This is a genomic window from Hyphobacterium sp., assembly GCF_965229905.1.
Classification (GTDB): Bacteria; Pseudomonadota; Alphaproteobacteria; order Caulobacterales; family Maricaulaceae; genus Hyphobacterium.
Genome location: NZ_OZ245930.1, coordinates 57,672 through 115,342 on the forward strand (window position 1 = coordinate 57,672; position 57,671 = coordinate 115,342).

Annotated in this window: 49 protein-coding genes and 1 tRNA gene (2 of these 50 cut by a window edge); 25 read left to right on the forward strand and 25 right to left on the reverse strand. The window is 60.7% G+C overall.

Annotated features, from left to right (window positions below; all coding sequences use genetic code 11):
- Positions 1-277, forward strand: partial view of an amino acid ABC transporter substrate-binding protein gene (locus ACO08C_RS00390; RefSeq protein ID WP_421786531.1) — the 3' portion only. 785 nt of this gene lie to the left of the window's left edge; only the last 277 of its 1,062 coding nucleotides appear in the window; the start codon falls outside the window, past its left edge; its stop codon occupies positions 275-277.
- Here ACO08C_RS00390 and ACO08C_RS00395 read toward each other — a convergent pair whose 3' ends face one another.
- Complete coding sequence (locus ACO08C_RS00395) at positions 278-1,276, reverse strand: cysteine synthase A (protein WP_421786533.1); 999 nt, start codon at positions 1,274-1,276, stop codon at positions 278-280.
- Between the two features lie 132 nt (positions 1,277-1,408).
- Between ACO08C_RS00395 and ACO08C_RS00400 the strand changes: the two genes are divergently transcribed.
- The 3 genes from ACO08C_RS00400 to ACO08C_RS00410 are packed head-to-tail and all read left to right on the forward strand — an operon-like array spanning position 1,409 to position 4,220.
- Positions 1,409-2,020 carry a cupin domain-containing protein gene (locus tag ACO08C_RS00400; protein WP_421786534.1) on the forward strand — a complete coding sequence of 204 codons (612 nt, stop codon included), beginning with the start codon at positions 1,409-1,411 and terminating at the stop codon, positions 2,018-2,020.
- Positions 2,017-2,682 carry a DUF6134 family protein gene (locus tag ACO08C_RS00405; protein ID WP_421786535.1) on the forward strand — a complete coding sequence of 222 codons (666 nt, stop codon included), beginning with the start codon at positions 2,017-2,019 and terminating at the stop codon, positions 2,680-2,682. The genes ACO08C_RS00400 and ACO08C_RS00405 overlap by 4 nt, the downstream gene beginning before the upstream one ends.
- The gene (locus ACO08C_RS00410) at positions 2,679-4,220 is read left to right on the forward strand and encodes a cryptochrome/photolyase family protein (RefSeq protein ID WP_421786537.1); all 1,542 of its coding nucleotides are present in this window, start codon (positions 2,679-2,681) and stop codon (positions 4,218-4,220) included. Before ACO08C_RS00405 ends, ACO08C_RS00410 begins: the two co-directional genes overlap by 4 nt.
- On the opposite strand, the gene ACO08C_RS00415 is transcribed toward ACO08C_RS00410, so the two are convergent.
- From ACO08C_RS00415 to ACO08C_RS00430, 4 genes are read right to left on the reverse strand one after another with little or no spacing between them, the layout of a single operon-like run.
- Complete coding sequence (locus ACO08C_RS00415; RefSeq protein WP_421786538.1) at positions 4,217-5,452, reverse strand: class I SAM-dependent methyltransferase; 1,236 nt, start codon at positions 5,450-5,452, stop codon at positions 4,217-4,219. The genes ACO08C_RS00410 and ACO08C_RS00415 overlap by 4 nt on opposite strands.
- Positions 5,453-5,461: 9 nt before the next feature.
- A complete protein-coding gene (locus ACO08C_RS00420; RefSeq protein WP_421786540.1) occupies positions 5,462-6,244 on the reverse strand; it encodes a DUF1365 domain-containing protein in 783 nt (260 codons plus the stop codon).
- The gene (locus ACO08C_RS00425) at positions 6,241-7,602 is read right to left on the reverse strand and encodes an NAD(P)/FAD-dependent oxidoreductase (protein ID WP_421786541.1); all 1,362 of its coding nucleotides are present in this window, start codon (positions 7,600-7,602) and stop codon (positions 6,241-6,243) included. Before ACO08C_RS00425 ends, ACO08C_RS00420 begins: the two co-directional genes overlap by 4 nt.
- Positions 7,599-9,047: a cryptochrome/photolyase family protein gene (locus ACO08C_RS00430; RefSeq protein ID WP_421786543.1), complete on the reverse strand. Its 1,449-nt coding sequence runs from the start codon at positions 9,045-9,047 to the stop codon at positions 7,599-7,601. Before ACO08C_RS00430 ends, ACO08C_RS00425 begins: the two co-directional genes overlap by 4 nt.
- A 95-nt stretch (positions 9,048-9,142) precedes the next feature.
- On the opposite strand from ACO08C_RS00430, the gene kdsA reads away from it, so the two are divergent.
- Together kdsA and rfaE2 are read left to right on the forward strand one after the other, a co-directional pair.
- The gene (kdsA, locus tag ACO08C_RS00435; RefSeq protein ID WP_421786545.1) at positions 9,143-9,997 is read left to right on the forward strand and encodes a 3-deoxy-8-phosphooctulonate synthase; all 855 of its coding nucleotides are present in this window, start codon (positions 9,143-9,145) and stop codon (positions 9,995-9,997) included.
- Positions 9,998-10,018: 21 nt separating this feature from the next.
- The gene (gene rfaE2 / locus ACO08C_RS00440; protein WP_421786547.1) at positions 10,019-11,473 is read left to right on the forward strand and encodes a D-glycero-beta-D-manno-heptose 1-phosphate adenylyltransferase; all 1,455 of its coding nucleotides are present in this window, start codon (positions 10,019-10,021) and stop codon (positions 11,471-11,473) included.
- Here rfaE2 and ACO08C_RS00445 read toward each other — a convergent pair.
- On the reverse strand, positions 11,470-12,690 hold the full coding sequence (locus ACO08C_RS00445) for a DUF3089 domain-containing protein (protein ID WP_421786548.1): 1,221 nt from the start codon (positions 12,688-12,690) through the stop codon (positions 11,470-11,472). The genes rfaE2 and ACO08C_RS00445 overlap by 4 nt on opposite strands.
- A gap of 107 nt (positions 12,691-12,797) precedes the next feature.
- On the opposite strand from ACO08C_RS00445, the gene ACO08C_RS00450 reads away from it, so the two are divergent.
- The gene (locus ACO08C_RS00450) at positions 12,798-13,469 is read left to right on the forward strand and encodes a DUF502 domain-containing protein (RefSeq protein WP_421786550.1); all 672 of its coding nucleotides are present in this window, start codon (positions 12,798-12,800) and stop codon (positions 13,467-13,469) included.
- On the opposite strand, the gene recG is transcribed toward ACO08C_RS00450, so the two are convergent.
- Positions 13,453-15,540: an ATP-dependent DNA helicase RecG gene (recG, locus tag ACO08C_RS00455; RefSeq protein WP_421788736.1), complete on the reverse strand. Its 2,088-nt coding sequence runs from the start codon at positions 15,538-15,540 to the stop codon at positions 13,453-13,455. The genes ACO08C_RS00450 and recG overlap by 17 nt on opposite strands.
- A gap of 64 nt (positions 15,541-15,604) precedes the next feature.
- Between recG and ACO08C_RS00460 the strand changes: the two genes are divergently transcribed.
- Entirely contained in the window at positions 15,605-15,877 is a 273-nt protein-coding gene (locus tag ACO08C_RS00460) for a succinate dehydrogenase assembly factor 2 (RefSeq protein ID WP_421786552.1), read from the forward strand.
- A gap of 3 nt (positions 15,878-15,880) precedes the next feature.
- Positions 15,881-19,357, forward strand: coding sequence for a transcription-repair coupling factor (gene mfd / locus ACO08C_RS00465; RefSeq protein ID WP_421786554.1), 3,477 nt, complete (start codon positions 15,881-15,883; stop codon positions 19,355-19,357).
- On the opposite strand, the gene ACO08C_RS00470 is transcribed toward mfd, so the two are convergent.
- On the reverse strand, positions 19,354-20,649 hold the full coding sequence (locus ACO08C_RS00470; protein ID WP_421786556.1) for a hypothetical protein: 1,296 nt from the start codon (positions 20,647-20,649) through the stop codon (positions 19,354-19,356). The two genes, mfd and ACO08C_RS00470, sit on opposite strands and share 4 nt — an antisense overlap.
- 267 nt (positions 20,650-20,916) lie before the next feature.
- Between ACO08C_RS00470 and ACO08C_RS00475 the strand changes: the two genes are divergently transcribed.
- The 5 genes from ACO08C_RS00475 (at position 20,917) to ACO08C_RS00495 (ending at position 27,512) form a co-directional block, all read left to right on the forward strand.
- Positions 20,917-21,825, forward strand: coding sequence for a YihY/virulence factor BrkB family protein (locus ACO08C_RS00475; protein ID WP_421786558.1), 909 nt, complete (start codon positions 20,917-20,919; stop codon positions 21,823-21,825).
- Positions 21,826-21,884: 59 nt separating this feature from the next.
- Positions 21,885-22,586, forward strand: coding sequence for a CoA transferase subunit A (locus tag ACO08C_RS00480; RefSeq protein ID WP_421786560.1), 702 nt, complete (start codon positions 21,885-21,887; stop codon positions 22,584-22,586).
- A 2-nt stretch (positions 22,587-22,588) separates the two neighbouring features.
- Positions 22,589-23,236, forward strand: a complete 648-nt coding sequence (locus tag ACO08C_RS00485; protein WP_421786562.1) for a CoA transferase subunit B — start codon at positions 22,589-22,591, stop codon at positions 23,234-23,236.
- A gap of 104 nt (positions 23,237-23,340) precedes the next feature.
- Positions 23,341-26,424: an efflux RND transporter permease subunit gene (locus ACO08C_RS00490; protein WP_421786564.1), complete on the forward strand. Its 3,084-nt coding sequence runs from the start codon at positions 23,341-23,343 to the stop codon at positions 26,422-26,424.
- A gap of 5 nt (positions 26,425-26,429) precedes the next feature.
- Positions 26,430-27,512, forward strand: a complete 1,083-nt coding sequence (locus tag ACO08C_RS00495; RefSeq protein ID WP_421786566.1) for an efflux RND transporter periplasmic adaptor subunit — start codon at positions 26,430-26,432, stop codon at positions 27,510-27,512.
- Here the strand turns inward: ACO08C_RS00495 and ACO08C_RS00500 are convergent.
- The 8 genes from ACO08C_RS00500 to ACO08C_RS00535 form a co-directional block, all read right to left on the reverse strand.
- Complete coding sequence (locus tag ACO08C_RS00500) at positions 27,509-28,891, reverse strand: L-serine ammonia-lyase (RefSeq protein WP_421786568.1); 1,383 nt, start codon at positions 28,889-28,891, stop codon at positions 27,509-27,511. The genes ACO08C_RS00495 and ACO08C_RS00500 overlap by 4 nt on opposite strands.
- Before the next feature lie 2 nt (positions 28,892-28,893).
- Positions 28,894-29,160 carry an Lrp/AsnC ligand binding domain-containing protein gene (locus ACO08C_RS00505; RefSeq protein WP_421786570.1) on the reverse strand — a complete coding sequence of 89 codons (267 nt, stop codon included), beginning with the start codon at positions 29,158-29,160 and terminating at the stop codon, positions 28,894-28,896.
- Positions 29,161-29,214: 54 nt separating this feature from the next.
- Positions 29,215-29,976 (reverse strand): SDR family NAD(P)-dependent oxidoreductase, encoded by a 762-nt coding sequence (locus tag ACO08C_RS00510; protein ID WP_421786571.1) that lies wholly within the window; start codon positions 29,974-29,976, stop codon positions 29,215-29,217.
- 5 nt (positions 29,977-29,981) lie between these two features.
- Positions 29,982-32,051, reverse strand: a complete 2,070-nt coding sequence (locus ACO08C_RS00515) for a 3-hydroxyacyl-CoA dehydrogenase NAD-binding domain-containing protein (protein WP_421786573.1) — start codon at positions 32,049-32,051, stop codon at positions 29,982-29,984.
- Complete coding sequence (gene kynU / locus ACO08C_RS00520) at positions 32,048-33,277, reverse strand: kynureninase (protein ID WP_421788738.1); 1,230 nt, start codon at positions 33,275-33,277, stop codon at positions 32,048-32,050. Before kynU ends, ACO08C_RS00515 begins: the two co-directional genes overlap by 4 nt.
- Complete coding sequence (gene kynB, locus ACO08C_RS00525) at positions 33,277-33,912, reverse strand: arylformamidase (protein WP_421786574.1); 636 nt, start codon at positions 33,910-33,912, stop codon at positions 33,277-33,279. The genes kynU and kynB overlap by 1 nt, the downstream gene beginning before the upstream one ends.
- Before the next feature lie 2 nt (positions 33,913-33,914).
- Positions 33,915-34,760: a tryptophan 2,3-dioxygenase gene (locus tag ACO08C_RS00530; protein ID WP_421786576.1), complete on the reverse strand. Its 846-nt coding sequence runs from the start codon at positions 34,758-34,760 to the stop codon at positions 33,915-33,917.
- Between the two features lie 134 nt (positions 34,761-34,894).
- Positions 34,895-36,766 (reverse strand): M2 family metallopeptidase, encoded by a 1,872-nt coding sequence (locus ACO08C_RS00535; RefSeq protein ID WP_421786578.1) that lies wholly within the window; start codon positions 36,764-36,766, stop codon positions 34,895-34,897.
- Between the two features lie 285 nt (positions 36,767-37,051).
- On the opposite strand from ACO08C_RS00535, the gene ACO08C_RS00540 reads away from it, so the two are divergent.
- The 4 genes from ACO08C_RS00540 (at position 37,052) to ACO08C_RS00555 (ending at position 41,456) form a co-directional block, all read left to right on the forward strand.
- Positions 37,052-39,196 carry a reprolysin-like metallopeptidase gene (locus ACO08C_RS00540; RefSeq protein WP_421786580.1) on the forward strand — a complete coding sequence of 715 codons (2,145 nt, stop codon included), beginning with the start codon at positions 37,052-37,054 and terminating at the stop codon, positions 39,194-39,196.
- A gap of 164 nt (positions 39,197-39,360) precedes the next feature.
- Complete coding sequence (locus tag ACO08C_RS00545) at positions 39,361-39,783, forward strand: DUF2147 domain-containing protein (RefSeq protein ID WP_421786582.1); 423 nt, start codon at positions 39,361-39,363, stop codon at positions 39,781-39,783.
- 142 nt (positions 39,784-39,925) lie between these two features.
- A complete protein-coding gene (locus ACO08C_RS00550; protein WP_421786584.1) occupies positions 39,926-40,690 on the forward strand; it encodes a VOC family protein in 765 nt (254 codons plus the stop codon).
- A 40-nt stretch (positions 40,691-40,730) separates the two neighbouring features.
- Positions 40,731-41,456, forward strand: a complete 726-nt coding sequence (locus ACO08C_RS00555; RefSeq protein WP_421786586.1) for a hypothetical protein — start codon at positions 40,731-40,733, stop codon at positions 41,454-41,456.
- A 191-nt stretch (positions 41,457-41,647) separates the two neighbouring features.
- On the opposite strand, the gene ACO08C_RS00560 is transcribed toward ACO08C_RS00555, so the two are convergent.
- A tRNA-Ser gene (locus ACO08C_RS00560) sits at positions 41,648-41,735 on the reverse strand.
- Positions 41,736-41,881: 146 nt separating this feature from the next.
- Between ACO08C_RS00560 and ACO08C_RS00565 the strand changes: the two genes are divergently transcribed.
- From ACO08C_RS00565 to mazG, 7 genes are all read left to right on the forward strand, one after another.
- Complete coding sequence (locus ACO08C_RS00565; RefSeq protein WP_421786588.1) at positions 41,882-42,676, forward strand: septal ring lytic transglycosylase RlpA family protein; 795 nt, start codon at positions 41,882-41,884, stop codon at positions 42,674-42,676.
- An 80-nt stretch (positions 42,677-42,756) separates the two neighbouring features.
- On the forward strand, positions 42,757-43,899 hold the full coding sequence (locus ACO08C_RS00570) for a D-alanyl-D-alanine carboxypeptidase family protein (protein WP_421786590.1): 1,143 nt from the start codon (positions 42,757-42,759) through the stop codon (positions 43,897-43,899).
- Positions 43,899-44,531 (forward strand): dTMP kinase, encoded by a 633-nt coding sequence (tmk, locus tag ACO08C_RS00575; protein WP_421786592.1) that lies wholly within the window; start codon positions 43,899-43,901, stop codon positions 44,529-44,531. Before ACO08C_RS00570 ends, tmk begins: the two co-directional genes overlap by 1 nt.
- Positions 44,524-45,522 carry a DNA polymerase III subunit delta' gene (locus ACO08C_RS00580; protein ID WP_421786593.1) on the forward strand — a complete coding sequence of 333 codons (999 nt, stop codon included), beginning with the start codon at positions 44,524-44,526 and terminating at the stop codon, positions 45,520-45,522. The genes tmk and ACO08C_RS00580 overlap by 8 nt, the downstream gene beginning before the upstream one ends.
- A gap of 3 nt (positions 45,523-45,525) precedes the next feature.
- Positions 45,526-46,311 carry a TatD family hydrolase gene (locus ACO08C_RS00585; protein WP_421786595.1) on the forward strand — a complete coding sequence of 262 codons (786 nt, stop codon included), beginning with the start codon at positions 45,526-45,528 and terminating at the stop codon, positions 46,309-46,311.
- Complete coding sequence (locus tag ACO08C_RS00590; RefSeq protein WP_421786597.1) at positions 46,308-47,159, forward strand: MBL fold metallo-hydrolase; 852 nt, start codon at positions 46,308-46,310, stop codon at positions 47,157-47,159. Before ACO08C_RS00585 ends, ACO08C_RS00590 begins: the two co-directional genes overlap by 4 nt.
- Before the next feature lie 66 nt (positions 47,160-47,225).
- Positions 47,226-48,014, forward strand: a complete 789-nt coding sequence (mazG, locus tag ACO08C_RS00595) for a nucleoside triphosphate pyrophosphohydrolase (protein WP_421786599.1) — start codon at positions 47,226-47,228, stop codon at positions 48,012-48,014.
- Here the strand turns inward: mazG and hflX are convergent, their stop codons facing one another.
- The 8 genes from hflX to dusB all read right to left on the reverse strand — a co-directional run.
- Positions 48,015-49,337: a GTPase HflX gene (gene hflX / locus ACO08C_RS00600; RefSeq protein WP_421786600.1), complete on the reverse strand. Its 1,323-nt coding sequence runs from the start codon at positions 49,335-49,337 to the stop codon at positions 48,015-48,017. It lies immediately after the preceding gene.
- The gene (hfq, locus tag ACO08C_RS00605; protein ID WP_421786603.1) at positions 49,334-49,594 is read right to left on the reverse strand and encodes an RNA chaperone Hfq; all 261 of its coding nucleotides are present in this window, start codon (positions 49,592-49,594) and stop codon (positions 49,334-49,336) included. The genes hflX and hfq overlap by 4 nt, the downstream gene beginning before the upstream one ends.
- A 40-nt stretch (positions 49,595-49,634) precedes the next feature.
- On the reverse strand, positions 49,635-50,558 hold the full coding sequence (locus tag ACO08C_RS00610; protein WP_421786604.1) for a D-amino-acid transaminase: 924 nt from the start codon (positions 50,556-50,558) through the stop codon (positions 49,635-49,637).
- Between the two features lie 4 nt (positions 50,559-50,562).
- A complete protein-coding gene (locus tag ACO08C_RS00615; protein WP_421786605.1) occupies positions 50,563-51,975 on the reverse strand; it encodes a potassium transporter TrkG in 1,413 nt (470 codons plus the stop codon).
- Positions 51,976-51,981: 6 nt separating this feature from the next.
- Positions 51,982-53,355, reverse strand: coding sequence for a Trk system potassium transporter TrkA (gene trkA, locus ACO08C_RS00620; protein WP_421786607.1), 1,374 nt, complete (start codon positions 53,353-53,355; stop codon positions 51,982-51,984).
- A 10-nt stretch (positions 53,356-53,365) separates the two neighbouring features.
- A complete protein-coding gene (locus ACO08C_RS00625; protein WP_421786608.1) occupies positions 53,366-54,769 on the reverse strand; it encodes a sigma-54-dependent transcriptional regulator in 1,404 nt (467 codons plus the stop codon).
- A 3-nt stretch (positions 54,770-54,772) separates the two neighbouring features.
- The gene (locus ACO08C_RS00630) at positions 54,773-57,025 is read right to left on the reverse strand and encodes an ATP-binding protein (protein WP_421786610.1); all 2,253 of its coding nucleotides are present in this window, start codon (positions 57,023-57,025) and stop codon (positions 54,773-54,775) included.
- 64 nt (positions 57,026-57,089) lie between these two features.
- Positions 57,090-57,671 carry the 3' portion of a tRNA dihydrouridine synthase DusB gene (dusB, locus tag ACO08C_RS00635; RefSeq protein ID WP_421786611.1) on the reverse strand. Its footprint extends 393 nt past the window's final position, so the window shows 582 of its 975 coding nt (coding positions 394-975); the start codon falls outside the window, past its right edge; it ends in the stop codon at positions 57,090-57,092.

The following is a 57,671-nucleotide window of genomic DNA, read 5'->3' on the forward strand; positions in this document are numbered from 1 at the left end:
CGCGGCGGAAGAATTTGGCGCGACTTCAACGAATGTTACGGATCTTGCCGAAACCAGCCGCAATTCCGAAGTGCGGCGAATGTTGGGGGCGAACGACAATTTCGGAAGCCGGCTCGGGCTTGAAGACGATTTTGCCGTGACGATGATTTCGGCGACTGGCCATTATGGCGAGATATTCGATCGCAATCTGGGAACCGGTTCGGAGCTTGGCCTTCGGCGCGGGCTCAATGCGCAATGGACCGAGGGCGGATTGCTGTATTCTCCGCCCTTCCGCTGATCACAACCAGCGCGGAACCGGCAGACCCTTTTCCTTCAAGAAATCAGGATTGTAGAGCTTGCTTTGATAGCGGGCGCCGTGATCACAAAGAATGGTTACGATGGTGTGGCCCGGCCCGAGCTCTCTGGCAAGACTGATAGCGCCGGCAATATTCACGCCGGCCGATCCGCCCAGGCACAAGCCTTCCTCTTCCACTAGGCCGAACAGGATGGGCAGGGCTTCTTCGTCGGGAATGCGGTAGGCGTGATCGACGGTGACATCTTCCAGGTTGGCGGTAATCCGGCTCTGGCCGATGCCCTCTGTTATCGAGGTGCCCGAGGCGCACAGCTCGCCCTCGGCATAATATCCGTAAAGCGCTGCGCCGCCCGGATCGGCGAGGCCGATCTGGATGTCGGGATTGCGCTCCTTGAACGCCATCGATACGCCGCCCAGCGTGCCGCCCGAGCCGACTGCACAGATAAACCCATCGATCCTGCCGTCGAGCTGGTCCCAGATTTCGGGCGCCGTGGTTTCGTAATGCGCCTTGCGATTGTCGATATTGTCGAACTGGTTGGCCCAGATCGCACCATTCGGTTCGCTGGCGGCCAGCTCCTCCGCAAGCCTTCCGGAATAGCGGGCATAGTGCGCCGGGTTGGCATAGGGCACGGCATCGACTTCGATCAGCTCGGCGCCGTGCAGCCTGATCGCGTCCTTCTTTTCCTTGGACTGGGTTCGGGGAAATACGATCACCACCCTGTAGCCGAGTGCAGCGCCGACCATGGCCAGTCCAATGCCAGTGTTGCCGGCCGTTCCCTCAACGATGGTACCGCCGGGTTTGAGATCGCCGCGGCGTTCGGCTTCGCGGATAATTCCCAATGCGGCGCGGTCTTTGACCGATCCGCCGGGATTCAGAAACTCTGCCTTACCAAGGATTTCGCAGCCGGTTTCCTCCGAAGCCCGATTGAGCCGCAATAGCGGCGTATTTCCGATCAGGTCGATGATGCTTGCTGCTGTGCGCATCGCCAGCGCCTCCCAAAGCCGTGTTGCTAAGCTAGGTAGGGTGGTGAAGCCAGGCAAGGCGAAACACCCAGCTGTGATCCGCTTTTGCTGCATCTGCGTAGACATAGACAATTGATTGAAGGAGTTGGAAGCGTGGCGTCGACCTTGCCAGACGAATGGATTCTTGATCATGCTAGCGGCGCGGCCCCGATGGCGGTTCGCGTCCTGGTTGGCTGTGCAGCCGAGCTGAATCCCGAGATCCGGAAAACAGTCGAGATGGCTGAGCAGATTGGCCATAGTGTATTTACAGAAGAGTCTTGGCGTGGAGCCGTGCCCGAACCCGTCGAGAACGATGTCGCCTGGACGGCCGCGAGACGAAACGACCCCGTCTATCCGCAAGCTCTGGCGCAATTCGGCTTCGAAGCGGGCAAAGCACCATGGCGCAGCCGGCTCGGTGGGGTGCAGGGGCGGAAGATCAACCGCTTGTCGGAACCTGGCGTCGATGCTCGGCTCCTGAATATCCAGCCCGGTTCCAGCATCCCGCATCACGATCACGGGGGCGAGGAACTGACGCTGGTCCTGGCGGGCGGCTTCCGAGACGATGCCGGCAGCTATCATCGCGGCGATGTGTGCTATGGTGAGGCTGGTATCGAGCACCGGCCCGTCGGCTTGCCCGGGGAACCATGCATCTGCTTTGCCGTTTCCTTGGGTGGATATAAATTCCGCAATCCGCTGATGTCCGTTGCAGCTAGGCTCATAACATGACCAAACCGCTCTTCTCCGTGCTGGCCTTTCTACTGCTCATGGATGCGGCCTTTGCAGCCAATCGCGACGCTGTTCCGAACGAAGGCCGGATCGAATTTGATGTGTATCGCGGCGACAGCCGCTTTGGCAGCCATATCCTGCAATTCGACACGTCCGGTGAGCGGCTGCGCGTGACGAGCGACGTCGATCTGCGGGTCCGCTTCGGTCCGATAACGGTTTTCCGATACCAACACGATGCGACGGAAGTCTACGAGAATGGCGTGCTTCAGAGTTTTGAGGCTGAAACGCTGAAAGATGGTGAACGTCTTGTCGTCAATCTCGAGCGCTCGGGCGACCAAATCACGGGCCGTGGAACCGATGTCGATGGCAATCCGCTCGACATCAGGCACTCTGCGAGCCTCATCCTGTCCAGTCACTGGCAGGGCTATGAGGCGGGAACCGATGTGATCCTCAACACTGAAACCGGTGAAGAAATGCCGGTTACGATCAGTGATTTGGGGATGGAGACCCTCACAATCGGTAGCCGCGAAATCGAGGCCCGCCGGATCCGCGTGGAAGGCTCGCTCACGCTCGATCTCTGGTATGGCCCCGACGACGAGTGGTTGCGCTGCTCCTTCTCCGCGCGCGGCCAGGACGTCACCTACATCCGGCGCAACATTTGACCAAAAAGCAGCGGGCACTGCGGCTGGTTCTGGGCGATCAGCTGACGCCCGGCCTCTCTGCACTCCAGGATTATCGCGAAGGCGATCTGGTCCTGTTGGCGGAAGTCGCCGAGGAAGCGACCTACGTCAAGCATCACAAGAAAAAGCTTGTTTTCCTGTTCTCGGCGATGCGCCACTTCGCCGAGGAACTGCGGGAAGGCGGGCATGAGGTTCGCTATGTTAGGCTGGACGATGCCGACAATAGCGGCTCGTTAGGCGGCGAAGTCGAGCGCACGCTGAAGGAATGCGGCTCTTTCGAACGGCTGGTGGTTACACATTGCGGCGAATACCGCTTGCATGACGAAATGACCAAATGGTCGGAACGCTTCGATCTGCCGGTCGATATTCGCGACGATGACCGATTCCTCTGCCCGCTGGACCGCTTCGCGGATTGGACGGATGGCCGCAAGCGGCTGACGATGGAGTATTTCTATCGCGAGATGCGCCGGGAGGCCGGGCTCCTCATGGATGGCGACGACCCGGCTGGCGGGGAATGGAATTTCGACCGGGACAACCGCAAGAAGCTGCCGTCCGGTATCGATTTGCCCGTCCGCCCCGTGCATCCCTCCGATGGCATCACGCAGGAAGTGATCGCGCTGGTCGAAGATCGCTTCGGTGAGCATTTCGGTGAAGCGGAACCCTTGCGCTATGCGGTGACTCGCGCGCATGCTGAGGACGATCTGAAAAAATTTCTCGACATCTGCCTGCCCTGCTTCGGCGACTATCAAGACGCCATGGCCGAAGGCGAGGCCTTCCTTTTCCATTCCGTCCTGTCGATGTACATGAATTGCGGTCTTCTGGATCCGCGAACCGTTTGCGAGGCGGCAGAGGCTGAATATCGCGAGGGCCGGGCGCCGATCAATGCGGTCGAAGGCTTCATACGCCAGATCCTCGGCTGGCGCGAATTCGTGCGGGGTCTCTATTGGCTGAAGATGCCCGATTATGCCAAGAGCAATTTCCTGGATGCCAAACGCGATCTGCCGGATTTCTACTGGACCGGCGAGACGAAGATGGCCTGCGTCCGCGATGCGGTTCTGACGACACAGAAACACGCCTATGCGCATCACATCCAGCGGCTGATGATCACCGGTAATTTCGCGCTTCTGGCGGGAATTTCACCGAAACAGGTCGAGGAATGGTATCTGCTCGTTTATGCCGATGCCTATGAATGGGTAGAATTGCCGAACACGCACGGCATGGCGCTGTTCGCCGATGGCGGGGTGATGGCGACCAAGCCTTATGCGGCGAGCGGCGCCTATATCAACCGGATGTCTGATTATTGCTCCGGCTGCTTCTATTCGGTCTCAAAGAAGTACGGCGAAAAAGCATGTCCGTTCAACTACCTATACTGGAATTTTCTCATTGAAAATGAAGACAAGTTGAAGGGCAATCCGCGCCTTAACATGCCTTATCGCAATCTTGAAAAGATGGATGACGAGAAGCGCAAGGCGGTGAAATCCGACAGCGAACGCTTCTTCCGGGAGATCGGGATTGCTTAGCGCGCCAGCGTGTATTGCGCGACGTCGATCCGGCCCGTGCGGAAGCCGGCTTCGCAATAGGCCAGGTAGAACTCCCACATGCGCCGGAAACGCTCGTCGAAGCCGAGCGGCTTGATGTCGGCCCACGCCGCGGTGAAGCGTTTCATCCACTCGGCCAGCGTGTCGGCATAATCGGTTGCGAAGGCTTCAATTTTCTCCAACGAGAGACTGGCGCGCGCAAATTCGTCTTTCAGCTTTTCGAGGCTCGGCAGCACGCCGCCAGGGAATATATAGCGCTGGATAAAATCGGCCCGCCGGGAATAGGTTTCAAACAGGTCGTCGCGGATCGAGATGATCTGCAATCCGGCGCGCCCGCCCGGTTTGAGGCAATCATGGACCTTGCCGAAGAAGGAGGGCCAGTATTCCTGGCCAACCGCCTCGAACATCTCGATCGAGGCGACCTTGTCGTAAGTGCCGGTTTCGTCGCGATAATCCTGCAGTTTGATATCGACCTTGTCGCTGAGCTGAAGACGTTCCATGCGCTTTTGCGCGAATGCCATCTGCTCCTTCGACAGGGTCAGACAGGTAACGCGCGCGCCGCGATCGCGCGCTGCAAATTCCGCGAAACCGCCCCAGCCACAGCCGATCTCCAGAACATGATCGCCTTCGGCGAGGCCGATCGAATCGGCGAGCGCGCGATATTTCTCGTGCTGGGCATCCTCTAGCGATTGCCCGGCCTTGGCGAAGCGCGCCGAAGAGTAGGTCATCGAGGGGTCGAGCCATATTTCGTAAAAATCATTCCCGAGATCGTAATGCGCCTCGATGTTTCGTTTGGCCTGCGCTTTGGTGTTGGCCCGAAACTGGTGGTATAGCCAGTGAACGAAGCGGGTCAGCGGTCCGCCGGCGACAATGCCAGGCTGGTTGTCCAGATTGACCGCGAAATACATCAGGAGCGCTGTCAGGTCAGGGGTCGTCCATTCGCCTGCCATATAGCCCTCGCCAAGGCCTACATCGCCGCCCGCGATGGCGCGGCGCACGAAGCGGAAATCATGAATGACAAGCTCGGCTGCTGGCCCGTCGTTTTCGCCCTGGAAGCGAAGCTTTTCACCGTCGGGGAATGTCACTGTGAGCTGCCCCCCAGGCAGTTTGAGCATGACTTTCAACGCGCTGCGCATGCCCAGCGGAATGTGTTGCAGCGCCCGGATGGTCGCCGGCGTTGCAAGCGGGGCCGTCGTCTCGGCGGTCATTGTCATGAAATTACCTTACTGGCTTTGAGAGCGGGATTCCAGAACCTGCGTGGCGGGACGGGCGGGGGGTTCGGGACGTTTGTGATAGCGCGCGCCCTTAATGAGGAGCCGGAGCGCCTCGAAATGGATGGCGGCAATCGTGAACAGCGTCGACATTGGAAACCGGGTGAACCAGCTCAGAAAAGCCCCGCTTGTGGCGCGATACCGCTTTAGCGCCATCGATGCCCGGAAGTCTTCGCCGGCTTCTCCGCGCTTGCGGATGGACAGCGCCAAGCGATCATCTGGAGGCGATAGGGTGAAGGAGTACTGGCCCGCAACGTCGAAAAAAGGTGAGACATGCAGTGTCTTGTCTGCGACATGGCGCGACACGCCCGATTCCGGCAAGGGCGCCACATAGGCATGCGTGTCGCCGAACGTGTTGTGGACCTCGTAAACGAGTCCGATCAGTCGGCCACCCTTATCATAGCCGAAATGCAAGGCGATCGGGTTGAACTGATAACCCAGAATGCGCGGCTGGCAGACCAGTGTAATGCGGTCAACATCCGTGATGCCGGCCTCTGCAAATCGCTCTTTCGCCCATCCAAGCAGGCCGGTTTCCGTTCGTGCGCCAAAATCGCGTTCGTTGAAGCTGAATAGGCCTGGCCGGTTGACGTTGAACCAGCGCGATCTGGAATCGGCGGCGTCCAGCTGGCCCAAATCGATCTCGATCATCGCCACCGGATATCGGAATCCGTGCCGAAAAGGTTTCAGCCGCTGATGCCGTGTCGCGCCGCGCCATATTGAAAGCGGTGATGTCATTCCGCGGCCGCGATCGCCGGAATAGCGGGGGCCGGCCGTTCGCCCCAACGCCCGCCCGTGATGTCGCCGTCAGCAAAGGCCCAAGGGATCTGCCCGCCGAGGCGGAGTGCGACGCGCAAGCCCGAGCGCAGACCGTCTTCGTGAAAACCATATCCAAGCCAGGCCCCGGCAAACCAGGTGCGGCGTACGCCCTGGACCTGATTGAAGATGCGCTGCGCGGCGAGGGCGGCGGTCGTAAATTGCGGATGATCGTACTGGAAGTCGCCGAAGACGAGATCCGGATCCGGTTCGCGGTGCGGGTTGAGCGTCACAAAGAGTGGCTTGTCCGCATCAATGCCCTGCAACCGGTTCATGTCATAGGTGACACTGGCCGGGCCGTTGGCACTGTCGCGGCCATAATTCCACGCGGCGCGGGCGCCGGGGCGGCGGGGAACCAGACTCTTATCGCGATGCAGAACCGCGCGGTTCGCCGAGTAGCGGATGGCGCCCAAAAGATCGGCTTCGTCCGGATCCATATCGGTGAGGAGGTTGCGAGCTTGGTCGGAATGGCACGCCAGAATCACCTCGTCGAATTCCTGAACCTTGCCGCTTTGGGTTTCGATTCCGACACCCGTTGCCGTCCGCCAGATCGAACTCGCCGGTTCACCGAGGGCGACTTTGCCCTCGAGGTCGGTGGCGATCTTTCGGACATATTCGCGGCTGCCACCCTTCACGGTTCGCCATTGCGGGCGGGCCATGTGCATCAGGCGATGGTTCTGGAAGAACCGGACGAAAGCGTCGGCGGGATAGGCTCGCATCTCCTCTTCGCTGGCCGACCAGATTGCGGCGCCCATGGGGAGGAGGTAATTGTGGATGAAGCGCGGCCCATAGCCCTTCTGTTCGAGATAATTGCCCAGTGCATTTCCACGCAGCCGGCCCTTGTCCAGATCTTTCTGGGCTTCGCGGTTAAAGCGCAACACGTCACGAAGCATGGCCAGATAGGACGGCCGGAGCGCATTTCGTTTCTGGGCGAACAAGCCCGTCAATCCGTTGGACGACCACTCGATATCGCCGTCGAGCGCGAAACCGAAACTCATGTCCGACTGGAAGCTTTCGACACCGAGCGCATCGAACAGCTTGACCATGTTCGGGTAGTTCAGCGGATTGAAAACGATGAAACCGGTGTCAACCGCAATCGGCGTGCCGTCATAGTCAATGTCGACCGTATTGGCGTGACCGCCAAGCCGGTCGCGTTTCTCAAACAGCGTCACGTCATGGACATTGCGCAGCGCCCAGGCTGCGGCGAGGCCTGAAATGCCGGCGCCGACGATGGCGATTTTTTTTCGCTGCACGAAATCGGGCGTGATGATGGGATTCATGCGGCGTCCTTCAGGTCCTGAAAAGCGGCGAGGGCGCGTTCGCGTGCCGCACTGTGATCGACGATGGGCTCGGGATAGGTCTCGCCGAGCGTGATTCCGGCCTTGGTCAGCGTTTCGCTGTCAGCTTCCCAGGGCCGGTTCAGATATTTGTCTGGCAAATCGGCGATTTCCGGCACCCATTTGCGGACATAGACGCCGTCCGGATCGAATTTCTCGCCCTGGGTGATCGGATTGAAGATCCGGAAATAGGGCGAGGCATCGGCGCCGGAGCCGGCGACCCACTGCCAGCCAGCGGAATTGTTGGCGAGATCGGCATCGACCAGCGTGTCCCAGAACCATTTCTCGCCTTCGCGCCAGTCGATCATCAAATGCTTGATCAGGAAGGAGGCGGTGATCATACGCACCCGGTTGTGCATCCAGCCTGTCGACCAGAGCTCTCGCATGCCTGCGTCGACAATGGGATAACCGGTCTGTCCGCGCTGCCAGGCACGCATTGCATTTGCACTGTTCTGCCAGGGAAAAGCGTCGAACTTGTCCTGGTAGTTGTCTTCAGGAAAACCGGGAAAGTGATAGAGAAGACTGTACGAAAATTCGCGCCAGCCGATTTCGCTCAAGAATTTCTCGGCGTTCTTGTTACCGATTTCTTCGCGGACTGCTTGGATTGCCGCGAACAGTTGGCGCGGGCTGATCTCGCCATGATGGAGATGCGGTGAAAGCCCGGATGTGTAGGGCTTGTCGGGCCGGTCGCGGCCCCTGTCGTAATGCTTGGCGCCACAGTCAAAGAACGCAATCAAGCGTTCGTAAGCGCCTTGCTCGCCGGGCGTCCAGACCGGTTCAAAACCGTCCGCCCAGTTCGGCTGGGTGGGCAGGAGATCGAGATCCTCCAGGCTGAAAGACGCTGGCCAATCAGACGGTCTTTCGAGCGCTTCCGGCGCCGGCAGAGGATGACCCGGATCGAGATCAGCGCGAACGGTGCGCCAGTAGGCGGAGAAGACGCGGAACGGATCGCCGGACTTGTTTTTCACGGTCCAAGGTTCGGCGAGCAGATTGGCGTTGAACGAGCGAACGTCCAGATCGCGATCCCGGAGATCGGCCTTAATGGCTTTGTCGCGCTTCAGCGCGAACGGTTCATAGCAACGGTTCCAGTAGACCCCGCCCGCCCCGGTTTCGCCAATCAGGGCGTCGAGGCTTTCCTGCGCTTTGCCTTGAAGAAGGATCAGGCGGGAACCGAGCTTGCGAAGATCCTTGCCGAGGCTTGCGAGGCTGTGGTGCAACCACCAGCGCGAGGCCGCGCCCGGCGCCCATTGCCCCGGTGTCTTGTTGTCGAGAATGTAGACCGGGATAACCGGGTTTCCGCTTTCAGCTGCTGCCGTTAGCGCCGGATTGTCCTTGATGCGAAAATCCTGACGGAACCACACGATGATCGGGGAGGGGGACGAGGACAAAACTACAGCGGCCTTCTATTCTTTTCCCTGATAACTACGTAATCAGTCGTGCAGCGGATCATCGTCCGCGACCGCAATATCTGGAAAGACATGTGATGGCCGACAGCCAACCCAATTCCGTCATTCGTATAGATCGCTCAGGCGGTGCGCCGATTGAGATCGGCAATGACCGCAAGCTGGTGCTTCTCGCCGGACCGTGCGCGCTGGAAAGCCGCGAGCATGCGCTGGAGGTCTCCGGCCGGCTGAAAGAGATCGCGGATCGGCTCGATATCGGCCTTGTGTACAAGACGTCATTCGACAAGGCGAACCGGACCAGCCTGTCGAGCGCGCGCGGCATCGGTCTTGAAGCGGCATTGCCGATTTTCCAGGAAATCCGCGAAACGACCGGGCTTCCGGTTCTGACCGATGTGCACACGGCCGAGCAGTGCGTGATCGCCGCGCAGGCAGCCGACATGTTGCAGATCCCGGCATTTCTGTGCCGGCAGACGGATTTGCTGATCGCCGCGGCACAGACCGGCAAGGTGATTAATGTGAAAAAGGGCCAGTTCCTGGCGCCTTGGGATATGAAGAATGTCATCGCCAAGGTGACGGAGGCCGGCAATCCGAATGTGATGGCGTGCGAACGCGGGGCGAGCTTCGGCTATAACACGCTGGTCTCCGACATGCGGTCGCTGCCGGTTCTGGCACAAATCGGTTGTCCCGTTGTCTTCGACGCGACCCATTCGGTACAGCAGCCGGGCGGGCAGGGCGGCACGAGCGGCGGTCAACGCGAATTCGTGCCGACACTGGCGCGCGCCGCGGTCTCGGTCGGTGTTGCCGCCGTCTTCATGGAAACCCATCCGGATCCGGACAATGCGCCGTCTGACGGCCCAAACATGGTCCCGCTCGATCAGTTTGAGGGCCTCGTTTCGCGACTCTTGGAATACGATCAGCTAACCAAGGGCTGGTAGGCGGCGAACGAGGCGGGCGCCATGGATATCCGGACTCTCACGACCATTCTCGACGACGCTAGAGGATTGTCGGTTTTATGCGTCGGCGATGTCGTGCTCGACCGTTTCGTTTACGGCGCGACGCACCGTGTGTCCCGTGAGGCGCCGGTGGCCGTGCTGGATGAACAATCGGTCGAGCACATGCTCGGCGGTGCTGGCAATGTAATCCGCAATCTCCGGGCGCTCGGCGCGCAGGCGACGCTGGTTAGCCTGATCGGTGACGATGCCGAGGGTGGCGAAGTCGCCGACCGGCTGGTCGCCGAGGGTGCGCGCAACCGCCTGGTCGTGGCCAGCGGACGGCCGACGCCAGTGAAGACTAGATTTGTCTCGAACGGGCATCAGATGCTGTGCGTTGACCGCAATCCGAAGTCACAAATCGAGCCCGATATCGAAGCCGCGGTTGTCTCCGAAATCGAGGCAGCCGTCGATGGCGCTGATATCGTCATCCTGTCCGATTATGGCCGCGGCCTCGTCACGCCAGCGATCAGCGCCGCACTGATGCGCGCGGCACGAGAAGCCGATGTGCGCGTCTGCGTCGATCCGAGAGGCCGTGACTTCTCGCGCTATAACGGCGCTTTCCTGATCAAGCCCAATGCGCTCGAACTGTTCGAGGAAAGTGGTATTGATCCGATCGATGACGGCCAGACCGAGCGGGCGCTCGAAACCGTGTATCCAACCCTGACGAATGTCGGCCATCTGATTGTGACGCGCGGCTCGAAGGGGATGAGCGAATTTGACGGTTCGGAAACCCGGCACATCCGTGCCCAGCCGCGTCAGGTCTATGACGTCTCCGGTGCAGGTGATACGGCGATTGCGATGCTCGCCATTGCGCTCGGCACAGATGCTTCACTCCGCACTTCAATGGAAGCCGCAGTCCACGCCTCCGGGGAAGTCGTAACCAAGGTTGGTACGGCAACGGTATCGCCGGCCGATCTCGTATCAGCGGCCGGTGGCGGCCGCGGCGGACATCAGCTGCCGCTCGACGAAGCGGTGGAGATCGCCGCGCGGTGGCGCGCGCACGGTCTGAAGATCGGATTCACGAATGGATGCTTTGATATCCTGCATGCCGGGCATGTCAGTTACCTGGCCAAGGCACGCGCAGCTTGCGACCGGCTGATTGTCGGACTCAACTCCGATAAATCGGTGCGAAAATTGAAGGGCGAGGGGCGGCCGGTCAACACTGCGGACGCCCGGGTAAGCGTGCTTTCCGCGCTGTCTTCAGTCGATCAGGTGGTCTTGTTTGACGAGGACACGCCGGCGGCATTGCTTGAGGCATTGAAGCCGGATGTCTATCTCAAAGGCGCCGATTACAGCGTTGAAGAACTGTTGCCTCTCGGCGGCCGGATTGTGCTGGCTTATGGTGGTGAAATCGAACTCATCCCCTTGGTAGAGGGGCAATCGACGACCCGCCTCATCGACAAGCTGAAGACAACCTAGCCGCCATCAGCACGGTCCGGAATCGGTATGAAAGGAGATTCGTCGACCTCTTCGGGCTGGCCGAGCGGCGGCGCCAATTCGTTCTCCGATGCGAAAACCGGCAGAAACTGTTCCAGCCGGTGCGTCGCATCAGCGCGTAAATCCTCGTAAAACAGGTTGAAGGGCGGCAGCCGGTAATTTTCGGCCAGCCGGCCGGGACGTTGCAGCGATCGCGAGCGGGGCAGTTCTGTCATCAACACGCCATCGAGGCATTGGGCTCCGGTCTGGGCAGGCAGCGCTGCCGGAACGGCGCCTTCGCGAAAGCCCGCAGCATGGGCGCCGCCGCGATGCAGGCGGGCGGGGGCGTAGTCAGTCGTCCGCGCACCGAGGATCGGATTGACGCATAACAGGCCGCGGCCCTCGACAAAGGCGAAACGATCATTGCCATTCCAGACCATGCCGACTTCGGTCAGGATACGAATTCTCGCATCATTGTCGGATAGCGAAGAGACGTAGCTGAAAATACAGCGGAAATCGTCCGGCGTGCTGCAGGCCGGAAGGTCCGCAAGTACACTTTCCAGAAGATCCAGCGGAACTTGGCTTTCAAGGATGTATGCCGCGACGAGGCGGCGGCGGGCATTCGGATCCGGTGCGACATCCTCCATGAGGACGGCCAACGCATGCATTCCGCCCTGGCCGGCCCCAACGATGATGAAGGGCACCTCATCGCCGATCAACCCGAAGAATTCGGCAAAGGCGGCCCGGACGTCTTGTGCTGCCGTCAGACGGGCCGCTATGCCGTCCTCGCGCCGGTTCATGAAGGTGTAGAGCGCGGCCTGCCGATAGCGCGGGGCGTAGAGCGCGCCCAATCCGGAAAAAGGTGCGGCAAAATTCGGCAATTGTTCTTCGACGACCCGGTTTGATGGGGCTTCCGCGTCGATGGCCGCATTCCATTCGCGTCCGCCGGGATAGGTCGTGCCATGCACAAAGAATATTGCGGGGCCTGTCGCGGTCTCAGCCGGCCGGGCATACCAACTGCTCTGCAGAGTGTAATCAGGTGCCGGCGGGACTGTATAAGTCTGATAGGGCTCGCCGGGATCGAGAAACGACTGGTAGATCTGGTCGCGCAAAATCCAGCTTGCGACGGCCAGCAATACAAGCAGTCCGAAGGCGGCGGCTGCAAAGGTCCAAATCGCCAGCCGGGTGCGTGAAGGCCGGGTTCTGGGTTTGTCCGTCAAAATGACCTCACTGGAAGTTGGCGCGCGACAGTTGGAAGCGTAGTGTTGCCGAGATTGATCGAGAATCAACCGGATTGGCCGTTCGGCCTATTTCAGGGAGAAGCGGCGTGTTTCGCTGGCTGAGAAACAGTCTTCTGACGGGCATTGTCGTGGCGCTTCCCGTGACCGTCACGGTGTGGTTGATCTACACCTTCGTCAATTTCGTCGACCGGGTAATTAAGCCGCTAATCCCCGATCGTTACAATCCGGAAACCTATCTGCCTTTTGCCTTGCCAGGACTCGGCGTGGTCGTGGCTGTGATCGGATTGACGGCGCTTGGCGCGCTGGCCGCGAACTTTTTCGGACGGACACTGATCGGCATTGGCGAGCGTCTGCTCAACTCGGTGCCGTTGGTGCGCAATGTCTATGGAGCGGTGAAGCAGATCGCCGAAACGGTATTTTCAAGCCGGCAGCAATCCTTCCAGGAGGTCGTTCTGGTCGAGTTTCCGACCCAGGGCTCCTATGCTGTCGGCTTTGTCACGGCGGACGCACGCGGCGAGATCCAGGACGATGTGGGCGAAGATGCGATCGGGGTTTTTGTGCCGACGACGCCGAATCCCACGTCCGGTTTCCTGCTTTACACCCCGCGCTCGCGGATCACGGAGCTGTCCATGTCCGTTGAGGAAGCGGCCAAGATGATCATCTCCTTCGGCCTTGTGACGCCGGAAGGTTTGGCGCGCGCCGACGTGCCCGAACACATCAAGGCGAAGGTCGAGCAGCCGACTAACCCGACTCAATAAGGCGGATGCCCTCATCCTGTTCGAAGAGATAAAGCAGTATCCGGCGGGCTTCTGCGCGTTCGCCTGTGAAATCCGGGTCTTCGTAGATTGCCTTTTTTGCGGCGTCATGCGCGAGCGTTATCAAGCCGGTGTGGGTGTCGATATCGACGAGACGATAATCTGGAAGGCCGCTCTGGCGCACGCCAAGCGGATCGCCTGCACCCCTTAGTTTCCAGTCTTCCTCGGCGATTTCGAACCCGTCATCGCTGCGCTTCATGATGTCGAGGCGCTTGCGGGCAATCTCTCCAAGCGGCGATTGATATAGAAGTAGACAGGTCGAGGCCTTGTCCGACCGCCCGACGCGGCCGCGCAACTGGTGCAGCTGGGCGAGGCCGAAGCGTTCGGCATGCTCGATCACCATGATAGTCGCATCCGGCGCATCGATCCCGACCTCGATTACGGTCGTGGCGACGAGGATGTCGATCTCGCCCTCGCGGAACCGCATGGCAGCGTCATCCTTGTCCGCGGCACTCATGCGGCCGTGGACGAGACCAACGCGGTCATCGCCATAGATCCCGGATAGCTGGCGATAGCGGTCTTCTGCCGCCGACAAATCGGAAACGTCGGATTCTTCCACCAGAGGACAGACCCAGTAGACGCGTTCGTGTCGGGAAATGGCGCGGCCAATCGCGTCGATTACACTGTCGAGCCGGTCCATGGAGATGGTTCGCGTGTCCGGCGGCAAGCGACCTGCCGGTTTTTCGTCAAGCCGTGACATGTTCATGTGGCCATAAACGGAAAGGGCGAGGGTGCGCGGGATCGGCGTTGCGGTCATCACCAGCAATTCCGGTCGCTGTCCTTTGGAGGAGAGCTTCAACCTGTCGGACACGCCGAAACGGTGCTGCTCATCGATCACCACAAGGCCGAGACGGTCGAATTCGACGCCTTCCTGGAACAGGGCATGCGTGCCGCAGATCACATCAATCTCGCCGCTTCTAAGGCGCTCCAGCAGGGCTTCCCGCGCTTTGCCCTTGTCGCGTCCGGTCAGCGCTTCGACCGATAAGCCCGCCGGTTCCAGGAAGCCGAGAAGCGCGCGGGCGAGCTGGCGCGCCAGGATTTCGGTGGGCGCCATGATGGCCGTTTGGGTGCCGGCTTCGCGGGCCCGAGCGGCGGCGAGCGCCGCAACGAATGTTTTGCCGGCGCCAACATCGCCGTGCACGAGGCGCATCATCCGGCGATCAGAGGCGAGGTCGGCGGCAATCTCGTCAAAAGCCCGAATCTGAGCGCCGGTCGGCTTGAACGGGGCCTTGTCGAGTACTTTGCGTACCAGCGTCCCATCGCCTGTGAGCGGGTGGACGCTCCTCTTGCGGCGGCGGTGAGAAACGATCTGGAGGGCCAGTTGACGCGCAAACAGCTCGTCAAAGGCGAGGCGTTCATGAGCCGGATGTGCTGGATCCGCCTCACCGGGACTTTCGGGGAAATGCAGGATTTTCAGGGCGGTTTTCCAGTCCGGCCAGTTTCGACCGTCCATTACCGATCCATCATGCCATTCCGGCAAATGCGGGACATCGTCGAATGCAGCGCGTATCGCCTTGCGCAGAACTTTGAGGCTCAAACCCTGGGTAAGCGCGTAAACCGTTTCCAGCCCGGTGAAATCGGCCGCTTCGGCTTCGGTCAGCACATAGTCGGGGTGGCTGATCTGTTTCTCGCTGCCATAGCGTTCGACGCGGCCGGAGACGATGCGGACTTCGCCCTCAGGCAATAAACGTTTGAGATAGGGAATGCGCGGCTTGAAATAGACCAGGTGAAGGAATCCGGTCTCGTCGGCAAGACGCACCTTGTAGGGTGTGAACCGGTTGGCGGGCGGTTCTATATGCCCTTCGACCGTCGCCCGGATGGTCGATATCTCGCCTTCCGGCGCATCGGCAATTGTCGGCCGCCGCGAACGATCGATTACCGAGGTCGGCCGCCATAAAAGAAGGTCGCGGATACGGGCCCCCGCTACTTTTTCTACCAATGCGGCGAGCCGCGGGCCAAGGCCCGGCAGACTGGATGTATCCTTGAACAGGGGGAAGAGAATCTCGGGCCGCATATCCTGCAGATTGCGGCACATCGCGCCTTCACGCCAGCGACCAGTCAGCCTATATGGCGGCAGCATGTCTGACGAACTCGCCATCCGCCGCCGCAGACTCCTGTTCCGCGCCGAGCATCGCGGCTTCAAGGAAGCCGATCTGGTGATCGGTGGATTCGCGCGTGCTCACCTGCCTGAAATGAACGCCACGGCGCTTGCAGAATTCGAAGCCCTCCTCGAAATTCCGGACCAGGACCTCTATGCTTGGATTGTCGGGCGCGAGATGCCGCCCGAGGAGGTCGACGGTCCCGTATTCCGGGCATTGTCCAGCTCAGCTCACGCAGTCACCGCTAAATAGGTCATGGATTGGATAGAGCCGATAGCAACGTCGCCGGGCGGGCTGACGGTCGGCGGTGCGCCCGAAGGCTATGACGCTTCGGTGCTCGCCGAGGCGCTGCGCCGTCGTGGCGGCTCGGCCCTGTTTGTGGCGCGCGACGACTCACGTGCCGCGGCTTTCGAGACGGCGTGGCAGTTTTTTGCGCCCGATCTGCCGTGTGTTCGCCTGCCGGCTTGGGATTGTCAGCCTTATGATCGGGTATCGCCGAGCCCGCGGGTGGCGGCACGGAGAGCGGCAACATTGTCCTGGTTGGCCAATCGGAAAAGCCGGAATGATGGCGCCTTCCTGATCCTAGCGACGATCAATTCGGTGACGCAAAAATGCGCGCCGCAAGAGGTGATGGCGGCGCGCGGGTTCGCGGCGCGCCCCGGCGAGATCATCGATCTGGAGAAACTCAAAGCCTATCTCACTGGCAATGGATATGCGCGTACGACGACCGTGCGCGAGCCGGGTGATTTTGCCATCCGTGGCGGGGTGATTGACGCCTATCCGCCTGAGATGGAGGAGCCAGTCCGGCTCGACCTGTTCGGTGATACGCTGGAATCGATCCGCGCCTTCGATCCGGACAGCCAGCGATCAACGCGGCAGCTGAAAGAGATTTCCTTCTCACCGGTCAGCGAGATTTTCATCGATGACGACAGCATCTCGCGATTCCGCGCGGGCTATGTCGCGGCTTTCGGGGCGATTACGGACGACGATCCGATTTATGAGGGCGTGAGTTCCGGTATCAAGCCGCAGGGCGCCGAGCATTGGTTGCCGCTGTTTCACGACACGCTGGAAACGCCCTTCAGCTATCTCGATGATGGCGCGCTTATTGCGATTGATCATCTTGCCTCTGACGCGCTGGAGCAACGCCAGGCGCTGATCGACGATTATTTTGACGCGCGAAAGAGTGCCGCTGGCACGACCAGCGGCGGGATCAAATCTCCGACCTATCGCGCTCTGCAGCCGGAAGCGCTCTACGTCCAACCCGACACTTTCAATGCGCTGGTCGCGTCGTTCGATGTGCGCCGCTTCACGCCTTTTAGCGAACCGGGCGCTGTCGATGCCGGCGGGCGGCAGGGCCGGACATTCGCCGCAGAACGTGCCGCAGAAGGCGTCAATGTGTTCGATGCGGCGTCGGCCTTCATTCAGGAAAAGCTGGACGCCGGCAAGCTGGTCGTAATTGCGTCATGGACGGATGGGGCTTCAGACCGGATGGGCAGCGTGCTCGCGGATCACGGGCTGGCGGCGCCCGAGGTTCTGGCGGACTGGCGCCAGTTGAGCCAGATCGCATCGAAGCGGGCGCTACGCACGGTGCTGCCGCTTGAGCACGGTTTCGAGACACAGAAGATCGTGATGCTCTCCGAGCAGGACGTGCTCGGGGACCGGTTGTCTCGGCCGCGGCGCAAGAAAGGCGCCGAGGTTATCATGGAAGCCGGCTCGCTGACGGCGGGCGATCTCGTCGTTCATAGCGATCACGGTTTGGGCCGCTATATCGGATTGAAAACGCTCGATGTTCACGAAGCGCCACATGATTGCCTCGAGATCGAGTATTCGGGCGGTTCGAAACTCTACCTGCCCGTGGAAAATATTGAGCTGCTCTCGCGATATGGAAATGAGAGCGAGGGTGTCCAACTCGACAAGTTGGGCGGTGTTGCCTGGCAAGCACGCAAGGCGAAAGCGAAAAAGCGCCTGCGCGACATGGCGGAACAGCTGATCCGCATCGCGGCACAACGAAATGCGCGGACAGCCGATGTGATTGCGCCGCCGAGCGGGTCCTATGACGAATTCTGTGCGGCCTTCCCCTATGTCGAGACGGACGATCAATTGTCAGCGATCGGGGATGTGTTCGCGGACCTGGCCAGCGGCCGGCCGATGGACCGGCTGATCTGCGGCGATGTCGGTTTCGGCAAGACGGAGGTGGCGCTGCGTGCCGCCTTCATATCGGCCATGGAGGGGCGTCAGGTGGCGGTCGTCGCGCCGACCACGCTGCTCGCGCGTCAGCATTTCAAGACCTTCTCCGACCGTTTCCGGAACTGGCCGATCAAAGTTCGTCATCTGTCGCGTCTTGTGCCGCCGAAAGACGCTGCCGCGACGCGCAAGGAATTGGCTGAGGGCAAGGCAGAGATCGTGGTCGGAACTCATGCCCTTTTGTCGGATTCGGTGAAGTTCTCCGATCTCGGCCTGCTGATCGTCGACGAGGAGCAGCATTTCGGCGTGAAGCACAAGGAGCGGCTCAAGGAACTGCGCGCCGACGTGCATGTCCTCACGCTGACCGCGACACCAATCCCACGCACATTGCAGCTGGCGCTGACCGGAATTCGCGATCTGTCGATCATCGCAACGCCGCCGATCGACCGGCTGGCGGTGCGTACTTATGTCTCTCCGTTTGACCCGATAACCGTGCGCGAAGCGCTGCTGCGCGAGAAATATCGCGGCGGGCTGAGCTATTTCGTGGCGCCGCGCATTTCCGATCTCGAGAAGATGGCGGAATTTCTGCGCGAGCAGGTGCCGGAAGTTTCCTTTGTGGTGGCGCACGGACAGATGGCCCCGACACGGCTGGAAGACATCATGACGGCTTTCTATGAAGGCAGGTATGATGTGCTGGTGTCGACGTCGATCGTTGAGTCCGGGCTCGACATTCCCACCGCCAACACGCTGATCATCCATCGTGCCGACAGTTTCGGCCTGTCCCAGCTATATCAGCTTCGTGGTCGGGTGGGGCGCTCAAAGACGCGTGCCTATGCCTATCTGACGACGGCGCCGCAGAAACAGATCACGGCGCAAGCCGAGCGCCGGCTGCAGGTGCTGCACTCGCTCGACACGCTTGGTGCCGGATTCACTCTTGCCAGCCACGATCTCGATATTCGCGGCGGTGGAAATCTTCTCGGCGAGGAACAATCTGGCCATATCCGCGATGTGGGTGTCGAGCTTTATCAGTCCATGCTCGAAGAAGCGGTCGCCTCGCTAAAGCATGAGGGCGCCGAGGATGATCGCGATTGGTCGCCAGCGATCAACGCCGGAGCGGCCGTGCTTATCCCAGAAAGCTATGTTGCCGATCTCGATCTGCGGCTGCAGCTTTATCGCAGGGTGTCGGGCCTGGCCAACAAGGCGGAGCGCGAAGCCTTCGCTTCCGAACTGATCGACCGCTTCGGACCGTTGCCCGACGAGGTCGAACACCTCATGCAGGTGATGGCCGTGAAGACGCTGTGCAAGGTCGCCGGCGTTCAAAAAATCGATGCGGGGCCGAAAGGCGCGACGATCCAGTTCCGGCATGACGAGTTTGCCAATCCGGCGGGGCTGGTCGAGCTGATCACGCGTAATCCGCAGGAATTCAGAGTTCGTCCAGACCAGAAACTGTTTGTCGCCGGCGATTGGCCGACAGCGCCGCAGCGTTTGAAGGGCATGGAGCGGGCACTAGCGCGGCTCGCAGACCTGACCCGCCTCCAGGCCGCCTAAATCGCTTCCATGCGATTGACATTCAGGAGTTTCATGCCGCGTTCGACAAGCGCTTCCGAGGTTTCCTCGCCAGCGGCTTCGAGGGCGACACAATTCACGTTCAACCGGAAGGGATGAAGCGGGTCGTCGCTGTCGAAGGCCGTGCATTCCGCAACTGCCGAGATGCGTTCGGCCACGCAAAGCGCACCTTCGCGGTTGGTGTAGGGCAGGATGGCGGCGAACAGGTTTGGGCGCAGATGCACCGGGAAATCTTCCGCCCGCAACAAATGCCGCAGCATGGATGCGAATTGTTGCTGGGCGGAGTTGAAACGCTCCCAACTCACGCCGCTCTCCGGAGGGTCCATGGCCATCAATACGAGGCTGGCGGGTTTACGATTGCGGTTCGCCGCGGTCAGCAGATCCTGAAGATGGGCCAAGGCGAATTTCGGTTTGTAGAGGCCGAATTCAGTGTCGATCGTAGCCCTCGCCCTGCAGTTTTCGAGCACAGCCTTGGCCGCTCGCCGCCGGCGTCTTTCCTCGGCGAGACGAAGGACGCGGGCACTGATTTCACCCGGTGAAGATTCGGCAGGCAGGATATCGGATACGCCACGGGCGAAGGCTTCATCGGCGGCTTCGAATTGGGCCGACGCGGTCAGCAAGAGCACGGGCGTATGGTAAAGCCGCGCATTGCGGCGCATGGCAGACGAGATCGTGAACGCCATGTCCTTCTTTTCGATCGCATTCAAGATCACCGCGTCGAACGGGCGTTCATGCAGGTAATCGAATGCCGAAAAGGACGAGAAAGCGGCGATCATCGTGGTGTCGTTTTTTGCCAGGGCATGCCTGACCGCCATGAAGCGAGAGGTTGCCGCGCCGACAAACAGCACTGTTGCCTGTTTGGGGCCGAGCGTGTCGTCGTCGGTTGTATGACCGAAGACTTCGGCCGCGGCTTTACGCCGGCGTGCGATGTCTTCCATGACCCACAGGCGGCGAAGCGACTGGACGCGGTTGGCAAGCTGAACCGGCGAAACGGGGCGGCGCAGCCAGCCGTCGAAACCGTCAGGCGGCGTTTCGGTTTCGGATATCAGGATAACTGGCGGCCGGCCGCGTCCGCTACCAGCATGCAAGATCGCCAGTTCTTGCGCGCGCCCGCCGTCCGAAGCCGCAATAATGACAGCGTCGACGGCCTCCCGCCCTAGCGGTCGATCGCTCGCGACGTTTTGTGCCTTGATCCGAAAGACTTCAAGATCCGCCGGTTTCAGCGACAAATCCCGATCATCGTCAACCAATGCGACGTTCAATGCCCGCGTCATGCGTCCCCCCAAGGCGCAAGCCGGCAGGTTGTCACAAAAAAGTCAGTCTGCAAACCGGTGAACAGAGCCAGCCGCGCTTGTTCATGCATCGTTCAAATCGCTTTCGCTAAACCGATCCACGAGATTAACGGACATCCTTCTTGTCCCTCGCACGTCCGTTGTCTCGGCCGGCTCGCCGGCCTGACCAATCCCAGATGCGCCAGCCTGTTTCCGCAGGCTGGCGTTTTGGTTTGAGCCGGAGCCTGTCCCGTGCTTATGACGGGAAAGATGAGAACTGTCCGAAAACGCGCCAAGCAAATTCAACCAATCGTACAGATGGTGTTGTCCTGGCCCCCATTGAATGTGCTGATCGCCGCCATCAGCCGAACCATGGCGCGAGAAGTCATGCTGTTTGCCGGTGGCGTATCCTTTTTCACTTTGCTCGCAATCTTCCCGCTGGTGGCGGTCGGTGTCGCGGTTTACGGGTTGGCCTTCGATGCGGCCGACGCCATCGCCCAGATTGACCGGCTGTCGGCGGTGCTGCCGGAAAGCGCCCGGGCCTTCGCGGAATCACAAATTTCGCCGATTGCCGAAGCGTCTAGGGCGTCATTGTCCACACAGGGGCTGATCGCGCTGGCGATTTCGCTTTTTGCGGCGTCGCGCGGTGCCAAGGCGTTGATTGCCGGGCTCAATCAGATCGGCGGTGTGGGCGATCTCCGAAACATCTTCAAGTTCAACATCTATGCGATCATGACCGTTCTGTCGGGCGGTGCCCTTCTGTTCGTTTCCAATGTCGTGGTGTTGACCATTCCGACAATCGTCCGCCCTCTGGCACGCGGGCTCGGCTTCCAGCTCACCTGGCTCAATTCCATTTTCAATGAATGGACTGCCGTGTCGCTCACCATGATTACAGCGCTCTCGCTCTTGTACCGTTACCTCATGCGCCGTGCGGGGGGCGTGGCCTGGCGGGCATCACTGCTTGGGGCGGCAATCGCCACCGCGCTCTGGCTCCTTTTGTCAGCGGGTTTCTCTTACTATACCGCTGGCTGGATCCGTCCGACCGCCTATGGCTCGATCGGGGCGTTGATTGTGTTCTTGCTCTGGATCTATTGGGGTGCGTATGCCGTGTTTTTCGGCGGTGCATTGGCCGTGGAGGTCGACAAGCGGTTGCGCGCTGAACACATCCAGGGCGGGTGACTGGTCAAACCGGTGCGAGACGATATACCTAGCGCCTCCGCCTCAATCAGGGACGAATAATGGACAAGACCTATTCCGATGCCGCGACAGCGCTGGACGGCCTGCTGTTCGACGGCATGACGATCATGGCCGGTGGATTCGGCCTGTGTGGCATACCTGAAAACGCCATCGACGCGATCCTCGGTTCCGGCGTCAAGGATCTGACGATCATTTCCAATAATTGCGGCGTGGACGGATTCGGACTGGGCAAGCTTCTCGATGCCAAGCGCATCAAGAAAATGGTGTCTTCCTATGTCGGTGAGAACAAGGAATTCGAACGCCAATTCCTGTCCGGCGAGCTGGAGCTCGAATTCAATCCGCAAGGCACATTGGCCGAGCGTATTCGGGCGGGCGGTGCCGGTATTCCCGGGTTTTATGTAAAGACGGGCGTTGGCACCGTCATCGCCGAAGGCAAGGATCACCGCGATTTCGGCGGCGAGACCTATATCATGGAAACCGGTCTGACGGCCGATCTGTCGATCGTCAAAGCCTGGAAAGCCGACACGCAGGGAAATCTAGTCTACCGGAAAACAGCACGCAATTTCAACCCGATGATGGCGACGGCAGGCAAGGTGACCTTGGCCGAAGTTGAGGAAATCGTCGAGGTCGGCACGCTCGATCCGGATGGTATCCACACGCCGGGGATATTCGTTCAACGCCTCATCAAGGGCGAATTCGAGAAACGTATCGAACAGCGCACGACGCGGGCGAGGGAGGGTTAGTCATGGCCTGGACACGCGAAGACATGGCGCGCCGCGCCGCGCAGGAGCTGGAAGACGGGTTCTACGTCAATCTCGGCATTGGGATCCCGACCCTGGTCGCGAATTTCATCGGCGAGGACATCGACGTCACACTGCAATCGGAAAATGGCATGCTCGGCATGGGGCCGTTCCCATACGAGGACGAGGTCGATCCCGATCTGATCAATGCCGGCAAGCAAACCATCACCGAATTGCGCCGGACGAGCTACTTCTCGTCAGCTGACAGTTTCGGCATGATCCGGGGCGGCCATATCGACCTGTCTATCTTGGGCGCGATGGAAGTCTCGGAAAAGGGTGATATCGCCAACTGGATGATTCCGGGCAAGATGGTGAAGGGCATGGGCGGCGCGATGGACCTCGTTGCCGGAGTCAAGCGAGTGGTGGTCATCATGGATCACACTTCGAAAGCAGGCGATCCCAAGCTTTTGAAGGAATGCACGCTGCCGCTGACCGGGACCGGCGTGGTCGATCGCATCATCACCACGCTTGGCGTTTTCGATGTAACCGATGACGGGCTTGAACTGGTCGAACTGGCGCCGGAGGTGACCGTTGATGAAGTCAAAACGAGCACTGAAGCCGCGTTTCGCCTGGGCGGCGGTTTGGCGGCCTAAGCGGACCGTTTGTCTCACAAACGCGTGAGGCGAGTGACCATAGTTTAACTAGGTCTTTTAGGCCGGACGGCGCACTTTCGCGAGGATGCGAGGGAGACGCTGCCATGCCTTTAACCCGGCTTTCGCTGAATAATCCGGCCGCGGTTTTCGTGGCGGTCGCGCTCATTGTTCTGATAGGCGCGGCTGCGCTGACTCGGCTGCCAGTGCAGCTGTTTCCCGATACGGATAGGCCGACCGTCAATATCGCCACATTCTGGCGTTCGGCCTCGCCGATCGAGATGGAATCCGAAATCATCGAGCCGCAGGAGCAGGCGCTGGCGGGCTTGCCGGGGCTCGAAGAGATGCGGGTTTTCGTGTCGGAGGGGTCGGCCTTTATCAACCTGACCTTCTCGATCGACACCGACATGACGCAGACGGCGATCGATATCTCGAACCGCCTGTCACAGGTTCCGCCGCTTCCGCGAGATGCGGTTGGACCGAATATTGGCGGCTTTGGCGGCGATGCGCAGCAAAGCCTGATCTGGTTCTTTCTGCAGGCTCTACCCGGGAATCCGAACGAGATTCACGAATATTCGACCTTCGTAAACGATGTCATCGTCCCGCGGCTGGAATCGATCCCCGGTGTGGCCAGCGTGAATATTGGCTGGGGGCTGCGGCCGGAGGAGTTGCAGGTCACGGTCGACCCGTTCCGCGCCGCGGAGCTGGGTGTGACGCTGCCGCAGATCTCTGCAGCAATCGTCAATAATTCGGATGTCTCGGGCGGCAATGCGGAAATCGGCCGCCGGTCCTATCAGATGCGCTTCGAAGGCGAGTTCGAGCCGGAAGAGCTCGATGATCTGGTTGTCGTCTGGCGGGATGGGAGCCCTGTGTATTTACGCGATGTCGCGACCGTCGAGGTCGCGTATGGCGAGCGCAACAATTTCACCTATCAGAACGGCAATCCGGCGATGGGAATCGAGGTCCGCCGGCAGGCCGGGGCGAATGTTCTCGCGGCGCTCGATGCGGTCAAAGCCGAAGTCGCCGACATCAATGAGACGCTATTGGCCGAGCGCGATCTCGTTATGGCGCCGTCATTCGATGCATCGGTCTTTATCATGCGGGCGATCAATTTGCTGCGCACCAATCTGTTGATCGGCATCGTCATGGCGGTTGCGGGGTTGTGGCTCTTCCTGCGTCGATCGCGCGCCACGCTGATCATCTCGATGACGATCCCGATCAGCTTGTTAGCGACGCTGATCGTTTTGTTCCTGTTTGGGCGGACGCTGAACGTGATCTCGCTGGCCGGTCTCGCCTTTGCGACCGGCATGGTAATGGACGCCGCGATTGTGGTGCTTGAAAACATAATCAGGCGGCGAGAGCAGGGCGAAGACCCCGACACCGCCTCGGATGAGGGCGCTAAACAAGTCTGGGGTGCGCTCCTGGCCTCGACGGCCACGACGGTGGCGATCTTCCTGCCGCTGATCTTCGTGCGCGATGTCGAGGGCCAGCTCTTCGCCGATCTGGCGATTACGATCGCGGTCGGGGTCGGTGTGTCGATGATCGTCGCCGTCACGATCCTGCCGGTCGCGGTGAAACACCTGGTTCGCGACAAGACCAAGGTGCCCGAGCAGCGCCTTATGAAGCTGATCGCCGACAAGGTGATGGCCCTGACCGATTCGCGCCGGTTGAGATATGGAATGATTGCCACGCTGATCGCCGTGCCGATCGCGCTGGCCTTCGTCTTGCGGCCGCCCATGGACTATCTGCCGCCGGTGAAGCGGGACGCGGTCGACGTTTTCTTCGCGTTTCCGCCGGGCTCAAATCTCGACTGGATCGAGCATGAAGTTGCCGCGACCGTTATCGAACGCCTGGCACCTTACATGTCGGGCGAGCAGGAACCGGCGCTGCGAAATTACTACTTTGGCACCTTTCCGGGCGGTGGCGGCGCTACGGCGGGGATTCGCGTTCAGGATCAAAGCCGGGTGCGCGAGCTTGAAGAACTCGTCCGCAATGAAATCGTCGTCGGCATTCCCGATGTTTTTGCGTTCGCGCAGCAGGGCGACCTCTTTGGCGGGTTCGCACAAGGCGGAAATGTCCAGATCAATATCCAAAGTGCGGATCCCGATGCGCGGGCCCGCGCTGCCCAGATCGGGCTTCAGATGCTGAGAGAGCGTTTCCCCGGGATCAATATCAATGCCAATCCGCCACCTCAGGCGACCCAGCCGCGGCTCACCATGTTGCCGAATGACCGCCGCATCCAGGAAGCCGGTTGGGCGCGGCGTAATGTGGCAGGCATGATCGCGATGCTGGGGGATGGCCAGTTCATCGGCGAGTATTTCGACGGCCAGTCGCGAATGAACATTATCCTCCGTTCGGAGGGATGGGATACGCCGGACGAGCTTGCTGGCCTGCCGATCGTCACGCCCTCCGGTGCCGTCGTGCCGCTCGACGATCTCGTTGAAATCCGGGAGGAGGTCGGTATCGGCAATATCCAACGGCTCGACCGCCGGCGGACGATTACGATCTTCCTCAATCAGCCGGAAGGCCAGTCACTCGAGGAAATACTCGATGTCGTCCGCGGCGAAGTCGCGCCGGCTATTCAGGCCGCGCTTCCGGTCGACGGAACGATTACATACGGTGGCAGCGCGGATAGCCTGGCCCGGGCGCAGGCCACCATGCTGATGAATATCGGCATGGCACTGGTGATCCTGTTCCTGATCCTGGCGGGAATGTTCCGTTCGATCTGGGATGCTTTCCTGGTGCTGGTATCGATACCGCTCGCCGGTATTGGCGGTGTGATCATGCTGCGCATGCTCAACCTGTTTGCCAATCAGCCGCTCGACCTTTTGACCATGATGGGCTTCTTCATCTTGCTGGGGCTGGTGATCAACAATGCGATCCTGTTGGTTGACCAGACCCGGCAGGGCGAGCGTCAGGGCCTCGATCGGCGCAGCGCTGTCGATCAGGCCCTGCGCATGCGCCTCAGGCCGATTTTCATGAGCACGATGACCAGCATTCTCGGAATGCTGCCCCTATTGCTCTTTCCGGGCGTCGGAAGCGAGATTTACCGCGGGCTGGCCGCGGCCATCGTTGGCGGCATGAGCGTCAGCCTGATCTTCACTCTTATTCTTATTCCGAGCCTCTTACGGATTGGAAAAGCCAGACAGGTGCGTCCGGTTGCGGATGCGCGTACACTGCCCGCGGAGTAGGCGAGATGCTGAAATTTGTAACATCGGGCATTCTAGCCCTATCCTTGTCGGCCAGTGCGCTGGCGATTCAGCAAGGGCCGCCGCCGGCCAATGTGCGGATCGCAACGGCGATCGAGGCCGATATGGCGCCGACCATCCAGAGCCCGGCGACGGTCCTGAGCCGGCATGACTCCGAGATCGCCGCGGAAGCTTCGGGACGCGTGGTTTTCGTTGCCGAAGCGGGCGATTTTGTCGAACAAGGCGACCCCGTCGCACGCCTTGACGATGCGCAAGCCCGATTGCAGCTTGGCGAATCCCGTGCCCGGCTGGCGCGACTGACGGCCAATGCCGACTATCAGAACTCGGAATTCGAGCGCTGGTCGCGACTGGTATCTCAAGGCACGGCGCCGGAGACCCGGCTGCGCGAGGTCGAGCTGGCACGGAATTTAGCCGTCCAGGAACAGGCGGAGGCGCGCAGTGCTGTTCAGCGGGCGCAGCTTGAACTCGGCCGGACGGAAATCCTCGCCCCGTTCAGCGGCCGGATCGTCGAAAGGCTGATCGAGGTCGGCGAGTATTCGACCCCGGGCCGAAATATTGTGCGGCTTGTCGATACGGAAAGCCTTGAAGCACGTAGCCAGGCGCCGATTTCGATCGCACCGTTCATTTCGGTCGGCGACATGGTGGAAGTCGGAGACGGCGAACAACGCGTCACTGCGCCCATCCGGGCCGTCATCCTGGTGGGTGACCGCGCGACCCGCACATTCGAGGTGCGCGTGGATCTCGAGGAATCGCCGTGGATCGCCGGGTCGGGAGTCCGCGTCTATCTGCCGCGTGCGGCGTCGGAGCATGTCATCGCGGTGCCACAGGATGCGATCGTTTTGCGCTCGGCGGGAACGCATGTCTGGACGATTGGTGATGATGATACAGCCGAACAGGTCCGCGTCGTGACGGGATCACGCAATGGCGATCTGGTGGCGGTGGAGGGGGAGATTCAGGCGGGCGCACGCGTCGTCGTTCGCGGCGCTGAAAACCTGCAGCCAGGGCAACAGGTAAATGTTTTGTCGGATACCGCATCGACCGCCACCGGCGGTGGAAACATTGCCAACTAGCAAACCGGCACGTTGATCGCGAGTCCGCCCTGCGAGGTTTCTTTGTACTTGTCGGACATGTCCTTCGCCACATCGCTCATGGTCTTGATGACCTGATCCAGCGAGACCTTGTGCTCGCCATCGCCGGACAGGGCCAGGCGAGCGGCATCAATCGCCTTAACGGCACCGATGGCATTGCGCTCGATGCAGGGGATCTGGACGAGGCCGGCCACCGGATCGCAGGTCAGGCCGAGATTATGTTCCATGCCGATTTCGGCGGCATTTTCGATCTGCCGGTTATTGCCTCCCATCGCAGCGGCCAATCCTCCCGCGGCCATCGAGCAGGCGACGCCGACTTCGCCCTGGCAGCCTGCTTCCGCTCCGGAAATTGACGCATTCTTTTTGTAGAGCGCACCGATCGCGGCAGCGGTCAGATAGAAGCGCAGAATTGCGTCGCGATCGCCAGATTTCCAGTGATGGCGGTCATAATAGCGGACCACGGCAGGGATAATGCCGGCTGCGCCATTAGTCGGCGCGGTGACGACGCGGCCGCCCGCGGCGTTCTCCTCATTCACCGCCATGGCCCAGAGATTGATCCAGTCCATCGCGGTCAGCGGATCAGCCTCGGCCTTGTCGGGATCAGTCAGGAGCGCGCGGTGAAGCCTGGGAGCGCGGCGTTTCACATTCAACCCGCCGGGCAGGATTCCGTCCTCGCGCAAGCCGCGATCGATACAGCTCTCCATCGCTTCCCATATTACCCGGACGCCAGACCGGATTTCATCCTCGGAGCGGAAATGGCATTCATTGGCCAGCATGATTTCGGGGATGGTGAGGCCGTGTTCCTCACCGATGCGCAGCAGGTCGGCGCCAGTATCGAACGGATAGGGCTCCCCTTCCTGCTCGCCGGCGGCGGAATTGCGCCCGGCCTCGGCCTCGTCGATGACGAAACCACCGCCGATCGAATACCAGATTTCTTCGCGCAGCGTGCCGCCAACGTCATCGTAGGCAATGAATTTCATGGCGTTGGAGTGGAAGGGCAGGCGGGTCGCGCCGTCGAAGACAAGATCTTCCTTGTCGTTGAAACGGATCGTTTTCTTACCGCCAGCTTTCAAGTCGCCGCTGTCGCGGATATGCGCGATCCTGCCGGCCATGATATCGGGATCAATTTCCGCGGGATCCTCACCTTCGAGTCCGAGCAAGATCGCGCTATCGGTGCCGTGACCAACGCCGGTGAAGGCCAGTGAACCGTAGAGCTCGGCCTTCAGCCGGACCAGCTTGTCGAGCCCGTGTTCAGCCTCGACGCGCTCGACAAAAGCCTTCGCGGCTTTCATCGGTCCGACCGTGTGCGAAGAGGAAGGGCCGACGCCGATTTTGAAGAGGTCAAAGACGCCGAGATGCATAACTAGCTCTCGCCGAGGCCGCGATCCGGGGTGAATGCGTTGAAACAGAGCAGGGTCTGCGTGTCCTTGATGTGCGGCAGGGTCTGGATGCGCTGGTTGACGAAGCGGCCAATATCTTCGTCCGGCTCGACCGAGAAATGGGCGAGCAGATCGAAAGCGCCCGACACGGAATGGACGTGCCGTGCTTCATCGATCTGGTCGACGATGTCACTCGCGACGTCATAGGTCTTGCCGAGCTCGCATTTGATAAAGACGTAAAACTGGCGCATCGGATATCCGCTCTTGATTGCTGGCGATGTTCTACAGGCTTTGCGGCCCGGTTCCTACATGGAATGGCCGCCATTCAGCGCAATGGCCTGCCCGTTGACGCTGCGGCTGTCGGGATGACACAGCCAGCCGGCGATTTCGGCGACTTCCTCGACTTCGAGGAGCCGGCCCTGGGGATTGCTCTTGGCCAGTTCGGCAATCGCCTGGTCTCGGGTGGCACCCGTTTTCTCGATTATGGTGCGGATGGCGCCTTCCGCCATTTCCGTGCGGACATAACCTGGGCAGATGGCATTGACTGTTGTCTGCGTTTTCGCCCATTCCGCGGCGAGCGCGCGGGTCATGCCGATGACGGCATGTTTTGAGGCGCAATAGTGCGAGATGTACGGCCCGCCCGACAGGCCGGCGATCGAGGAAATATTGATCACCCGGCCATAATCCGCAGCACGCAGATCGTCGGTCACGGCGCGGGTGCAGCGGAACACACCGGTCACATTGACGTCCTGGATCCTCAGGAATTCGTCCTCGCTCATGCGGTGGAAGGGCGCCGAGGACGCAATGCCGGCATTGTTGACGAGGATGCTCACCGGTCTGGTCTCGCGCGCCGCGGCGAAGGCCTTTCTGACGCTGTCCGGATCGGTGACATCGCACCGCTCGGCGCGGGCACGATCAATTCCGGCGGCTTTTTCCTGCAATCGTTCGAGATTGCGGCCCATCAGGACGCAGTGCGCGCCATCGGCGGCGAGGCGTTTTGCGATCGCGAGGCCGATCCCGGTTCCACCGCCTGTAATGACCGCTGTTTTGCCGTCCAGATGCGCCATGTCGATTACCCTTTTTTCCAGTCCCGGAATGTTCCGCCGTTCGACGCCAGCTGGGCGATCAGCGGCGCCGGCGTCCACCATTTCTCGCCGTGCGTGTCGCGGTAAAGGCGGATGCGTTCCAGCACATGATCGAGGCCCAGCTCGTCTGCATAGAACATCGGCCCGCCGCGATAGCGCGGAAAGCCGTAGCCATTGGCGTAAACGACGTCGATATCGCTGGCGCGCTGCGCGATCCCTTCGGCAAGGATGTGGGCGCCTTCATTGATCAGAGCGAGCAGGCAGCGCTCCACGATTTCCTCGGCCGGCACCTCGCGGCGCGTGATGCCGTGTTCATGCGCGAGCGCGTCGATAATGGCGTCCACTTCGGGGTCGGGCTGCGGCCGGCGATCGCTCTCGGCATAGCGATAGATGCCAGCGCCGGTCTTCTGACCTTTGCGGCCCATTTCGACGAGCCTGTCCTGCAGGACGGAGGCGAGAGGCTCATAATCCTCGCCGGCGGTCATGGAGCGGCGATTGTCATAACCGATATCGAGCCCGGCGAGATCGGCCATGGCGAGCGGTCCCATGGGCATGCCGAACCCATAAAGCGCCTTGTCGACATCTTGGGGCGCAGCGCCCTCCATCATGCAAAGCCCCGCCTCGCGGCCATAGCCTTTCAGCATGCGATTGCCGATGAAGCCGTGGCAGACGCCGGACACAACCGGCACCTTGCGGATGCGGCGGGCGGCATCGAGCGCGGTGGCCAGGGTTGCATCGCTGGTTTTGGCAGCGCGCACGATTTCCAGCAGGCGCATCACATTGGCGGGCGAGAAAAAATGCAGTCCGAGAACGCGCGACGGGTCTTTTGTGGCGGCTGCGAGAGCATCGATGTCGAGATAGGAGGTGTTGGTGGCGAGGATGGCGTCGGGTCGGGCAATAGCGTCCAGTTCGGTAAATACGGACTGCTTGACGTCCATGCGTTCGAACACCGCTTCGATAATGAGGTCGCAAGCGGCGAGGCCGTACCAGTCGTCGGCCGGCTGGATGCGGTCGAACCGGTCCAGCGCTTCGGCTTCGCTCATCCGGCCCTTTGCAGCGGAAGCGAGATAGAGGCTGCGGATGCGTTCCAGCCCGGCTTTCAGCGCGTCGGCGTTCACATCGTGCAGGCGCACGGCAAAACCGGCATTGGCAAAGGCCATGGCGATACCGCCGCCCATCGTACCGGCACCGACGATACCGACAAGGCCGATCGGTTTGGGCTGGGCGTCGAGCCCGTCCACCTTGGCCGAGAGGCGTTCGGCAAAAAAGAGATGGCGCATGGCGCGCGCCTGTGGCCCGTTGAGCAGCTCCATGAAGAGGGTGCGTTCCTTGCCGAGTGCCGCATCGAAATCGAGTTCGGCCGCGGCCAGCACGGCCTGAGTAGCATTCTCGACCGCCTTCTGACCGCGGCGGGACTTGCGCGCCACAGCCAGCACCGCGTCGAGGTCAGACTTGTCGTATGCCGGGACGGGCAAATCACGGACGCGGCGCTTCTGAGTGTGCTCTCGCGCGAAGGCGATGGCATTTTCGAGGATATCACCGTCGGATATCGCGTCGCAAAGTCCGATCTCGACCGCCCTGGCCGCGCCGATCGGCTTGCCGTCGAGCGTCATGCGCAGGGTTTCGGGAATACCGCAGAGGCGCGGCGAGCGTTGTGTGCCGCCAGCCCCCGGGAAGATGCCAAGCTCGATCTCGGGATAGCCAATACGGCCCTTGCGATCGATGAGGCGATAGTCGCAACCCAATGCGGTCTCGAGCCCGCCGCCGAGCGATGTGCCATGCATGGCGGCCGTTACTGCGAGCGGGCAGTGTTCCAAGGCCTCAATCATGTCGAGCAGGGACGGGTCCTTCGGCAATTGGCCGAATTCGGTGATGTCGGCACCGGCAAAGAAGGTCCGGCCATCGCAATGCAGGACAACTGCCATGGCATCGCCGACATCGGCTAGCGCATTGACGACGCCTTCCCTCACGCCATGGCCGAGCGCGTTCACGGGTGGATTGTCAACGCGGATGACGAGCACATCGCCATGGCGCTCTTTGGTCACGATGTCGCTCATGTCACGGCGGCCCTTTGCCTGAATCGGTCCTGATTCCAGCTTTCCGTGGCCAGGATGTCAGTGAGGATCTCGACGGCTTTCGCCACGTCCGCATAGCTGTTGTAAAGCGGGGCAAAGCCGAAGCGCAGAATGTCCGGTGCGCGGAAGTCACCGATCACGTTTCGCGCGATCAGCGCCTGCATGACGGCATGGCCCTCGGTGTGGTGAAAGCTGACCTGGCTGCCGCGTTCGGTAGCATCGGTCGGGCAGGCGGGCCGGATATCGCGTCCGGCGCATTTGTCCCCCACAAGGCGGATGAAGAGATCGCCGAGCGCCGAGGATTTCCGGCGGATATCGGCCATGTCGGCTTCGCAGATGAGGTCGACGCCAACTTCGAGGGCAGCGCAACCGAGAATACCGGGCGTGCCGCACTGGAAGCGGTCAATCCCGGGCGCCGGCTCGTAATCATCGGTAAAGGCGAAGGGGGCCTTGTGACCCAGCCAGCCGGAAAGGGCGGGGAAGACCTTCTCCTGATGCCGCCGGGCAACGAATGTGAATGCCGGGGCGCCGGGGCCGCCATTGAGGTATTTATAGCCGCACCCGATGGCAAAATCGGCCTGGCAGGCATTGAGATCGACCGGCATGGCGCCGCAGGAATGCGAGAGGTCCCAGATCACAGGGATGCCCCGGGCATGGGCGGCGGCGGTAATTCCCGGCATGTCATGCAGGCGGCCGGTGCGGTAATTGGTATGGGTGAGGAGCAGAACGGCGACGGATGCATCGAGCGAGTTGACGATGTCCGCCGTGTCGACCAGCCGGGCCTTGATTCTGTCCGGCGCGATCGCCGCCAGGCCTTCCATCATGTAGGCGTCGGTCGGGAAATTCCCGGTTTCCGACAACAGGGTGTGGCGCTCCGAATTTAGTTGAAGAGAAGCACTCAGACACTTGAATACATTGACTGATGTTGTATCGCCAACGATCACTTCATCACCGTTCGCGCCGATCAGGCTAGCGATCTTGGCGCCGATGCGGCGGGGCGCGCCGATCCAGTCATTCTTGTTCCAGGAACGGATCAGATCCTGGCCCCATTCGCGCTCGACGACATCGGCCATGCGCGCCTTTGTCGCCTTCGGCAGGCAGCCCAGTGAATTGCCGTCGAGATAGATCAGCCCGTCGGGGGTGTCGAAACGGTCCCGGAAGGGCGCAAGCGGGTCGTCGGCGTCCAGGCGGGCAATATCGTCCTGCATCATGCCGAAATCTCCCTGAGCAGCGCCCGAACAGGGGAAGCGTCGGCCCCGGCGATCTTCAGAGGGGCGGCGATCAGCTCGTAGGGGCCTTCGTCGACATCGTCGAGTACGAGACCTTCCAGGATTGCCATGCCGGCGCGTTTGACCGCGTGGTGAGAATCCAGCGTCTTGGACGTCTCGGGGTCGAGCGAGGGCCCGTCCATGCCGACGAGGCGGACACCGGTATCGGCCAGCATTTCAATGGTTTCCGGGGCGATGGCGGCATAGTCAGATACCCATTCGTCGTGCGGGAAGCGGTCGAACGTACGGAATAGGACCCGGTCGGCGCCATGCGCAGCAGACAAGTTGAAATCCGAGGGTTTCACCGTCTTCGATGCGCCGCGCACGTCAAACACATGGCAAAGGCCGACATAAATGCCGGGATCGACCGCCGCTATGTCGGCGCCGGCTTCGTCATAGTGCAGCGGGGCATCAGCATGCGCACCGCTGTGGGTCGACAGGGTGAGGCGCGAGACATTCACCGGGCAGCCAGGCTCGATATGCCAGGTCCGCTCGAGCGAAAAGCCGGTATCGCCGGGCCAGACCGGCAAAGCCGGCCGTAGGGTCTGGGAAATGTCGATCAGCCGTCCGCCCATGCTTAGAGGCTCGTCCTGACGGTCCAGAGCTCCGGGAAGAAGCGTAAATCCAGGGCTTTGACGAGATAGGAGACGCCGCCCGTGCCGCCGGTGCCGCGGCGATAGCCGATGATGCGTTCGACCGTTTTCATGTGGTTGAAGCGCCATTGCTGGAATTTGTGTTCGACGTCGACCAGCTTCTCGGCGAGTTCGTAAAGTGCCCAGTTCGTCACGGTGTCGGAATAGACCGCCTTCCACGCCGCCTCGACCGCCGCGTTCGGCTCATAGGGTTGCGAAAAATCACGGTCCAGAAGCTCGGCGGGGATATCGAAACCTGCCTTGGCAAGCTGTTTCAGGGTTTCGTCGTAAATGCTCGGCAGGTTGAGATAGTGGTTGACCTTCTCGGCGGCGTCGGTCTTGGCGTGCACACGCGCCATGGCCGGATTTTTGTTGCCCAGACGATATTCCAGCATCCGGTATTGTGCGCTCTGAAAGCCGGAGCTCTGGCCGAGCCTGTCGCGGAATTTGAGGTAATCGGCCGGTGTCATGGTGGCGAGGATGGACCAAGACTGCGTCAGTTGCTCCTGGATACGCGCGATGCGCGACAGCATTTTGAAGGCCGGACCGAACTCCTCGCGTGCAAGACAGTCGATCGCGGCGTCCAACTCGTGAAGACATAGCTTTAGCCAGAGTTCTGACGTCTGGTGGATGACGATGAACATCATCTCGTCGTGCTCGGCGGTCAGCGGAGACTGGGCTTCCAGGATGTCATTGAGCCGCAGATAGGCACCATAAGACAGGCCGCCCTTGGGCGACCAGTGCACGTCCTCGCCGGACAGATCGACGGATGTGCTGATTTTTTCGGCCATGAAATATCCGCTGCTTCGCGTCGGCGGCAGGTTAGACAGTCGCGGCGCAAACCGGAAGCGCTGTTCCGGCGCAAACGACAGTCGGAACCGGGCCGGCCGGCTCGGCCGATCCGGAACCGTTTACAACAAGGCGTTTACCAGCCGCATTGGCGGTCGGCATTTTCTGCTTCGAGATATTCCATCAATGGCGCGAAATAGGCGATGATCGCAGACCCATCCATTTCACGCGTGCCGGTAAAGGCTTCCAGCGCATCCGGCCAGGGCTGCGACAGTCCCATCTCCATCATTGCATTGAAGCGTTCGCCGACTTCCTCATTGCCGTAGATCGAACAGCGATGCAGCGGGCCTTCCCAACCGGCCATCTCGCAGGCCGCCTGGTGGAACTGGAACTGCATGATGAAGCTCAGGAAATAACGCAGATAGGGCGTGTTGTTCGGGATGTGGAATTTGGCGCCCGGATCGAAGGCGTTATCCGGACGCGCTCCGCCCGGCGGAACAATACCTTGATAGCGGGTGCGCAGTTCCCACCAGCTTTCATTATAAGCCTCCGGAGGCGTGTCGCCGCGCAGAACGCCCCAGCGCCATTGGTCCATCATCAGTCCGAAAGGCAGGAAGGCGATCTTGTCGAGCGATTGGCGCATCAGGATGCCAAGATCGGCATCGGCGCTCGGCACTTCGTCAATCAGATCAATTGCCTGCAAGTATTCCGGCGTGATCGACAGGCCGATGAAGTCGCCAATGGCTTCATGGAAACCGTCATGGGCTCCGCCACGGAAGAGGAAGTCCTGCACGGCATAGGCGCGCTGATAGTAATTGTGGCCAAGCTCGTGGTGGATGGTCTGGAAGTCCTCTCCATTCACCTCGGTGCACATCTTGATACGAATGTCTTCTTCCGCGTCGATAATCCAGGCCGAGGCGTGGCAAACCACGTTGCGATCACGCGGCTGCGTGATCAGCGAGCGATCCCAGAATGTCTCGGGCAGGGGGTCAAAGCCCAGTGAGGAGAAGAATGCCTCACCCGTACGGGCCATGTCTTCGGCGGTATAGTTCTGAGCTTCAAGCAGGGCGGTGACGTCGAGACCATCATCGGCAGCGCCTTCCGGCGCCACGAGATCATAGATGTTCGACCATTGCTGGGCCCACATATTGCCCAGAAGATCCGCGCGGATCGGTCCCGTCGCCGGCTGCACGCTATCGCCATATTCCTCGTTCAGGCCAGCGCGGACATGACAGTGCAATTGTTCGTAGAGCGGTTCCACCTGGCCCCAGAGCCGCTCGACCTCGGCCTCCATATCCTCCGGTGGCATGTCGTAATTCGACAGCCACATGTCGGCGAGATTGTCGAAGCCCAACTCGTTGGCGCCTTCATTCGCGATGTCGACCATGCGCGCATAAAGCGGTGCCATGTCGACCGCATTGGTGCGCCAGCCCTGCCAGATATCCTGCAGGATTTCGGGATCGCGCGAGGTCTCGATGATGTTCGACAAGACTTGCAGATCGGCCGGTTCGCCATCCACTTCGTAAGTGCCGGTCGCGTACATCGTGCCGAGCCGCGTGGTGATTTCCGACAGCTCGGTCGCCGCGCCCTCGGCCGAGGGGGCGGGCAGGGTGATGCCGGTGCGCAAAATGTTCAGCTTGCGCTCCATCTCCGGCGGAAGATCGAGATGCGTGTAGCGGGCCGCTTCATTGGCCAGTTCGACGGCGAGTTCGGTCGAGGCGGCACCGGCCCGGGAGGCCAGCCAGTTGGTATCATCGGTGATGAAGTTGGCTTGCACCCAGAACACCCGCGCCGCGTAATTCCAGTCTTCCAGCAAGCGACGTTCGGCGTCGGCCAAAAAGGCTTCCGCATCCGCAACCGTGACATCGGAAGCGGTGTCCTGGGCTGCGTTATCCACGGCAGATTCCGATGTGGAAGTCTCGGATGTTGTTGCGGTTTCTGCCGCCTGAGGCGCACAGCCGCCCAGCAATAAAAGTGTGCTGGCGGTGCCAAGCAGAAATTTTTTCATTCAGGTTTCTCCCGATCAGGGCGTTCGCCCCTGCGAATGGTTACCTACGAAAGGTGTTTCTCCCAGACGCAAAACCAGTGTGGCGGGATTGTCAATTTATTGGGCGCGGACAAGCGCCGATATCAAGACTGGGTCAATGGCTCGAGCAAAAACAAGAGAAAAAAGGCGAAGTCTCGGTAGTTTCACTATCTCTAATCGCAGATTCGCTTTAAGTTATTGGCACCATTTCGCGACGGGATGCTGGTTTTACGCTCGGTTGCGAGCGAACTGCATGGGGAGATTCTAATGAGACAATTGCTGATCGCCGGTTCGATACTGGCCCTAATGCCGGCGACCGCGCTGGCTGACGACATGTTCCGAGGCGTCAGTTCGCAGCTGGCCCATGACGGCCTGATGCGTATCCAATTCGATAATATCGAACCGGGCGTCATGCAGATGGAAGCCGGGGACCGGGTGACATTGAATTTCGGGTCCGGTTTCGAAGCAGAACTGGACCGGATCGGTTTGCAGGAAATGGGATCGCGGGTCTGGGTAGGACGTATCGCCGACCACACAATCCAGAATCGCGTGATCATCACGCAAACCAACGGATATACATTCGGGCAGATACAGGCTCCTGACGGGCTCTACTGGATTTATCCAGGCCGAAACGGTCATGAAATCCTGCGTGTGCCCGAAGATGCTGTCGAAATCGAGTTCGGCGATGACGGGCTCATTCCGACCGGCGACATGCTCGAATTCGTTGCTTCGGAAGGCCATAGCCACAGCCTGCCGGACGTTGGTGAAGCCGTAGCCGTCGGCTCCAACGGCACTATGGATATCGCGGTCTTTTACTCCGACAGCTTCGTAACCCGTTGGGGACTCGCGACCGGTGGCCGTATCCAGTATCTGATGGCGCTGCTCGATCAGGCTTTGATCGATTCCGAGACCGGGCTGCGGGCGCGTCTGGTGCACACCGACAGTGTGAGCATATCGACCGAGACTGCCGAACTTGCGCAAACGCTATACAATTTGACCGGCCTTGCGCCTTCGGGCGAAAGCGTCACCGAGGACCTCAGCGCGCTCCGCACAGCACGTGATACCTATGGCGCGGATCTTGTCGCCATCGTCATGCGGTCCCAAACCGGGCAGAGCAGCTGTGGTGTGGGCTGGGTGAATGGTGGGTCGGATGACGACATATCACCGACCGCCGACGATCATCTCGGCTTCTCGGTTTCGGCCGACTGGATCCGCGATGACGATTTCCCATCCGGCAGCTTCAGCTTCTGTTCGGATTCCACATTCGCACACGAGGTGGGTCACAATATGGGCTTTGCCCACAATGTCGAAGATGCCAGTAGCGGTATCGGTATGGGCGTCCGTGACTATGCGCACGGCCACCGTGTCGATGGCGAATTCCGGACGATCATGTCCTACAACTCCAGCACCGGCGAATCGCGTGTTAACTATTTCTCCAATCCGGACATCACGCTTTGCCCTGGCGGTGCAGCCTGCGGTATCGCGGCGCCCGGCGAAGTAAGCCATAGCGGAATTAATTCTCCGGCCACGAGTGATCCGGCCGACAATGCCCGCGCCGCGCGCGAGGAAAGTCTGAATATCGCCGACTTCCGCGCCGAGGCACCTCGGGTCGTCTCGTCGGTCTTGCCGATTACGCGGACGGTAGAGGTTGGCACAACCGCGACCGCGTTCGCTTCGGTGATCAATCCGGCGGCAACCGGATCAACGGCGACGGCTTGCGGATTGCGTTTGCCGGGAGCCTCCGGTTCGCAGTTCTCGTATCAAACGACGACGTCGGCCAATGCCTTGACCGGCACACCAGACACAACCACCAGCATCGCCGCTGGAGCCACGCAGAACTTCATCTTCAGTGTTACCAGCGCCGCAGCATTCGACGATAATGTCGATCAGCCCAGCGGATTCACCTCTGGGAATAACGAGACCGAGCTTTTCATCGAGGCCTTCTGCGGTAACAGGCGCTCGGCCGAGTACCGGTTGGGTCTGAACTCGCTGACCTTCCGCGCCACGACGTCGGCACCAACGGACATCATCGCCCTGGCCGCCACGCTGGCCGCCAATCCGGGCTATGTCGTTGTGCCGACGACCGGCAATATGGTCGGTGTGTTTTCGGTGGCGATCTCCAATGTTGGCGTCGCCGGATCCGTGACCGTAACGGCCGATACAGGATCGGAGTCGCTAGCGGTCGACGAAATCGAGATCTGCCAGACCGACTCATCCGGAGCGTGCACGGATACCCGTGAGAACAGCAAGACGCTGACTGTCGCGGCCGATGGTACGGCAACATTCGGCATCTTCGTACGGGGAACCGGTGGCGCGATTGCCAATGATCCGGCAGATAACCGCGTCTTCGTGCGGTTTGCGGCCGGCGGCGACCCGGTTGGCGCCACCAGCGTTGCAGTGCGGACAGACTAGGGTCTGCGGTCTGCAAGAGTTGGAAAGCCCGGCGGATTCTCTGCCGGGCTTTTCGCTTTTGTGCTCCGCGGCCTGACCTTTCCGAATATTCACGCCGGTTTATTCTCGGCCTCGGGACGCGGCGGCCGTTCTGAGCTTCGGCTTAGAAGAAGGAACACTGAACCATGAGAAACATCAGCGTCGCCTTGATCGTCGCGCTTTCATTGCCATCCGTTGCACTTGCCAATCCGCACGAGGTATTTGGGCTGTATGCGGTCGAAGACGGAACCTCGCATGTCGAAATTGCCGATTGCGGAGACGGCACGCCCTGCGGAACCGTTGTCTGGATCGATCCAGCTTCCATTGAGAGCGGTCTTTCGCCGGGAGAGGTAATGTCGCCGGCGACCGGAGAGCCGGTCCTCGGCCTGACCATCCTGAGAGGCTTGCGGGAGGCCCGGCGCGACTGGCGGGGCGGAACCATCTACAGCCCGTCGGCCGACCGCAGCTATGGTGCACGGCTGCGCCGCCTCGAGTCCGGATCGCTTGAAGTGAAGGGATGTATCGGCCCTGTCTGTCAGACGCAGATCTGGACTCCCGTCGCACGTTAGGCTGTCTGACAGGCCGGACAGACGGCCTGATCTCCTGGTCAGGATCGGTTATGCGCCGCCGCTGCCCAGTCGATGCGCGCGCTCGTCGATACCGTTCTCGTCGGGACGTAGGAGCATCTGTATGCGAAGGAGGTAACGACTTATGACCCGGCAAGATGCACTCGGCCATGTAGTGTGGCACGATCTCTTCACGCCCGACCTGGAAGCGTCGAAGCGGTTTTACGCTGAGCTTTTCGGTGTGGACTATGTGGTGGAGCATGCGTCTGATTTCACTTGGCATGAGGGGCCGGGCGATTTCACTCTGATACACGCGAATGGCGAAGCGCATGGCGGCATGATCAGCACGCCGGCGGGAACGCCGTCCTACTGGCTGGCCTATGTAATCGTGACGGACGTCGATCAGGCGGCGAAAACCGCCGTCGCGGCGGGAACGTCAATTGTGCGCGAACCGTTCGATGCGCCGGGCGTCGGGAGGAGCTGCGTGCTGCGCGATGCGCATGGTGCGCGCATCTGTCCTTTTGTCGCCGCTCACGGATATCCTCCGCCTAAAGGCTTGTTCGTGTGGGACGAGCTCCGGACGCCGGGCTTGGCCACCGTAGCGCCGATCTATTGTCAGGTTTTTGGCTGGGAGACGGCAGACGCCGCCGAGGCTTTGAGCAGACGGCGGACTGTCTTCCACGCCGCCAATGGCGATGCGGTCGCCGGCGCCGCGCGAGTTAATGAAAACAATTCGCAACCAATCGGATGGACTCCGTTTCTGGCCAAACCAGACCTTGTCCGGGCGGCCGAAAAGGCGGCGTCGCTCGGCGCCAAAATCGCGGGAGATACAATCGAATTGGGCGATGGCCGAGACGGGCGCCTTTTCGTCGATCCGGTTGGCGCGACCTTCGGTGTAACAAGCGTTTAGCCCGTCGCCCATCCGCACACTCACAGAAGGGTTTTCGCAAATGGAAAACTCAGCACCGCAAGCCGACATGCATCCGCAATCGCGCCGACTCTATCGGATCGCGTCGATCTCCGTCGTTCTCTTCGTGATTGTCGGCATGCTCGCCCCGCCACTGATCCTCACGAGTGTCGAGTACGACACGGAACTCCCAGGCAGAGAGCTTCTCGAATTTATCGCCGGGCATCGCAGCTGGTGGATCTGGCTACAAACGCTGACAATGGGCTCCATGGTGTTCCTAATCATTCCACTCATGGCCCTTTATCCGGCTCTGATGCATGGGGAGCGCGCTGTGGCTGGCATCGGCATTGTGCTCGCCATCAGCTGCCAAGTCTTGTTCATGGCGTATTTCCCCGTGGTTAACGGCTTGTTCTATCTAAGCGATCGCTATGTCGAGGCGACTGATCCAGCTTATCGCGCTTCGCTGGTCGGCGGCGCCGAGGCTCTGGTCGCGATGAACAATGTATACGGGACCAGCGACAGCATCTTTGCCATCAGCATCGCGATCATCTCCTACGCGATGCTGAACAGCGTATTCGCGCGCTGGATCGCCTATCTCGGCTTCTTCACCTGTTTGGCTGGCCTGGTGGGCGCCGCGCTGAAAGGACAGCTTGGTATTCTGTACCTCTGGTGGTGGGCTTTCTTCGTCGTCTGGTTTCTAGCGATCGGGGTGAAACTCGCCCAGCTCGGATGGTCACGGTTGAGCAATGGCGACATCAAGGTGCGCTGATACTCGCGCGGCTCGGCTGGTTAGATGCGAGAGCGTATTGGGCGCGCACCATTGCGAAAAGGACTGCCAGACTGAAAGCGCGTTGGGAACCCGCAACGCAATACGCGCTGGACGCGGTACAATAATCCGGATGCCGCAAAGTCATTGGCGCTGAATCGGTGCCGAATGGCGTTCGCACTTCTGTTCCTGCCTGGCGGAGGAGGAGGGATTCGAACCCCCGGAACCTCGCGGTTCAACGGTTTTCAAGACCGCCGCATTCGACCACTCTGCCACTCCTCCGCGAGCGGTTTGCCCTCATAGCGGTCAAGGCGCAGGGGAGGCAACCGCCAATTGCTTACGCTTGCTTCACGGTTTTGGCCTAGCCTTGAACGATCTTGTCCATAAGATGGAGCGTTCAGGTGGCGAGTCATTCACGGAGCCGGATCGTGATTGCAGCACTGGTGTGTGCGACGATACTGGGTGCTTGCTCGACGTCTCCATCTGCTTACGTGGTGCGTGGGATAACGGCAGGAGTTGCCGCGCCGACGGCCGGTCGTTCCACATCGCCAACATCGGGATGGACGGGCGAACAGAAGATCGGGCGTCCCTACACGATCAATGGCCGCACATACGTGCCGGCGCGCGATGACGACTATGACGCAACCGGCATTTCGTCCTGGTACGGGCCGAACTTCCATGGCCGGCCGACGGCCAATGGCGAGATATTCGATCAGAATGCGCTGACGGCGGCGCATCCGACTTTGCCAATCCCGGCGATGATCGAAGTCACCAATCTGGAGAATGGGCGTTCGACTGTTCTGCGATTGAATGATCGCGGACCGTTTGCGCGCGACCGGATTCTAGACGTCAGCCGCGCGGCCGCCGTGGAGCTCGGATTTCTTCAACAGGGCACAGCGCGTGTTCGTGTGCGGTATCTAGGCCCGCCGGAAGGAATCGAGCCGGCCGGCAATGTCGCGGACAGCCGTATCTACACCGTTCAGCAAGGCGATGGCCGGTTCCGGGTTCAAGCCGGGGCTTTTTCACAGCGCGCCAATGCGGAGGCCATGCGCCGGCGTTTGGCCGGTGAAGACGCCACTACCGTCGAAGAGGCGCAAGTCAACGGCCGCAACATCTACCGTGTCTTCGTTGGCGGAGACCTGTCGCGCCGCCAGGCTGATGCGCTGCGCCGAGACCTTGGCCAATTCGGCGTATTCGATGCCACTATTGTGGCGCTGAACTGATACCGGGCTTGCCGCGACGGCGCGCAGGCGTTTCAATCTCCTTCGACATCCCGACGGCTGACTGATTCCGCGATGGAGAGATGCGCGTGCGCCTTTTCGCCTTGTTCCTGTTATTGATTTTTGCACCGGCCGCCGCGAAGGCGCAGGAGTTTCAGACCACGGCCAGTCACGCCGTCATCCTCGATTACGAGACCGGTGAAGTCCTGTTCGATCATAACGCCAATGAGCCGATGCCGCCGGCGTCCATGTCTAAGCTTATGACATTGCTGATGGCGTTCGAAGCGATCGAACGGGGTGCGCTATCGATGGATGACGAGCTTCCGGTGTCGGAATATGCGTGGCGGACCGGAGGCGCGGCGTCGGGATCATCGACCATGTTTCTGGAAGTTAATTCGCGCGCCCGTGTCGACGACCTTCTCCGCGGCATCATTGTCCAGTCCGGCAATGACGCCTGCATCGTTATCGCTGAAGCACTCTCAGGTTCGGAAGAGGCTTTCGCTGCGGATATGACGGCCCGGGCTCGGGAGCTGGGCCTGGAAAGCGCAACGTTTTCCAATTCCACCGGCTGGCCACACCCCAATCAACGGATTTCAGCCGCTGATCTAGCCCGCCTGACCGCCATCATGATCCGTGACTATCCCGATCTCTACGAGATCTTCGCCGAGCGAGAGTTTACCTATAACGGCATCCGCCAATTCAACCGCAACCCGTTGCTCGCCGTGATGCCGTCCGTAGACGGCTTGAAGACCGGTCATACCGAGGAAAGCGGATACGGCCTGGTGGCCTCCGGAGAGCGCGACGGGGTGCGCCGCATCGTGGTCTATAACGGAATGGAAAGCGAACGTGCCCGCGCCTCTGAGGGCGAGCGGCTGATGCGGGCGGCGCTTACCGATTTCGAACTCGTTGAACTGGCGGAGGCAGGCGACATCGTCGGCGAAGCCGGGCTTTTTCTCGGACAGGCCGAGACGGTCCCGTTGGCGGTAATCGAGCCCGTGCGTTTCGGTGTCCATGTCCGCGCGCGGGACAATATTCGCGCTGAAATCGTCTATGACGGGCCGATTGCCGCGCCGGTTTCCGAAGGTGATATTATCGCTGTTCTTGAGGTCTCGGCTCCGGGCATCGAAACGCGCCGGTTCGATCTGGTGGCGGCAGAAAACGCCGGCCGGCAGGGCCTGTTTGGCCGGGCGATCGCGGGACTTGGCCGTCTGTTCGGACTGAATTGATGGCCAAAGGCCTGTTCGTCACGCTCGAAGGCGGGGAGGGCGCCGGAAAATCAACCCTCGCGCGGACCCTGAAAACGGCGCTTGAAGCCGAAGGACGGTCGGTTGTCCTGACACGCGAACCGGGTGGCACACCAGGCGCCGAGCAGATCCGTGATCTGCTCGTGCGCGGCGCGGCAGACCGCTGGTCGCCGATGACAGAAGCCCTTTTGTTCTACGCTGCGCGCGTAGACCATGTCGAAAAAGTGATCCGACCGGCAGTGGCAAACGGGGATATCGTGATCTCCGACCGGTTTGCCGACTCAACGATGGCTTATCAGGGTGCGGCCGGAGGGTTGTCGCTGGACCGGCTTCAAGAATTGCATGCGATTGTCTTGGGGGAATTCAAGCCCGATTTGACGGTGTTGATCGATATTGAACCCGAAACCGGCCTTTCGCGGACCGCCGGCCGGGATGGATCGGAAGCCCGCTTCGAATCCAAAGCCCTGGCTTTTCACGAGCGGTTGCGGGCAGCCTTTCGCGCTCTGGCCGAAGCCGAGCCGGTGCGTTTCGTCTGCTTGGATGGCGATCAGCCGCCGGCCGTTCTGGCCGAGCAAGCGCTGCAGGCTATTCGGGAGCGTTTGGGTCATGGCTGACAGTGACATCGAACCGGACACTGAGCCGGGCTGCGTACCACCGCGGGAGATTACGAGTCTTTTGGGCCATGTTGACGCTGTGCGGGCGTTCGACCAGCTACAGCAGGCCGGTCGTTTGCACCATGCCTGGATGATTGCCGGGCCCAAAGGCGTCGGAAAGGCCAGCCTTGCTTACTATCTCGCCGGAAAGCTGCTGGCGGGCGGCGAGGCAGCGCGTCAGAAAATCCGGGCCCAGGCGCACCCCAATTTGTTGACCATTCGCCGGCCTTGGGACGACAAGCGCAAGCGCTGGAAAGCCGAGATCACAATCGATGAGGTTCGCAAAGTTCCCGAATTCTACTCCCGCAGCGCGGGAGAGGCGGGCTGGCGGATCGCCATCATCGATTCGATGGATGAGCTAAACAATAATGCATCCAATGCGTTGCTGAAAACCCTTGAAGAGCCTCCATCAAAAGGACTGCTCTTTCTACTCACGCATTCCCCCGGCCGTCTTTTGCCGACAGTCCGGTCGCGATGCCGCCGGCTCGACCTTCGCCCGCCGCCTCGTGAAGAGAGCAAGAACTGGCTGGTGGAGCAACACGGTGTGGGACCGGCGGATGCAGACGCCGCGTTGGATATGGCCAATGGTGCCCCCGGACGCGCGCTCGCTTTGGCGCGATCCGGTGCGCTCGGGCTTGAAAAAGATATTGCCGAACTGATGGCGCTTCTTCCGCAATGGGACACCCAGCGTTCCCGGCGATTGGCGGCGAAGGTATCGGTCAAGACCGGCGAAAGCTTGCGGCCGCAATTCTTTTCCGCTCTAACCCGGCTGGCCGCACACCGCGCACGCGAGGCCGCTGCAGCCGGTCAGTCGCCCGATGCCTGGTTGCAGGCCTGGCAGCATCTGAAAGGGCTGGCCAGCGAAGCCGATGACATCTATCTCGATCCGAAACAGGCCGCCCTGGCGGCCCTGGCGCAGATCGAACACGCCGCGCGCGAGGCTCGCCGCTAGTCCATGCTGATCGACAGTCACACAAATCTGCACGGCGAGACCTATGCAGATGATTTGAATGAGGTGATGCAACGCGCTGCGGATGCAGGGGTCGGCGGTATGATCGCGATCTGTTGCCGGCTGACCGATTTCGAGCCGGTCTTGGCGATTGCCGAAGGTTTCGAAAATGTCTGGTGCACGATTGGCGCACATCCCCACCATGCCAAAGATCGTCCGGACATCACCGCGGACGAGCTCTTGGATATTGCGCAACATCCGAAAGTGATTGGAATCGGGGAAACCGGCCTGGATTTCCATTACGGCTATTCGCCGCGGGACGATCAGTTCCAAAGCCTATCAGCGCATGTCGAGGCGGCCCGACGTGGCGATCTGCCCTTGATCCTGCACACGCGCGATGCCGACAACGAAATGGCTGAATTTCTCGAAACCGAGATGGGGAAGGGGGCATTCCGGCCGTTGCTGCACTGCTATACGGGCGGAAATGAGCTGGCCCGGCGGACCGCCCGGCTCGGAGCATATTTTGCGGCTTCGGGCATCATCACGTTCAAGAAAGCTGACGCCGTACGCGAGGTCTTCCGCGATCATATTCCGCAAGACCGCATAATCATCGAGACCGATTGTCCCTATCTGGCGCCGGTGCCGCATCGTGGCAAACGCAATGAACCGGCCTATCTGCCGGACGTATTGACTGGCGTTTGCGAGACGCTCGGCTGGAGCCGCGACGAAGGGGCCCGGAAGACCACCGACGCATTCTTCCGGCTGTTTTCCAAGGCGGAGCGGCCATCATGAGCGAGGACGCGGTCTGGCGCCTGACGATATTGGGATGCGGGTCGTCGGGCGGCGTGCCCCGGCCGGATGGGGATTGGGGTGCATGTGACCCCGGCAATCCGAAAAATCGACGCCGCCGTTGCAGCCTGCTTGTCGAGTATGCGCGTGACGCTGGTCGGTTTGGCAAAGGCGAGCGTACCACCGTCGTTGTCGATACATCGCCTGATTTTCGCGAACAGATGCTATCTGCGGGCGTGAAACGTCTCGATGCGGTTCTTTTCACCCATGATCATGCGGATCAAACCCATGGGATTGACGATCTGCGGCCCTACGTGTTGCGCGCGCGGCAACGCCTTCCTGTCTGGATGATGCCCGAGACAGCTGCCAGCCTGACTGCGCGCTTCAGCTATATCTTTCATTCACGCCCGGGCTCGCCTTATCCCGCCATTCTCGATTTGTGTGAAGTCGACACGGAGCACGAGGTCTTTCACATACCGGGGCCTGGCGGCGACCTTCCGGTCTCCATGGTGCGGCTCGAACACGGCCGGATCCAATCCGCCGGCTTCCGGTTCGGCCCGTTTGGTTACGCTCCGGATGTGAGCGCGATCTCGGATGCGAGCTTTCGACTCTTCGACGGCATCCCGTGTTGGATCATCGATGCGCTTCGCGAGACGCCGCATCCGACTCACGCCAGTGTCAGCGACGCGCTGGAATGGCTCGCGCGCGTCAATGCCGGAAGGGGCGTGTTGACCAATCTCCATGTGGACTTGGATTACGATACGCTTGCGGGAAAGCTGCCTGAAGGTGTCACACCCGCTTATGACGGGCTGACACTGATGGGTCGCAGTAATCATGTTGAGGAACAATAAGATATATAATGTCTCATAATATACATTATGCGCATATTGACGCACCACGCCGGTTGACCTGCACCGATGCCTGAAGCGACTCCCCTGCAGCGCCTGCGCGGCATCATGGAGCGGTTGCGCGATCCTGAGACCGGTTGTCCATGGGATGTTGAACAACGCTTCGAAACGATCGCGCCCTATACAATTGAAGAAGCCTATGAAGTCGACGACGCTATCCGCCGCGGCGATATGGCGGATCTGAAGTCCGAGCTCGGCGATCTCCTGCTCCAGGTCGTGTTTCATGCAAGGATGGCGGAGGAAGCCGGTCTGTTCGATCTCGACGATGTTGCCGATGCGATATCCGACAAGATGATACGCCGCCATCCCCACGTGTTTGGAGACCATCATTACAGGGATAGCGCAGAGCAAACGGAAAGCTGGGAAGAATTGAAAGCCCAGGAGCGCAAGCAGAAAACGGGCTCTGACGGCTTGCTGGACGATGTTCCCCTCGCCCTTCCGGGTTTGAAGCGTGCGCAGAAGCTGCAAAAACGTGCCGGCACGGTAGGTTTCGACTGGCCCGATGCGGAACGGGTATTGGCCAAGCTGGACGAAGAGATTGCAGAGGTTCGCGACGCATTAGCGGCCGGCGACGCCGATGAAATTGAAGATGAGATCGGTGATTTGCTATTTGTTTGTGCTAATTTGGCGAGAAAAGCTAAAGTAGATAGTGAGGCGGCCTTGCGGCGAGCGAACGCCAAGTTCGAGAGACGTTTCCGTTATATAGAAGACTCGCTCAGAACACAGCAGCGTGACATTCGCGAGACCTCGCTTGATGACATGGAAGCGCTTTGGGTCGAGGCCAAATTACGCGAATAATCAGATCGCGTCCTCGAGATCCGGCACCAGTTCGGGAAACTGCGATGTGAATCGCCCGGCCGCTTCCGGCGACAGGCGGGTTCGCGCCGTCGTGATCCCGCTGTCGTCGACCTCTTCAGAGATCACCGCCCCGTGCTCGTGCAACCAAGCGATGGCGCGATGCTGGGACGCGTCGGCGGTCACCGTGAGGACAACCGACTTGGCGGCCATAGCGTGATCAATCTGCGCCAACAGGCGGTCTATTCCCTCTCCCGTCTGAGCTGAGACGCTGACCGCTGCGATGGCATCCTCGCTCTTATGCGGCAGGTCGGCGACACGGTCGGGATCGAATTCGTCATTCCAGAGATCGATCTTGTTAAAGACCTCGATCACCGGCTGGCCGTGTTCGGCGCCTGCATCGATGGCGTCGAGAATAGCCTCGACTTCGCGTCGCCGGACATCGAAGTCGACCGCTGAGACATCGAGAACATGCACAAGGATATCGGCCTCCCTCACCTCCTCCAGAGTAGCCCGAAAGGCCGCGACAAGTTCGGTAGGCAGGTCTGTGATGAAGCCGACAGTATCGGACAACAGCATCTGCGTGCCGGCCGGGGTCCGGAAGCCGCGAACGGTGGTATCCAACGTGGCGAATGGCATGTCCTTCGCAAACACGCCTGCACCCGTTATCCGGTTGAAAAGCGTCGATTTTCCGGCATTGGTGTAGCCGACGATCGCGACCAGCGGAAAAGGCGCTGTCTGCCGCGTCTTGCGATGTAAAGCGCGCGTGCGGCGGACGTCTTCGAGCTCGCGGCGCAGCTTGGCCATCCGGTCGGCCAGCATCCGCCGGTCGGCCTCGATCTGGGTTTCACCCGGGCCACCAAGAAAGCCGACGCCGCCGCGCTGGCGTTCGAGGTGGGTCCACGTCCGAACGAGGCGTGAACGTTCATAAGCCAGCCGCGCCAATTCAACCTGCAGCCGCCCCTCCTTGGTCCGCGCCCGCAGTCCGAATATTTCGAGGATCAGGCCGGTCCGGTCGATCACCTTGACCTTCCAGGCCTTTTCGAGATTTCGTTGCTGGACCGGCGATAGTGCCGCATCAATCACGGCGACGTTCACGCCGAGCGCTTCGATATGGATGCCCATCTCCTCCAGCTTGCCACGCCCGAAGAACCGGCCCGGATCAATCTTGCGCACCGGAGCGAAAGTGGATTCGACAACATCAAGGCCCAAGGCTTCCGCCAGGCCTGTTGCCTCTTCGAGGCGAGCATTTTCTTCGGGGTCGCTGGCACCCAATCTGGCGCGGATTACGATCGCCTTGTCCGCCGGCGTTTCGGTTTCAATCAAGCTGGGTCGTCTCCGCTATCCTGCTCTTCTTCGAAGAGAGAGACGGGTGCCGACGGCATGATCGTTGAAATCGCATGCTTGTAAACGAGTTGCGACTGGCCATCGCGGCGCAACAATAGGCAGAAATTATCAAACCATGTGACGACGCCCTGAAGCTTCACCCCGTTCACGAGGAAAATCGTCAAAGGTGTCTTTGTCTTGCGGACGGAGTTGAGAAAAACGTCCTGCAAATTGTTGCTCTTGCGTTCGCCTGACATGGTCTGCTCCTGTTATTCTTCTTTTTGGACCCGAACAGCCTTAATTCTGAAGGTGTTTTGACCGCCGCGCAACCAGCCAGACCGGTTGCCGCATTGCCGGAGCCTTCGATCGGTCCTTCGCGGTTGCGACATAGCGCTCGCGAAGCATTAGGGAGAAGCTTCCCGGATGGCCATTGCCGACCGGCTGCGAATCTATACGCACCACGGGCGTCAGAAATGAGGTGGCCGAGGTGATAAAAGCCTCCCGGGCTCGCAGGGCTTCGTCACGGGAAAAGGGCCGCTCCTCTGTCGCCAGCCCCTGTTTTTCTGCCAGTTCGAAGATGATGCGGCGGGTTATGCCGTTAAGGATATCATGGTCCGCCGCACGTGTGACGAGCACACCGTCCGCTGTGATGATCCAGGCGTTGGCCGCCGCCCCTTCGGTGATCATCCCGTCGCGGTCGATCATCCAGCACTCCGCTGCGCCTTCGGCGCGCGCCGCCTGTTTTGCCAATGCGTTCGGGAGGAGTGAAACGGTCTTGATGTCCCGCCGTGCCCAGCGCTGATCTGGCCGCGTGATTACCGCAATGCCCCGCTGTGCGCGGCTTTCGGCGGCATTGGCATTTGCCGATCGCGCGGTGATCACGATACTGGGCGGTACGGAGTCCGGTGGAAAGACGTGGTCACGCCGCGCGACGCCGCGGGATATCTGCAAATAGATCAAGCCATAACGGATGCGGTTAACGGCAACGATCCGTTGCAGGATCGCCGTCAATGCCGCGTCAGACAGCGGTTTGCGGATCTGGAGCTCCTTCAATGACCGCGCCAGCCGCTTCAAATGACCTTCGAAGTCTGTCAATTCGCCATCGATGACGCCCCAAACCTCGTAGACCGCATCGGCAAACTGATAGCCGCGGTCCTCGACATGCACGGCCGCCTGTGCGTGCCGCACGTATTGGCCGTTGACATAGGCGATGCGGGACATGGGGTCAGAATCTCCGGAACAGGGCAGCGATCGCGGCCAGACCGGCCAGAACTTCGAGCCGCCCGAGCACCATCAGAATTATGGCCATGATCTTGGACGCCGTCGACAAGTCCGACCATCCATGATCGGGCGACAATTGATCGTGCAGCGGCCCGGCATTCGCTAGCGCCGTCGAAGCGATGCTCCAGGCCGATTCGAAGGGTTCTCCGGCCAGAGCAAACAAGACCACCGAGATAGCGACCAATCCGATATAGCCCAACACAGTGACCCACAGAGCCAGCATTGCCGGATTATCGGCGGTCCGGCCGCGGTGCTTAACACTGACCACCCCAGAGGGATGGGCCATTCGTGCCAATTCGACGATGGCGCCGCGCGACAGAATGACCAGGCGGGAAATTTTCAGCCCCCCGGCGGTCGATGTCGCAGCCCCGCCGATCATCGCCGCGAGCACGGCGGCAAGCGGTGCATGCCCCGCCGCATTATCGACTGTGAAGCCGCTGGTCGAGACGACGAATACCGCGTCGGCCAAGATGGCCAGGGCGCTTGATCCGCCGCCAGTCCCGATCGCAAACAACACCGACAAGCCGGCGACCAGCAACAGCATGGCGAGCACATCGGTATCACCCGGTATGCGCCGCTGCGTGATGATGGCCCGGAGATAAGCAATGTTCATCGCCCCGATCAGGCAGATCAGCGTCAGCGTCGCGATGGCCGGCCCCGACACCTGGCCGCTCAACGGTCCGGACGAAACTGTGTACCCGCCGGTCGAAATCGCCGACATGGTCAGGCAGACAGCTTCAAAGGCCGGCACTCCGAATGCCGCCAGCACGAGATAGCCGATTGCCGCGAAACCCGCATAAATCAGAGCGATGCGGCGCGCAGCAACATGCAGGTTGGAGAAGATGTTGTCGTAATCCGCCGTCAGAAGGAAGGACTTCCGGAGTTCCAACCCCGCCTTGTCGAACGCCGCCAGCACGCCGGCTGCGGTCAACAAGGTGAGATACCCGCCGAGGAAGCTTAGAAGGCAGCGCCAGAAAATCAGCGTGTCCGGCACGGCTTCGGGGGCTGCCAGGATGGCGCCGGTCGTTGTGAGGGCTGAATAGGCTTCAAACAGGGCTTGCAGATAATCCATGCCCGGCGTGAGCAAGACAAAGGGGATCACAAAGAAGAGCGGCGTGATGATCCATAACGCCATGACGAAGGCCGACGCTTCGGCCGCTCTTGCGATCAGCTTCACTCCTGCCGAGGCCGACCATATCAGCCCGCCGGCAAACCCCAACATGGCGGCGGTGATGAGAAATGATTGTGCGGCGACATAGGCCCCTGTCGGAAGCGTAAAGAGCGCGATCAGCAAGATGACCAGCGCGAGGGCGGTCCACGTTTGCCCGAGGGGCCGAAGGACACCGAGCATAAACATGGCTGGCTAGAAATAATCCAGGCTGACCCGGAACAATCGTTCCACTTTGGAGACGGCCGAAGCTTCGGCGAACAACAACATCCGGTCGCCCTCTTTCACGATCGTATCGTCACCTGGCATGCAGATCTTGCCTTCCTGGACCAAGGCGCCGACGGTCACATTGTCCGGCAGTTCCAGCTCGTCGATGGATTTGCCCAACAAGGGCGATGTCGCCAGGACGACACCTTCCAGTGCTTCGGCCAGGCCGCCTGCAATCGACTGGAGGCCGGTAATCCGGCCACGGCGAATATGCTGCAGGATTGTCGAGACCGTGGTCGTGCGCGGATCAATGAACACATCGACATCGAGGGCGTCGCGGAGCGGTGCGAAGGATTGCTCATTGACGAGGCAGATGGCCCGCCCTGCCCCCACCCGCTTGGCCATCACGGCGCTCAACAGGTTCACCTTGTCGTCATTGGTCACGCAGATAATCAGTTCCGCGCGGTCCGCGCCCGCCTCGCTGAGCAATTCCGGCGTCAAGCCGTCGCCATGGAGGACAACGGTTTTCTTGAGCTGGTCGGCGGCGGCTTCGGCGCGCTGCTTATTCGCCTCGATCAGGCGCACCTTAACCCGGCCGAGCCGTTCCAGGGCGCGGGCCACATAGACACCGATATTGCCCGCCCCGATAATAACCACACGCCTCACCCGTTCGGTTTTCTGCCCGAATATCTGGAGCGCGCGCTCAAGCATGGCGGGCTCGATCGAGATGTAGATCTCATCGCCCGCGAGCAGCGGATCCGCGGCGGTCGGCACGAAGAGTTTTCCTTCGCGATTGACGCCGCACAGCGACAGGCGGAGATCTGGAAAAATGTCGCGGATCTGGTCGATGGACGATCCGGCGACCGGGCTGTCCTCATCCATCCGGATTCCCAGCAATTGCACGCGCCCGCCGGCAAACAGCGCCGTCGAAAAGGCACCCGGCGTTTCTACCCGCTGCAAGATTGACCGGCCCACCTCAAGTTCCGGCGAGATCACAACGTCGACCGGCAAATTGCCGGTCGAGAACAGGCCGCGCCAAGCGGGATCAAGATAGGATTGCGCCCGCACCCGCGCGATCCGCATGGGCGTCTTGAAAAGTGAATGCGCGACCTGCGCCGCGATCATGTTGGTCTCGTCGGAATGAGTGACCGCGACGAGCAATTCCGCATCGCCGACGCCGGCGCGTTCCAGCGCATCGGGGTGCGAGCCGTGGCCGACAATACCGCGGACATCGAGATCGGTCGTGATCTGGGAAATCAGCTCCGGTGACCAGTCGACCACCGTCACCGCATTACCTTCGCGGGATAGCGCCTTGGCAATGCCATAGCCAACGCGCCCTGCCCCACAAACGACAGCCTTCATGGCGTCATCCTTATTCCTCGGCGAGCTCGCCTTCCGAGCGGGCTTCAGAGGTATTTACCCCTAAAGACTTGAGCTTGCGATGCAAGGCGGAGCGTTCCATGCCGATAAAGGCCGCGGTCCGGGAAATATTGCCGCCAAAGCGATTTATCTGCGATTTCAGATACTCACGCTCGAATTTCTCGCGTGCATCACGGAGTGGCAAAGCGATCATCCGTTCAGCGTCAAAGCCCGCATCGTCGGTTTCGCGGCCCGCGACTTCCGATGGCAGCGAATCGAGCGTGATGACGCCTTCATCATTGCCGGACGAAAGAATAAGCAGCCGTTCGACATTATTGCGGAGCTGGCGGACATTGCCCGGCCAGTTGTGCGCTTGCAGGGCGGCCATTGCATCATCGCCGATTTCGCGTTTGGGAAGGCCCGAATAGGCGGTGATCTTCGACAGGAAATGGCGGACGAGCAGTGGGATATCCTCGCGGCGTTCAGCCAATCCCGGAACCTCGACCGGGACCACGGCGAGCCGGTGATAGAGATCCTCGCGGAACAAGCCTTTGGATATGTGATCGCGCAGATTCCGCGAGGACGATGAGACTACCCGGACATTGATGCGCACATCCGCACTGCCGCCGATCCGGCGGAAGCTGGAATCGACCAGCATGCGGAGCAATTTGTTCTGCGTTGCCACCGGCATGTCACCGATCTCGTCGAAAAACAAAGTTCCGCCATGCGCGCGCTCGAGCAGGCCGATCTGACTGACAAGGCCCTGGTCGCTTTCGGCACCGAACAATTCCTGTTCGACGCGATCGGGCGCCATCCCGGCCGCATTCACGGCAACAAAGGGCGCTTTCGACCGCGGTGAGCTGGCGTGTATCAGGCGTGCGACGACCTCCTTGCCGCTTCCCGCAGGTCCGCTGATCAGCACGCGGCTGTTGGTGGGCGCGACGCGTTCGATCAATTGACGCAGCTGCGTAATCGCGCTGGACTTTCCGATCAGCTCGGTATCGCCCGCGCCTTTTGCCTTCAGCTCCGCATTTTCGCGGCGCAGCTGGCTGGCCTCCATCGCCCGCTCAATGGTCAGGATGAGCTTGTCGCTCTTGAACGGCTTCTCGATGAAATCGTACGCGCCTTTGCGGATCGCCGCGACAGCGGTTTCAATCGTGCCATGACCGGAAATGACGATGACCGGCAATTCCGGATCGACCTTCTTCATTTCCTCGAGCAATTCAATGCCGTCGAGGCGACTGCCCTGCAGCCAGACGTCGAGGATTACCAGCGACGGTTTGCGGGTGCGCAAGGCATCCAGCGCATCGTCCGCATTGGCCGCCTCGCGGGCGTGATAGCCCTCGTCTTCCAGCAAACCGGCGACGAGATCGCGGATGTCTTCCTCGTCATCAACAATGAGAATGTCGTTTGCCATGTCTCACACCTGGGCAGTTTCCGCCTCGGAAGCGATATCCGGGCCAATTTCAGTGGATAGCGGGAATTTCATGCGCACGATGGCTCCGGGGCCGGTCTCGGGAGTGTCCAATTCGAGCCGTCCGCCATGGTCTTCCATGACGCGCTTGACGATCGCAAGACCCAGCCCCGTGCCCTTCTCGCGGGTGGTCATATAGGGCTCGGTGAGCCGGTCACGATTGGAGATGGGCCAGCCCAAACCATTATCAGTAATGGTGATTTCAGCGAAACCATCGACCGTGCCCAGCGTCACCAGGATGCGTCCTGGCGAGTCATTTTCGGCGTCGCCTTCGGCGCGTGAAATGACGCTTTCCGAAGCGTTCTTGACAATATTCGTCAGCGCCTGCGCAGCGAGGCGCTCGTCGCACTCGGCCGCGATGTCGGAAGCATTCTCGTCAAACTCGACAGAGATGGACGGCGTGGCGACGCGTTGCGCAAAGACGACATTTCGGATGAGTTCGCGCAATTCGACGCGTTCGATCTTCGGCTGCGGCATCCGGGCGAAAGACGAGAACTCGTCGACCATCCGGCCGATATCGCTGACCTGGCGGACGATGGTTTCGACGCAGCGGTCGAAGGTTTCACCGTCCTCGTCATCGATCTTCTTGCGATAGCGGCGCTGCAGGCGTTCCGCCGACAACTGGATCGGCGTGAGCGGGTTCTTGATCTCATGCGCGATACGGCGCGCAACATCGCGCCATGCTGCGCTGCGCTGCGCGGCCACGAGCCGGCTCACATCATCGAAGGTGATGATCAGTCCCGCCTCAGGGTCGAGGCCGGCGCGCACGTTGAGGCTGATCGGATGATCTTCATGCTCTGAGAGCTCAACCTGCGATTCTGCAAGTTCACCCGCGCGCTGACGTGCCTGGATCGCGACACTTTCGAGTTCCGGTGACACGCCAGCCAACTTCTTGCCGATGAGGTCATCCTCAGACCGGCCGAGCAGATCACAGGCCGGGCGGTTCACCAGGGTGATATTGTCTTGATCGTCAAGACCGATGACACCCGCACTGACGCCGGACAGCACGGCTTCGGTGAAGGCCCGCCGCCGCTCCGATTGGTTGTGCGCCATGACCAGTTCACGCCGCTGGCCGCGAAGCTGCCGGGTCATCCGGTTGAAAGCGCGGCCGAGCGTGGCGATCTCGTCATCCTCGCGTTTTACTTCCACACGCGCTTCCAGATTGCCCTGGCGCACCTGCTCGGCCGCCCGGACGAGGCTCGAGACCGGGCGGACGACGCGGTTTGCCGCCGACAAGGCCAACCATATCGCGCCCAACAGGATCAGGATCGCGGTCTCGATATAGACGAGGACGAACACCAGGCGGGTCTCGGCTTCGCTTTGCGTCGCGGCGCGATAATCGTCCAGCGCCGCCTGCGCGCGTTGTAACAGTGTGAGGTCGATGTCGAGCGTGACGTACAGAAAGGTGTCGCTGTAGGCCGGCAAGAGCAGTAGCGCCCGCAAGGCAGGATCGTTGGCCGCCAATTGGTCTGGATCAGACACGCCGAGGTCGCCGCCCCGCGCCAATTCGAATAGCCGGTCAGATGGAGGAACAAATGGCGGTGCATTTGCGCGTTCAGCGCGTGTGCGAATACCCCCCTCGCCATCGACGAGGTAGGCCGAGTCGAAACCACGGATAATGGCTTGCCGGCGGAAGTATACGTCGTAAGTGGGGCGATCATCGGAGAACGCAGCAATCGCTTCGGGATCACTGATATCGCCAGCCATCAATGTAACTTCGCGAAGCGCTTCATTGGCTTGCTGCTCGACGATGGAGCGCGCGGTGCTGGCCGCGGATTCCACGACGGTATTCACGCGCTCGCCGAACCAATACTCAACGCCCCGTGTCAGCACGCCACCGAGAAACAGCGCCATCAGGATCGCTGGAGCAGCCGCAGCAAGCGAGAACATGGCAACGAAGCGCAGATGCAGGCGCGGGGCCGGCTCACCGTATTTGCGGCCGGCAAACCGCCGCGCCACGCGATAGCCAACGAGCGCTGCCAGGGCGAGCAGCACAACAAGGTTTCCGATGAGGAGAAAGATCAGATTGCGGCGGCCGGGGAAAGTCTGATCGTCGCCGAAGATCAAAATGCTGGCGGTATAGACGATCAGGGTCAGCGAAATCGCCACGCCGGCCCATAGCCCGAGTGCCAGCCCTCTTGGCAAGGACAGGGGTTCGCCGTGTGTCTGTGGCGTGTTATCGATCGTATCTGCCGACATTTATTGAATAATTGCCGAGTTGTTGCCGCAGATCAACGACCTTGTGTCGTTCAGGTCACAGTTATCAGGCGGCCAGGGCTATTTGGTCTTCTATCTGGCTAAGCAAGCGCATGGCTTGGCCCGGGTCTTCTGCGCGGCACAGCGGCTGGCGCAGGGACGGTAGCGCCGGTATTTCGCTGGCGAGAAAAGCAGCGAAGTGCTTGCGCATCATCCGCAGTCCGATGAAGTCGCCATAAAAGCGGGCGGAGGCGTCGAGCTGCGCCTTGAGTCCATCGATCTTCTGTGTCAGCGGCAAAGGCCGCGCCTGACCTTTTATTTCCGCATCGAGTTCACCGATCAACCAAGGCCGGCCCTCTGCGGCGCGGCCAATCATGACGAGGTCGGCACCGGAAGCAGCTTTTGCCTGCGCTGCCGATGCGGCATCGCGGATATCACCATTCACGACGACGGGCAGGCGGACGGCCGATTTGACGTCCCGGATCCGGCGCCAATCGGCCTCGCCCTTGTAGAATTGCTGGCGTGTGCGGCCGTGAACCGTGATCAGCTGTACGCCTATGGCTTCGGCGCGCTGGGCCAGTTCAGGCGCATTGATCGACGTCTCATCCCATCCCAATCGCATTTTCAGCGTCACCGGAACAGAGACCGC

Excerpts from the sequence above, each read along its gene's own strand:
- ACO08C_RS00395 (WP_421786533.1), bottom strand. The coding sequence starts at position 1,276 with ATGCGCACAGCAGCAAGCATCATCGACCTGATCGGAAATACGCCGCTA.
- ACO08C_RS00405 (WP_421786535.1), top strand. The coding sequence starts at position 2,017 with ATGACCAAACCGCTCTTCTCCGTGCTGGCCTTTCTACTGCTCATGGAT.
- ACO08C_RS00415 (WP_421786538.1), bottom strand. The coding sequence starts at position 5,452 with ATGACAATGACCGCCGAGACGACGGCCCCGCTTGCAACGCCGGCGACC.
- ACO08C_RS00420 (WP_421786540.1), bottom strand. The coding sequence starts at position 6,244 with ATGACATCACCGCTTTCAATATGGCGCGGCGCGACACGGCATCAGCGG.
- ACO08C_RS00425 (WP_421786541.1), bottom strand. The coding sequence starts at position 7,602 with ATGAATCCCATCATCACGCCCGATTTCGTGCAGCGAAAAAAAATCGCC.
- kdsA (WP_421786545.1), top strand. The coding sequence starts at position 9,143 with ATGGCCGACAGCCAACCCAATTCCGTCATTCGTATAGATCGCTCAGGC.
- rfaE2 (WP_421786547.1), top strand. The coding sequence starts at position 10,019 with ATGGATATCCGGACTCTCACGACCATTCTCGACGACGCTAGAGGATTG.
- recG (WP_421788736.1), bottom strand. The coding sequence starts at position 15,540 with ATGCGGCCCGAGATTCTCTTCCCCCTGTTCAAGGATACATCCAGTCTG.
- ACO08C_RS00460 (WP_421786552.1), top strand. The coding sequence starts at position 15,605 with ATGTCTGACGAACTCGCCATCCGCCGCCGCAGACTCCTGTTCCGCGCC.
- mfd (WP_421786554.1), top strand. The coding sequence starts at position 15,881 with ATGGATTGGATAGAGCCGATAGCAACGTCGCCGGGCGGGCTGACGGTC.
- ACO08C_RS00470 (WP_421786556.1), bottom strand. The coding sequence starts at position 20,649 with ATGACGCGGGCATTGAACGTCGCATTGGTTGACGATGATCGGGATTTG.
- ACO08C_RS00475 (WP_421786558.1), top strand. The coding sequence starts at position 20,917 with ATGAGAACTGTCCGAAAACGCGCCAAGCAAATTCAACCAATCGTACAG.
- ACO08C_RS00480 (WP_421786560.1), top strand. The coding sequence starts at position 21,885 with ATGGACAAGACCTATTCCGATGCCGCGACAGCGCTGGACGGCCTGCTG.
- ACO08C_RS00485 (WP_421786562.1), top strand. The coding sequence starts at position 22,589 with ATGGCCTGGACACGCGAAGACATGGCGCGCCGCGCCGCGCAGGAGCTG.
- ACO08C_RS00490 (WP_421786564.1), top strand. The coding sequence starts at position 23,341 with ATGCCTTTAACCCGGCTTTCGCTGAATAATCCGGCCGCGGTTTTCGTG.
- ACO08C_RS00495 (WP_421786566.1), top strand. The coding sequence starts at position 26,430 with ATGCTGAAATTTGTAACATCGGGCATTCTAGCCCTATCCTTGTCGGCC.
- ACO08C_RS00500 (WP_421786568.1), bottom strand. The coding sequence starts at position 28,891 with ATGCATCTCGGCGTCTTTGACCTCTTCAAAATCGGCGTCGGCCCTTCC.
- ACO08C_RS00505 (WP_421786570.1), bottom strand. The coding sequence starts at position 29,160 with ATGCGCCAGTTTTACGTCTTTATCAAATGCGAGCTCGGCAAGACCTAT.
- ACO08C_RS00510 (WP_421786571.1), bottom strand. The coding sequence starts at position 29,976 with ATGGCGCATCTGGACGGCAAAACAGCGGTCATTACAGGCGGTGGAACC.
- ACO08C_RS00515 (WP_421786573.1), bottom strand. The coding sequence starts at position 32,051 with ATGAGCGACATCGTGACCAAAGAGCGCCATGGCGATGTGCTCGTCATC.
- kynU (WP_421788738.1), bottom strand. The coding sequence starts at position 33,277 with ATGCAGGACGATATTGCCCGCCTGGACGCCGACGACCCGCTTGCGCCC.
- kynB (WP_421786574.1), bottom strand. The coding sequence starts at position 33,912 with ATGGGCGGACGGCTGATCGACATTTCCCAGACCCTACGGCCGGCTTTG.
- ACO08C_RS00530 (WP_421786576.1), bottom strand. The coding sequence starts at position 34,760 with ATGGCCGAAAAAATCAGCACATCCGTCGATCTGTCCGGCGAGGACGTG.
- ACO08C_RS00535 (WP_421786578.1), bottom strand. The coding sequence starts at position 36,766 with ATGAAAAAATTTCTGCTTGGCACCGCCAGCACACTTTTATTGCTGGGC.
- ACO08C_RS00540 (WP_421786580.1), top strand. The coding sequence starts at position 37,052 with ATGAGACAATTGCTGATCGCCGGTTCGATACTGGCCCTAATGCCGGCG.
- ACO08C_RS00545 (WP_421786582.1), top strand. The coding sequence starts at position 39,361 with ATGAGAAACATCAGCGTCGCCTTGATCGTCGCGCTTTCATTGCCATCC.
- ACO08C_RS00550 (WP_421786584.1), top strand. The coding sequence starts at position 39,926 with ATGACCCGGCAAGATGCACTCGGCCATGTAGTGTGGCACGATCTCTTC.
- ACO08C_RS00555 (WP_421786586.1), top strand. The coding sequence starts at position 40,731 with ATGGAAAACTCAGCACCGCAAGCCGACATGCATCCGCAATCGCGCCGA.
- ACO08C_RS00570 (WP_421786590.1), top strand. The coding sequence starts at position 42,757 with ATGCGCGTGCGCCTTTTCGCCTTGTTCCTGTTATTGATTTTTGCACCG.
- tmk (WP_421786592.1), top strand. The coding sequence starts at position 43,899 with ATGGCCAAAGGCCTGTTCGTCACGCTCGAAGGCGGGGAGGGCGCCGGA.
- ACO08C_RS00580 (WP_421786593.1), top strand. The coding sequence starts at position 44,524 with ATGGCTGACAGTGACATCGAACCGGACACTGAGCCGGGCTGCGTACCA.
- ACO08C_RS00585 (WP_421786595.1), top strand. The coding sequence starts at position 45,526 with ATGCTGATCGACAGTCACACAAATCTGCACGGCGAGACCTATGCAGAT.
- ACO08C_RS00590 (WP_421786597.1), top strand. The coding sequence starts at position 46,308 with ATGAGCGAGGACGCGGTCTGGCGCCTGACGATATTGGGATGCGGGTCG.
- mazG (WP_421786599.1), top strand. The coding sequence starts at position 47,226 with ATGCCTGAAGCGACTCCCCTGCAGCGCCTGCGCGGCATCATGGAGCGG.
- hfq (WP_421786603.1), bottom strand. The coding sequence starts at position 49,594 with ATGTCAGGCGAACGCAAGAGCAACAATTTGCAGGACGTTTTTCTCAAC.
- ACO08C_RS00610 (WP_421786604.1), bottom strand. The coding sequence starts at position 50,558 with ATGTCCCGCATCGCCTATGTCAACGGCCAATACGTGCGGCACGCACAG.
- ACO08C_RS00615 (WP_421786605.1), bottom strand. The coding sequence starts at position 51,975 with ATGTTTATGCTCGGTGTCCTTCGGCCCCTCGGGCAAACGTGGACCGCC.
- trkA (WP_421786607.1), bottom strand. The coding sequence starts at position 53,355 with ATGAAGGCTGTCGTTTGTGGGGCAGGGCGCGTTGGCTATGGCATTGCC.
- ACO08C_RS00625 (WP_421786608.1), bottom strand. The coding sequence starts at position 54,769 with ATGGCAAACGACATTCTCATTGTTGATGACGAGGAAGACATCCGCGAT.
- ACO08C_RS00630 (WP_421786610.1), bottom strand. The coding sequence starts at position 57,025 with ATGTCGGCAGATACGATCGATAACACGCCACAGACACACGGCGAACCC.